This is a genomic window from Pseudomonas sp. CH235 (genome assembly GCF_004368175.1).
GTDB lineage: Bacteria > Pseudomonadota > Gammaproteobacteria > Pseudomonadales > Pseudomonadaceae > Aquipseudomonas > Aquipseudomonas paraglycinae.
The window spans coordinates 1-52,078 of sequence record NZ_RRZJ01000039.1 but is presented as its reverse complement, the minus strand read 5'-3'; the positions used below and the strand labels follow the sequence as shown (position 1 = coordinate 52,078).

Genomic DNA, 52,078 nt, shown 5'->3' with positions numbered 1-52,078 from the left:
CATCGCCTACGGTTTGCTTCGCTGCACCTCCTCTCGATGCATGCGGCTTCGCCGCACGGTCGCTGCGCTCCCACCCCCGGATAAATCCCTCCACTCAGCCTTCCGATGGGGCCGGCACGTCAAAAGCCTTTCTCGAGCTAACGCTCATCGTGTTGAGTGGTGGGGAGCGAAAGCAGGAGCAGGAGCAGGAGCAGGAGCAGGAGCAAGGAGCAGAAGAAGGGGAGGAAGCAAAGGAAGTAAAGGAGGCAAAGGAAGCAGAGGAAGCACAATTCGAGTTGCATGCATTTTATAACCCGAGTTCACCTCGGTATGTCACGTCGGCGTACCTCTCCCAAACAACGCGGTCAGTCCCCTCTCCCTTCGGGAGAGGGTTAGGGTGAGGGGAATTCTGCGACCGTACAAAAATGCATCGAATCACCCCCCACTCATCGATTCAGAGGTCGCCCTAAACCTTGGCACTGACCTCACTTCGATTGACCAACCCCTCCAGCGCCGTACTCAAACTCTGCGCCCGATCCCCCACCAGCAAGTGCCACACGCCATCTTCCAGCGCGCTCACACCCAGACATCCAAGCTCTTTCAAGCGGCTTTCCGAAAGCGCCTTGCCATCGGCCAGTTGCAGGCGGATCCGGCTCATGGCGATGCAGTCGAGTTGCAGCACGTTGTCGCTGCCGCCCAGAGCGGTCAGCCATTGCTGGGCCTGGGGTGTGGAGACTGCGACGGGTTCGCTGGTTTCGACAACAGCGACAGGGGCAGCCACCACGGCTCGGCCCAACGCGGGCATCGCCAGGCGAATCTCATCGGCAATGCTGTCGGCCATCGGCCCAACAACCACCTGCAAACTTCCACCCTTGCCCGGACGCACAACAGCCATCGCGCCCAGCGCTTTCAAATCAGCATCCGACGCTTTGTTGCGATCGACCATTTCCAGTCGCAGCCGCGTGGTGCATGCGCCGACGGTGACCAGATTTTCCGCGCCGCCGAGTGCCTTGATGTAAGCGCTGGCGCGTTCGTTTTCGGTCAGGACCGCTTTGCCGGCGGTGGCGACGTCTTCGCGGCCCGGGGTTTTCAGGTTGAAGCGGCGGATACAGAAATCAAACACCGCGTAGTAGATGACCGCATACGCCAGGCCCACCGGCACCACCAGCCAGCCGTTGGTCGAGCGTCCCCAACCCAGCACCATGTCGATGAAGCCACCGGAGAAGGTGAAGCCCAGATGGATGTTCAGTGCGTTGGTGATTGCCATCGACAATCCGGTCAGCAGCGCGTGCAGCAAAAACAGCAGCGGTGCGAGGAACATGAAGGCGAATTCGATCGGTTCGGTGACGCCGGTGAGGAACGCGGTCAGGGCCATCGACAGGAAGATCCCGCCCATGACTTTGCGCCGCTCCGGCAGGGCGTTGCGGTACATCGCCAGGCAGGCGGCGGGGAGGCCGAAGATCATGACCGGGAACATGCCGGTCATGAACTGGCCGCCTTTCGGGTCGCCGGCGAAGTAGCGGGACAGGTCACCGGTGACCAGCGCGCCGGTGGTTGGATCGGTGAAGTTGCCGAACACGAACCACGCCATGTTGTTGAGGATGTGGTGCAGGCCGGTGACGATCAGCAGGCGGTTGAACACGCCGAAGACGAACGCGCCAAAGCTGCCGCTTTCCATCAGCAGGGTGCCGAAGCTGTTGATGCCGTGCTGGATCGGCGGCCAGATATAGCCGAACAGCACGCCCAGGCCGACCGCGCTGAAGCCGGTGACGATGGGGACGAAACGCCGGCCGCCGAAGAATGCCAGGTATTCCGGCAGCTTGATGTCCTTGAAGCGGTTGTACAGCGCGCCGGCCATCAGGCCGCTGACGATCCCGGCGAGCATGCCCATGTTGATGCTCGCATCGAGCACCTTGAGGGTGGAAATCATCACCAGGTAACCGATCACCCCGGCGAGGCCGGCGGTGCCGTTGTTGTCCCGGGCGAAGCCGACCGCGATGCCGATGGCGAAGATCATTGCCAGGTTGGCGAAGATCACCTGGCCGGCGTCGTGGATGATCGCGATGTTCAGCAGGTCAGTGTCGCCCAGGCGCAGCAGCAGGCCGGCGATCGGCAGGATCGCGATCGGCAGCATCAGCGCGCGGCCGAGGCGTTGCAGGCCTTCGATGAAGAGTTGGTACATGGCGTTTGTCCTTGTTGTTTTTGTTAGCGCAGAGGCCAATGTTGATGACAGGCATGACGCACCGCGGCGGCGCTGCTCAGCTTGAGCAGGTCCCGGGCGAGGCGTTGGCATTCGGCTTCGTGCAGCTGGCGCACGCGGTCCTTGATTTCGCCGATCTGTACCGGGCTCACCGACAGTTCGGTCACGCCCAGGCCGATCAACACTGGCGTCGCCAGCGGATCCGAGGCGAGGGCGCCGCACACGCCGACCCAGCGTTTGTGCACCGCCGCGCCTTCGCAGGTCATGGCGATCAGGCGCAGCAGCGCCGGGTGCAAGGCATCGACCCGTGCGGCGAGGCCGGCGTGGTCGCGGTCCATGGCCAGGGTGTATTGCGACAGGTCGTTGGTGCCGATGGACAGGAAGTCCGCGTGTTCGGCCAGTTGTTCGGCCTGCAATGCAGCGGCCGGGACTTCGATCATCACGCCGATTTCCGGACGTTGATTGATGCCGAGTTCCAGACACAGCGCATCGACCCGCTGGCGGATGTGCAGCAGTTCGTCGACTTCGGTGACCATCGGCAGCAGTATCCGGCAGCGCTGCAACGGGCTGACTTGCAGCAGGGCGCGCAGTTGCTGATCGAGGATTTCCGGGCGGGCCTGGGCCAGGCGAATGCCGCGCAGGCCGAGTACGGGGTTGGCTTCCACCGGCAGCGGCAGGTAGTCGAGTTGTTTGTCGCCGCCGACGTCGATGGTGCGGATGATCACCGATTTGCCGCCCATGGCATCGATCACAGCTTGATAGGCGGCGCGTTGTTCTTCGACGTCCGGCGCAGTGTGGCGATCGACGAACAGAAACTCGGTGCGCAACAGGCCGACGCCGTCGGCGCCGTTGGCAAACGCATCGGCCGCTTCGTGGCTGGAGGCAACGTTGGCGACCACTTCGATGGCCACGCCATTGCGGGTTTCCGCCGGCAGATGGGCCTGAGCTTGCTGGGCGTCACGACGTTGTTGGCGGTCGATCTGCGCCTGGCGGACTTCGGCCAGACGCTCGGCACCCGGCGTCAGTTCGAGGCGACCGCCGTCGGCGTCGAGGACCACCGATTGGCCTTGCGTCTGATCGAGCAGCGCCGAGCCCAGTGCGACCATGCACGGCAGGCCTTTGCCCCGGGCCAGAATTGCCACGTGGGAAGTTGCGCCACCTTCTGCCATGCACAAGCCGGCGACGCCTTGCGCGCTCAGTTGCAGCAGGTCCGACGGCGTCAGTTCGTGGGCGGCGACGATGGCGCCGGCCGGCACGTCGTAATGCCAGGCTTCGCCGAGCAGCGCGCGCAGCACCCGTTGCTTGAGGTCGCGCAGATCGTTGGCGCGTTCGGCCAGCAGCGGGCTGCCGGTGTTTTGCAAAACCTCGCATTGCGCATCGATGGACTGGCTCCAGGCGTGGGTCGCTGCGGTGCCGGTTTCAATCGATTGTTGGGCGGCGTCGAGCAGGGCCGGGTCTTCCAGCAAGGCCAGATGCGCGGCGAAGATGGCTTCTTCGTCGGCATTGCGGTGTTTTTTCGCCTGGGCGAGGGTGCCGTCGATTTCGCTGCGGACCTGATTCAGCGCGGTGTCGAGAATCTGCAATTGGTGCTCGGGCTGATGATTGCCGGTGTCGGCCGGCAGGCTGATCGCGTTCAAACGAAACAGCGGCCCGCCCACCAGTCCCGGTGCGGCGCAAACACCGTGCAACACACCAGCTTCGGCGGGGCGATTGCGTGGGGTGGCGGCAACCGGTGCGGCGGCGTGATGATCCTCCGACAGGGCGGTGGCCAGTGCGGTGAGCAAGGCTTGCAACGCAGCCTGTGCGTCCGGGCCCTGGCAACTGACCTGCACTTCGTCCTGCTCGCCAATCGCCAGGCCCATCAAACCGATGAGGCTGTTGCACGGCGCCGACTTGCCGGCGAAATGCAGCTGCGAATGGCTTTTGAAACCTTGCGCGGTCTGGCGGATCAACGCCGCCGGGCGTGCATGCAGACCGCCGCGATGGGCGACCTGCACGTGACCGTGAACTTCCGGGCCGCCGAGTTCTTCTGTGTTCGCCGCTGCGCTGTGACGAGCGACGATGTGCAGCAGCGGTTCACCCACTTTCACCGTTTTCAGGGTGATGGGGCGCGCCTGGAAATCCTGGCTGTTGGTCAGGATCAGCAGGCTGACCAGGCTTTTGCACTGGCGGCCGACCTTGTCCAGGTCATAGCGCAGCAGCGGCTGGCCATTGCTGACCCGCGCGCCTTCCTTGACCAGCATCGAGAAGCCTTCGCCCTGCAACTCCACCGTGTCCAGACCAAGGTGCAGCAACAGCTCGGCGCCGTTGTCGGCGCGCACGGTCAGTGCATGGCCGGTGCGGGCGACGTGGATCACCACCCCGGCGCAGGGCGAATACAGGGTGTCGTTCAGCGGATCAATGGCAATGCCGTCGCCCATCGCGCCGCTGGCGAACACCGCGTCCGGGACTTTGGCGAGCGTGAGCACCGGGCCGCTGAGCGGGGCGCTTAAAGTCAGCTCTTTATTGTTGTTGTGCATGGCTCGGTCTCATCAGGAAAACGTTCGGTTCGGACTCAGTGCGTACGGGTGACTTTGCTCAGGTGTCGCGGCTGATCCGGGTCCATGCCACGGGCCACGGCCAGACCGGCTGCCATCACGTAGAAACTCTGGATCGCCAGGATCGGATCGAGGGCCGGGTGCTCGGCACGGCTCAGGGTCAGGTCGCGCTCGCTGACGTCATCCGGTGCGGCCAGCAACACGCGGGCGCCGCGCTGACGCATCTCGGCTGCCAGGCTCAGCAGACCGGCCTGTTCGGCGCCGCGCGGGGCGAATACCAGTAGCGGGTAATGTTCGTCGATCAGGGCCATCGGGCCGTGACGGACTTCGGCGCTGCTGAAGGCTTCGGCCTGGATCGCCGAGGTTTCCTTGAATTTCAGCGCGGCTTCCTGGGCGATGGCAAAACCCGCGCCACGGCCGATCACCATCAACCGCTCGCAATCGCGCAGGGCGTCGATGGCCAGGCTCCAGTCCTGCTTCGCGGCTTCGCGCAGGCCTTCGGGCAGGGCGTTGTGCGCTTCCAGCAATTCGCTGTCTTCTTTCCAGTGGGCGATCAGGCGGGCGCTGGCGCTGAGGGTGGCGATGAAACTCTTGGTCGCGGCGACACTGCTTTCGGTGCCGGCCAGCAACGGCAGGCTGAATTCACAAGCAGCTTCCAGCGGCGAATCGGCAGCGTTGACCATCGACACGCTGAGGGCGCCGCGTTTGCGCAGCAGACGCAGACTGTTGACCAGATCCGGGCTCTGGCCCGATTGGGAGAACGCGAACGCGACCTGACCGCTGACCTTCAACGGCGCCTGTTGCATGGTCACCACCGACATCGGCAGCGACGCCACCGGTACGCCGAGTTGCTGCATGGTCAGGTAGGCGAAGTAGCTCGCGGCATGGTCGGAGCTGCCACGGGCAACGGTCATCGCCACTTGCGGCGGCTGACGGCGCAGGCGTCCGGCGATCTCGATCATTTGCGGGTCGAGCTGTTGCAGTTGTGCTTGCACGGCCTCGAACGAGGACAGCGCCTCCTCAAGCATTTTTGAAGTCAATGTCTTCTCCTTCGACCATGACGGCGGTCAGTGTGAGTGAGCGATCCAGCCGCACGCAGTCGGTCCAGGCGCCGGGTTGCAGGCGCCCGCGTTCGGTGATGCCGAGATAGTCGGCGGGGAATTGCGAAAGACGTTGCGAGGCCTCGGCGATCGGCAGACCGATTTTCACCAGATTGCGCAGGGCCTGATCCATGGTCAGGGTGCTGCCGGCCAGGGTGCCGTCGGGCAGGCGCACGCCGCCCAGGCATTTGGTGACGGTGTGGCTGCCGAGCTTGTATTCACCGTCGGGCATGCCGGCGGCGGCGGTCGAGTCGGTGACGCAGTACAGGCACGGAATCGAACGCAGGGCCACGCGGATCGCGCCGGGGTGTACGTGCAGCAAGTCCGGAATCAGCTCGGCGAATTTGGCATGGGCCAGCGCCGCGCCGACGATGCCCGGCTCGCGGTGATGCAGCGGGCTCATGGCGTTGTACAGGTGGGTGAAACTGGTGGCGCCGGCTTCGAGGGCGGCGACGCCTTCCTCGTAACTGCCGAGGGTGTGGCCGATCTGCATGCGGATGCCACGGCTGCTCAACTCACGAATCAAACCGTCATGGCCGGCGATTTCCGGGGCGATGGTGATCACCCGGATCGGCGCCAGCGCCAGATAGTCTTCGACCTCGGCCATCAACGCGGTGTGGGCAAAGTTCGGCTGGGCGCCGAGCTTGCCGGGATTGATGTACGGGCCTTCGAGGTGAACGCCGAGCACCCGGGCGGCGCCTTTCGGACGCTGCTCGCAGAACTCGCCGACCTCCTTGAGCACGCTGGCAATCTCGGCACTCGGCGCGGTCATGGTGGTGGCCAGCAGCGAGGTGGTGCCGAAGCGCACGTGGGTCTTGGTGATGGTTTCGAAAGCGCTGGCGCCTTCCATGATGTCCTTGCCGCCACCGCCGTGGACGTGCAGGTCGATGAAACCCGGCAGCAGATACGGCAAGTCATTGGTCGCCGGATCGCAAGGCACGCCTTCGATCGACACGACTCTGCCGTGTTCGTGGATCAGCCGGCCGCGAATCCAGCCGTCAGCGGTGAGGATGTTGTCTTCAGACATTTCGCTTCTCTCGTTTGGCCTGGCTGCTGATCAGCGGCGAAGCTCTGCAACAAAGTCGTAGTAGTCGTTGCGGCAATAGGTGTCGGTGACTTCGATCGGCGTGTTGTCTTCCAGGTAGCCGACCCGGGTCATCAGCAGCATCGCGGTGCCGGGGGCGATGCCGACGAGTGCGGCGAACTCGTCCGAGGCGTTGATCGCCTGGATGTGCTGCAAGGCGCGCACGATCGGTTTGCCGATGCTGTCGAGGTGTTCGTAGAGGGAATCGCCCACCACCTGTGGCTTGGGCATGATCGAGGCGGGCAGGGTGCTCATCTCGATGGCCATCACGGTGTCGTCGGCTTTGCGCAGGCGTTTCATGCGCGCGACCTTGTCGTTCGGCGACAGGCCGAGGCGGATCAGTTCTTCGTGGGTCGGCAGGGTGATTTCCCGCTCGAGCCATTGCGAGCTGGGCACGAAGCCCTTGAGGCGCAGCATTTCGCTGAAACCCGACAGACGCGAGAGCGGTTGTTCAAGGCGCGGGGTGATGAAAGTGCCGGAACCTTGCAGGCGGCGGATCAAACCTTGATCGAGCAGGACTTCCAGCGCCTTGCGGGCGGTGACCCGGGAAATCCCCAGCATTTCGCTGAGATTGCGCTCCGACGGCATCGCCTGTTCGGCTTTCCACTGGCCGGCATGGATCGCCGCTTCCAGGTTGCGCGCCAGTTGCAGGTACAGCGGCGTCGGCTGGGAGTCGTCAGGGCGCAGGGCGTGGAGGTCGTTCATGCAAGGCACTTCCGGAGCTGATATTGGTTTGTTGTCGCTCGCTGTTTCGGCGAAAACTAATACCACTTGCATACCATGTCAACGCAGCGGAAAGGCCTGTAGTCCTTTGGAATCGGGTGTTTCAGGGCGGGTGGCTTCAAGTGGTATTAGCGGTGGGCTATGGAAAGCAAAAGATCGCCGTCTGCGGCAGTTCTGGCGGGTGAAAGTGGTATCACCGTTCAGACGTTGCCGCAGGCTGCGATCTTTTGAATTTATTTTTTACGGGCGACCAATGGTCAGGAGAAAGGGCCGCTTCGCGGCCCATTGCAACAACTGCCTGGTTACGGAATCAGGGGCGGATTTCGATCATCGTGCCGTCCGGCACCAGGTTCCAGACTTCGCGCATGTCGACGTTGCGCATGGCGATGCAGCCATCGGTCCAGTCCAGGGTATGGAACAGTTGTTCCGGGTTGTCTTCGGAGTCCGGCGTGCCGTGGATCATGATCATGCCGCCAGGCTCGACGCCTTCGCGGCGGGCGCGGGCGGAGTCGCTAATGTTCGGGTAGGAGATGTGCATCGACAGGTTGAATTTGTCGCTGGTCTTGCGCCAGTCGATCCAATAGAAACCTTCCGGTGTGCGCTTGTCGCCCTCAATCAGCTTCGGGCCTTTTTTCGCGCCCTTGCCCAGGGAAATGCGATAGCTCTTGAGTGGCTTGCCGTCGGCGATCAACTGCAGCTGATGGGCCGATTTGAGCACCAGTACTTTTTCGATGAGCGGGGTGTTCGAAGGCGTCACGGTGGTCACGAATGACGCTTGGGAGACGGTGACGAACGACAGGCAGAACAGGGCAAGCAACCAGCGCATTGAAACGATTCCCCAGAAATGAAGCAGATACTTTATTTATAGATAGTGTGCAGGCGCTGTCGCGGGCTGCGTTAGCCGGTTATCGGCCGGCCGCCGTCGAAATCAAGTAATGGCCGGTTGAGTGAGCGGCGGGATCGATTCGGAGCGAACCGGATAGACCTCGACGCGCCGGTCAGCGAAGAAACATTCCAAAGTACGGCCCACCGTACGGAAAGCCAGCTCGTTCCACGGAATGTCTTCCTCGTCGAACAGTTGCACTTCCAGGCTTTCGGGGCCGGCGGCGAAGTCCAGATCCGCCAGCTCGGCGCGGAAAAACACATGCACCTGACTGATATGTGGCACGTCGATCAGGGTGTAGATGCTCAGGTTGCGCACCCGGGCGCAGGCTTCCTCGGCGGTTTCGCGAATGGCGGCCTGTTCGATGGTCTCGCCGTTCTCCATGAACCCGGCAGGCAGCGTCCAGTAACCGAGGCGTGGCTCGATGGCGCGGCGGCACAGCAGGACTTTGGTGCCCCAGGTCGGCACGCAACCGGCCACGATATTGGGGTTCTGGTAGTGAATCGTCTGACAGCTGTCGCAGACGAATCGCAGCCGCGAGTCGCCTTCGGGAATGCGCTGGGTCACCGGGTTGCCGCACTGGCTGCAAAATTTCATGCTGGGGTTCCTGAATGCTGCGCCTATCTTGGCGTGCAGCGGTGTCAGTCGGCAAGTTGTCGTTTCGCGACATGACCGCCGTTCGGGGCTTGGGCGGTCGCAATGATTGGTGCATGATGCAGGGTAAGGCACCGATCGAGAACACTTATGCTGGACGAGCTACTGCACCGGGTAAGCAATCACACGCCGCGCACGCTGGAGACCGACACGCGTTTCCCCGAGGCCGCTGTCCTGGTGCCGATTACTCGCAGTGACGAACCCGAACTTGTCCTCACCCTGCGCGCCAGCGGGCTCTCGACCCACGGCGGCGAAGTCGCCTTCCCCGGAGGACGACGCGATCCCGAAGACCCGGACCTGGTGTTTACCGCGCTGCGTGAAGCCGAAGAGGAAATCGGCCTGCCGCCAGGACTGGTCGAAGTGATCGGTCCGCTCAGCCCGCTGATCTCCCTGCATGGCATCAAGGTCACGCCGTATGTCGGGGTGATTCCCGATTTTGTCGAATACCAGGCCAATGATGCCGAGATCGCTGCGGTGTTCAGTGTGCCGCTGGAGTTCTTCCGCAAGGATCCGCGCGAACACACCCATCGCATCGACTATCAGGGTCGCAGTTGGTACGTGCCGAGCTACCGTTACGGCGAATACAAGATCTGGGGGCTGACGGCGATCATGATCGTCGAGTTGATCAACCTGCTCTATGACGCCAAAATCAGCCTGCATCAGCCGCCTAAAAGCTTCATCAATACCTGAAGCCATCGCTCGAATGGCCAGCCATCGTGAGCCCTGAGGAAAACAAGATGAAATACCGCCTGGGCGACGCCCGTGTCGAAACCCATCCGCAGAGCTGGGTCGCCCCCAATGCCGTGCTGGTGGGCAAGGTCAAACTGGAAGAGGGCGCCAACGTCTGGTTCAACGCCGTGTTGCGCGGCGACAACGAACTGATCCTGATCGGCAAGAACAGCAACGTGCAGGACGGCACGGTGATGCACACCGACATGGGCTATCCGTTGACCATCGGCACCGGCGTGACCATCGGCCACAACGCCATGCTCCACGGCTGCACGGTCGGCGACTACAGCCTGATCGGCATCAACGCCGTCATCCTCAACGGCGCGAAAATCGGCAAGAACTGCATCATCGGCGCCAATTCGCTGATCGGCGAAGGCAAGGAAATTCCTGACGGTTCGCTGGTGATGGGCTCGCCGGGCAAGGTCGTGCGCGAACTCACCGAGCCGCAGAAGAAGATGCTCGAAGCCAGTGCCGCGCACTATGGGCATAACTCCCAGCGCTATGCGCGCGATCTGGTCGAGCAGGAAGAATGACAACCCCGGAAAGACCTGTCGCCTCGCCGTGCGTGAGCATTTGCGCGCTGGACGAAGACGACATTTGCACCGGTTGCCAGCGTACGGTCGAGGAGATCACTCGCTGGAGCCGGATGACGAATGATGAACGCCGGGTTGTCCTCGGGCTGTGTCATGAGCGGGCGAAGGCCAGTGGGCTGGTCTGGATGTTGCCGCCAAAATCGTGATCATTCTGAGAGTGCCCTCACCCTAACCCTCCCCCAGAGGGAGAGGGGACTGACCGAGGTGTCTTTCGCTATACGCCGACCTGAGCCATCGAGTCGAACTCAAGATTTGAAAAGCCCCCGATCTGCTCCCTTTCCCCCTCGCCCCCTTGGGGGAGAGGGTTGGGGTGAGGGGGTGGCTCTTGATCTTCGGGTCCAGTAACCTGTGCGCCAAATTGACAGGTCACGCCCATGATTTTCCTCATCGCCTACATCAGCAGCGTCGTGCTGATCAACTTCGCTTTCTCTACCGCGCCGCACCTGGACATCATCTGGTCGGCCTGGGGCGGGCTGGTGTTCGTGCTGCGCGACATGGTGCAGATCCGCTTCGGCCACGGCGCGATTGTGGCGATGCTGGCGGCGCTGGTGCTGTCCTATGTCACGTCCGATCCGTCGATTGCACTGGCCAGCGCCACGGCATTCGCGGTCTCCGAGTGCATCGACTGGCTGGTGTTCACCATCACCAAGCGCCCGTTGCGCGACCGCTTGTGGATCAGTTCGGCGCTGAGCATTCCCCTCGATACCTTCATCTTCTTCGGCATGATCGACCTGCTGACGCCGCCGGTGCTCATCACCGCGCTGGCCTCGAAGTTCGCCGGTGTGACTGCGGTCTGGCTGATCATGGCCTGGCGCGAACGCAAACAGGCTGTCGCCGGCTGAAGCCAAACCCTCAGGTTCATGTAAAATGCCGCGCTTTCTCCCCATGGAAAGCGCGTCTGGCGTTGCTTTCCTCGATGATCCGCTTCTTTGAGGACCTGAGATGACCCGTATCGGAACTCCATTGTCGCCGACCGCGACCCGCGTATTGCTGTGTGGCTGTGGTGAGTTGGGCAAAGAAGTGGTGATCGAGCTGCAACGCCTGGGCGTTGAAGTGATCGCCGTTGACCGTTACGCCAATGCGCCGGCCATGCAGGTTGCCCATCGCAGCCACGTGATCAACATGCTCGACGGCGCCGCCCTGCGTGCAGTGATCGAAGCCGAGAAGCCGCACTTCATCGTGCCGGAAATCGAAGCCATCGCCACCGCGACTCTGGTCGAACTGGAAGCCGAAGGCTTCACCGTGATCCCGACCGCTCGCGCCGCGCAACTGACCATGAACCGCGAAGGTATCCGTCGCCTGGCCGCCGAAGAGCTGGACCTGCCGACTTCGCCGTACCACTTCGCCGATACCTTCGAGGACTACAGCAAAGCCGTTGAAGACCTGGGTTTCCCGTGCGTCGTCAAACCGGTGATGAGTTCGTCGGGCAAGGGCCAGAGCCTGCTGCGCAGCGCCGATGACGTGCAGAAAGCCTGGGATTACGCCCAAGAGGGCGGTCGCGCCGGCAAAGGTCGCGTGATCATCGAAGGCTTCATCGATTTCGACTACGAAATCACTCTGCTGACCGTGCGTCACGTCGGCGGCACGACTTTCTGTGCGCCGGTCGGCCACCGTCAGGAGAAGGGTGACTATCAGGAATCCTGGCAGCCACAGGCCATGAGTCCGGTGGCGCTGGCTGAATCCGAGCGCGTTGCCAAAGCCGTGACCGAAGCGTTGGGCGGCCGTGGCCTGTTCGGCGTGGAGCTGTTCATCAAAGGCGATCAGGTGTGGTTCAGCGAAGTGTCGCCGCGTCCGCACGACACCGGTCTGGTGACCCTGATTTCCCAGGACCTGTCGCAGTTCGCCCTGCACGCCCGGGCAATCCTCGGTCTGCCGGTGCCACTGATCCGACAGTTCGGCCCATCGGCTTCGGCGGTGATTCTGGTGGAAGGCCAGTCGACCCAGACCGCATTCGCCAACCTCGGCGCTGCACTGAGCGAACCGGATACCGCACTGCGTCTGTTCGGCAAGCCTGAAGTCAACGGTCAGCGCCGCATGGGTGTTGCACTGGCCCGTGACGAGTCGATTGAAGCCGCTCGCGCCAAGGCGACCCGTGCTTCCCAGGCTGTTGTTGTAGAGCTGTAATCTCGCAACCTGATCGCTCCCGCATCGGGCGGGAGCGATCAGGGCATTTACGACACCTGATTCAAATCGTTATTAAGCGTTTCCTTCAGGCACAGCACAGCGATCAAGCTGAGCACCGCGGCCGCCGACACATACCCGCCGACGTAACTCAAACCACCCATCGCCACCAGTTTCTGCGCGAAGAACGGCGCCGCCGAGGCTCCGACAATGCCGCCGAGGTTGTAGGCTGCCGATGCACCGGTATACCGGACATGCGTCGGAAACAGTTCCGGCAGCAGCGCACCCATCGGGGCGAATGTCACCCCCATCAGAAACAGCTCGATGCACAGGAACAGCGCCACGCCCCAGGTCGATCCCTGAGTCAGCAGCGGCTCCATCAGAAACCCGGAGAGAATTGCCAACACACCGCCGACGATCAGCACCGGCTTGCGCCCGTAACGGTCACTTGCCCAGGCTGACAGTGGCGTCGCGGCTGCCATGAACAGTACTGCGAAGCACAGCAGCCCGAGGAATGTCTCGCGGCTGTAACCCAATGTGGATACGCCGTAGCTCAGGGAAAACACCGTCGAGATGTAGAACAGTGCGTAGCAGACCACCATGGCGGCGGCGCCCAGCAGCGTCGGTGCCCAGTATTGGCTGAACAGCTCGACCAGCGGAACTTTCACTCGCTCCTGACGGGCGATGGCATTGGCGAACACTGGGGTTTCGTGGAGTTTGAGGCGCACGTACAGCCCGACCATCACCAGCACGGCGCTGAGCAGGAACGGAATCCGCCAGCCCCAGCTGCGGAACTGTTCGTCATTGAGCGTCATGGCCAAGGACAGGAACAGACCATTGGCGGCCAGAAAGCCAATCGAAGGGCCGAGCTGCGGGAACATGCCGAACCACGCCCGTTTACCTTTCGGGGCGTTTTCGGTGGCCAGCAGCGCCGCGCCGCCCCATTCGCCACCCAATCCCAGGCCCTGGCCGAAGCGCAGCACGCAAAGCAGGATCGGCGCCCAGGCCCCGATGCTGTCGTAACCCGGCAGCACGCCGATCAGCGTGGTGCAGACACCCATCAGCAGCAGCGAAGCCACCAAGGTCGATTTGCGCCCGATCCGGTCACCGAAGTGGCCGAACAGCGCCGAACCCAAAGGTCGGGCGAGGAAGGCGATGCCGAAGGTCAGGAATGCCGAGAGCATCTGCGCCGTGCCGGAAGTCTGCGGGAAAAACACCGGCCCGATCACCAGCGCAGCGGCGGTGGCGTAGACGTAGAAATCGTAGAACTCGATGGCCGTGCCGATGAAGCTCGCCGTGGCCACGCGGGTGGCGGAGTTGGTCGGTTGGGCAGGCGTGGTGTCGCTGTAAGCGGTACTGGTCGTCATGCGGTGATCCCTGACAGTCATGAGCTCCGTTGGAGCGAATTATTATGGTCGAACACCCAGGGATGTGGGATGAGGCGCGATCGCTGCTTCAGGTAGGAACAGTCGTCGGTGTGATGCGGATATTGCCGATGAACCGGCCGGAATTTGTCGGGTGCGGGGTAAGCACGCGGTTCGGCGGGGCTTGGGTAAGCCCCGCGATTATAGGAAGGTGGCTAACGATTGAACAAGAGGCTGCCTAGCGCGCCGTGGCCAGCGCCGGGGCCGAAGTGGTGTGCCAGATCAGGACTTTGCTCACCCGGTTCTCCTCGGTTTCGAGAATCTCCAGCCGGTAGCGGCCGATCTTCAGGCAGACCGCGCTTTCCGGGATGGTTTCCAGCGCTTCGGTTACCAGGCCATTGAGCGTCCGGGGGCCGTCGCTGGGCAGGTGCCAGCCCAGGCATTTGTTCAGTTCGCGAATCGACGCCGCGCCATCGATCACCATGCGACCATCGGCCTGTGGGTGGATGTGCGGATTGTCGAGGCTGTGCTCGCTTTCGAATTCGCCGACGATCTCTTCGAGAATGTCTTCCAGGGTGACGATGCCGAGGACTTCGCCGTACTCGTCCACCACCATGCCCAGACGCCGCTGCTGCTTGTGGAAGTTCAGCAGTTGCAGTTGCAGCGGGGTGCTTTCAGGGACGAAATACGGCTCGTAACTGGCCGCCAGCAACGCTTCGCGGGTCAGGCTGCCATTGTCCAGCAGGTGACGGATCTGCCGGGTGTTGAGCACCGCTTCGACCTGATTGATATCGCTGTGGAAGACCGGCAGGCGAGTGCGCCGGTTCTTGCGCAATTGCTCGATGATTTCTTCGATCGGATCGTCGAGGTTGATGCCGTCGACATCGCTGCGCGGCACCAGAATGTCGTTGACCGTGATGTTGTCCAGCGCATGGATGCCTGAAACCGGGTGTGGGCGCACCGGATGATCCGGGTCGTCATGACGCTCCGTCGGCACATCATCTTCGCTCTGTTGCACCACCTGGGCCTTGCGAATGAACGGGCGCATCAGCAAAGCACTGATGCGGCTGAGCAACCAGGCAAGCGGGTAAACCACCTTCAGCGGGACCGCCAGCAGCGTATTGCCGAACGCCAACACCGCATCCGGATAACGCTGGGCGAGGGCGCGGGGGAAATAGTCGGCAAAGACAAGCAGCAGGGCGCCGGCACCGAGGCAAGCCGCCCAGGGGCCGTTTTCTTCGCAGAGAAAGATTGCCAGCAGCGTGGCCAGAATGACGGCGAGGGCGCGGCACAGGGTATTGCAGAGGATCAGGCTTTCGAGCGGGAAACTGAGCTTTGCCAGCGGCTTGTCGCTGGCGCGGGAGGCGGTGCGTTGCGCGAGCAGGTGCTGTTGCGCCGCTTCGACGGCGGTAAACAGCCCCGACCAGAGAATCAGCAGAACAAATACCGCGAGCATCGGCCCTATGGGCAAACCGTCCATTTATGCCGCCCGTCAGATGTGCAGGATGTATTCACGAACCAGTTTGCTGCCGAAATACGCGAGCATCAGCAGGCAGAAACCGGCGAGGGTCCAGCGGATTGCCTTGTGCCCGCGCCAGCCGAGCCGGTTACGGCCCCACAGCAGGACGCTGAACACGATCCAGGCCAGGCAGGCCAGCAGGGTTTTATGCACCAGGTGCTGGGCAAACAGGTTCTCGACGAACAGCCAGCCGGAAATCAGCGACAGCGACAGCAGCGTCCAGCCGGCCCAGAGGAAGCCGAACAACAGGCTTTCCATGGTCTGCAGCGGCGGGAAATTCTTGATCAGCCCGGACGGGTGCTTGTGCTTGAGCTGGTGATCCTGCACCAGCAGCAACAAGGCCTGAAACACCGCAATGGTGAACATGCCATAGGCGAGGATCGACAGCAGAATGTGCGCGAGAATGCCCGGTTCTTCATCGATGACCTGCACCGTGCCGGTCGGCGCGAATTGCGCCAGCAGCACCGTGATTGCACCCAGCGGGAACAGCAGCACCAGCAGGTTTTCCACCGGGATCCGCGAGCAGGCCAGCAGGGTCAGGGCAATGACGGCCGCCGCAATCAGGCTGGAAGCGCTGAAGAAATCCAGGCCCAGACCGATCGGCGTCAATAAATGGGTGAGCAGGCTGGCGCTGTGGGCCAGCACGGCGAGGACGCCGAGCGAGACCAGCAGGCGCTTGTTGGCCTTGGCGCCAGTGGCCAGGCGGGTGCCCTGATAGAGAGTCGCAGCGGCATAGAGAAGGGCGGCGGCGAGGGTGGTCAGCAAACTCGGTGACAAGGGGAGCATAAATCCTGTTAGGCAAGCCCGAAAGGCGCTGAGTTTGGCATAGAACCGCCGTTGCACGAAAGACCGGCAAGCTGACAGCGAGGTGTCCGCCAGACGCAGTCTTCGCTATAATCCGCGACCTGCCCACGCCGCAGGCTCGCCGAGCACATGTTGATTCCGGTCTGGGCCGCCATTATCCCGGTCTACACAGGGCCTGAAAGGATCGCGCAATGTTTGAAAACTTAACCGACCGTCTCTCGCAGACGCTGCGCCATGTCACCGGCAAGGCGAAGCTGACCGAGGACAATATCAAAGAGACCCTGCGCGAAGTGCGCATGGCGTTGCTCGAAGCCGACGTCGCCCTGCCGGTGGTCAAGGACTTCGTCAATTCGGTCAAGGAACGCGCTGTCGGCACCGAGGTGTCGCGCAGCCTGACGCCGGGCCAGGCGTTCGTGAAGATCGTCCAGGCCGAACTCGAAAGCCTGATGGGTGCGGCCAACGAAGACTTGAACCTGAGCGCCGTGCCGCCTGCCGTCATTCTGATGGCCGGTCTGCAGGGTGCGGGTAAAACCACCACCGCCGGCAAGCTGGCGCGTTTCCTTAAAGAGCGCAAGAAGAAGTCGGTCATGGTCGTGTCGGCGGACATCTACCGTCCTGCTGCTATTAAACAGCTGGAAACCCTGGCCAATGATATCGGCGTGACGTTCTTCCCGTCCGACCTGAGCCAGAAGCCGGTCGATATCGCCAACGCGGCTATTAAAGAAGCAAAACTGAAATTCATCGACGTGGTCATCGTCGACACCGCCGGTCGTCTGCACATCGACGAAGAGATGATGGGCGAGATCAAGGCGCTGCACGCCGCGATCAATCCGGTTGAAACCCTGTTCGTGGTCGACGCCATGACCGGTCAGGACGCGGCCAACACGGCCAAGGCCTTCGGTGATGCACTGTCGCTGACCGGTGTGATCCTGACCAAGGTCGACGGTGATGCCCGTGGCGGTGCCGCGCTGTCCGTTCGCGCAATCACCGGCAAGCCGATCAAGTTCATCGGTATGGGCGAGAAGAGCGAAGCGCTCGATCCGTTCCACCCTGAGCGTATCGCTTCGCGGATCCTCGGCATGGGCGACGTGCTCAGCCTGATCGAACAGGCTGAAGCGACGCTCGACAAGGACAAGGCCGACAAACTGGCCAAGAAGCTGAAGAAGGGCAAGGGCTTCGACCTCGAAGACTTCCGCGATCAGCTGCAACAGATGAAGAACATGGGCGGCCTAGGTGGGCTCATGGACAAACTGCCGAACATCGGCGGCGTCAATCTCTCGCAAATGGGCAATGCCCAGAGCGCCGCAGAGAAGCAGTTCAAACAGATGGAAGCCATCATCAATTCCATGACCCCGGCCGAGCGCCGCGACCCTGAGCTGATCAGCGGTTCGCGCAAGCGCCGGATCGCCATGGGTTCCGGCACCCAGGTGCAGGACATCGGTCGCTTGATCAAGCAGCACAAGCAGATGCAGAAGATGATGAAGAAATTCTCCGCCAAGGGCGGAATGGCGAAAATGATGCGCGGCATGGGCGGTATGTTGCCCGGCGGCGGCATGCCAAAGATGTAAAGACTTCGCCGGTCGTCGCACCGGCGCAGACCCTGCAAGGACGCAGGATCAACAGCAAACCCGCACTCGGCGGGAGCTGACCGGCCGTTTTGAACGACGGCCCCATATGCAAATCTGCACGGCATGCCACAGGCGCCGGAAAAAGTCATTTGCAAAAGTCCGGATATTCCTTAGAATATGCGGCCTTTCGGGCACCCATGCCCGCTGTGCATTTAGATTTGCAGCACCGACTACAGGAACGATGTTCACATGCTAACAATCCGTCTTGCCCTTGGCGGCTCCAAAAAGCGCCCGTTTTACCACCTGACCGTAACCGACTCCCGCAACCCGCGTGACGGTTCCCACAAAGAACAGGTTGGTTTCTTCAACCCTGTTGCCCGTGGTCAGGAAGTTCGTCTGTCCGTGAACCAAGAGCGCGTTGCCTACTGGCTGAGCGTTGGTGCACAGCCTTCTGAGCGTGTTGCTCAGTTGCTGAAGGAATCTGCCAAGGCTGCAGCCTGAGCAGTATGAGCGCGACGCCAGAAAAAGCTGATGACCTGATCGTTGTCGGCAAGATTTTTTCGGTTCACGGCGTTCGCGGCGAGGTGAAGGTCTTTTCCTTTACCGATCCGATTGAAAACCTGTTGAACTACCGCAACTGGACGCTTCGGCGCGAAGGCGTGGTAAAGCAGGTCGAGCTGGTCAGCGGCCGATCCACTCAAAAGGATCTGGTTGCCAAGCTCAAAGGCCTCGACGATCGCGATGAAGCCCGTCTTCTGAGCGGTTACGAGATTTGCATCTCGCGAAGCCTTTTGCCCAACCTGACTGGCGACGAGTACTACTGGTACCAGTTGCAGGGTCTGAGTGTCATCAACCAGAACGAAGAATTCTTCGGCAAGGTTGATCACCTGTTGGAGACCGGCGCGAACGATGTATTGGTGGTCAAGCCCTGCGTCGGCAGCCTGGATGATCGCGAGCGGTTGTTGCCCTATACGGAGCAATGCGTGCTGGCAATCGACCTGGAAGCAGGCGTGATGAGGGTGGAATGGGACGCGGACTTCTAAGCAATGGCCAGCCTGCGCGTAGACGTCATTACGCTGTTTCCCGAGATGTTCTCGGCCATCAGTGAGTACGGCATTACCAGTCGTGCGGTCAAACAGGGGCTCTTGCAGCTGACCTGTTGGAATCTGCGGGATTACACGACGGATCGGCATCACACTGTGGACGATCGCCCGTTTGGCGGTGGTCCGGGCATGGTGATGAAGATCAAGCCCCTGGAAGATGCTCTGGTTCAGGCCAAGGCAGCAGCCGGGGAGGCGGCGAAGGTGATTTACCTGTCCCCCCAAGGCCGTCAACTGACTCAGTCGGCGGTACGCGAATTGGCTAAATCGGATGCGTTGATCCTGATTGCCGGTCGCTATGAAGGCATTGACGAGCGTTTTATTGATGCTCATGTCGATGAAGAGTGGTCGATTGGTGACTATGTGTTGTCTGGCGGCGAGCTGCCGGCCATGGTCATGATCGATGCGGTTACACGACTGCTGCCCGGAGCTTTAGGGCATGCGGATTCCGCTGAGGAAGATTCCTTTACGGATGGTCTGCTGGATTGCCCGCACTACACCCGACCTGAGGTGTATGCGGATCAGCGTGTTCCCGACGTGTTGCTGAGTGGCAATCACGCGCATATCCGGCGTTGGCGTTTACAGCAGTCCCTTGGTAGGACCTATGAACGACGCGCCGATCTTCTGGAAAGCCGCTCGCTTTCTGGAGAAGAGAAGAAGCTGCTCGAGGAATACATCCGCGAGCGGGACGATAGTTAACAACGTATCGATGGTAGATCAGACGATTTACCTTAGGAGCACAGCATGACCAACAAAATCATCCTTGCACTCGAAGCAGAGCAGATGACCAAAGAAATCCCTACCTTTGCCCCGGGCGACACCATCGTCGTTCAGGTGAAAGTGAAGGAAGGCGATCGTTCCCGTCTGCAAGCGTTCGAAGGCGTTGTAATCGCCAAGCGTAACCGCGGCGTGAACAGTGCGTTCACCGTTCGTAAAATCTCCAACGGTGTTGGCGTAGAACGTACTTTCCAGACCTACTCCCCGCAGATCGACAGCATGGCTGTCAAACGTCGCGGTGACGTACGTAAAGCCAAGCTGTACTACCTGCGCGACCTGTCGGGTAAAGCAGCTCGCATCAAGGAAAAACTGGCTTAAGTCCAGCTTCCGATGCAGAAAAAAGCAGCCTACGGGCTGCTTTTTTGTTGCCCGCAATTTATCCACAGCATTCCGTTCCAGGCCTGACCCATGACCCCTCGCGAGCAAGAAATCGAACGCCGCACCGAACTCTCGGTGACCCGCGTGACCAAGGCGGTTTTCCCGCCGACCACCAATCACCACAACACCCTGTTCGGCGGCACCGCACTGGCCTGGATGGACGAAGTGTCGTTCATCACCGCCACGCGGTTTTGCCGTTTGCCGCTGGTGACCGTGTCCACCGATCGCATCGACTTCAATCACGCGATCCCGGCAGGATCCATCGTCGAACTGGTCGGGCGGGTGATCAAGGTTGGCAACACCAGTCTCAAGGTCGAGGTGGAAGTGTTCGTCGAAAGCATGGGCTGTGACGGGCGTGAGAAGGCCATTCACGGGCAGTTCAGCTTTGTTGCCATCGATGATGACAAGCGTCCGGTGCCGGTGCTGCCGGGTTTCGCGGCCTGATCCAGCACCGAGCCGCGGCATTCGCGGGCAAGCCCGCTCCCACAGATTTTGTGTTGTCCGCTGATGTTGTGTTCGACACGGACACTGTGGGAGCGGGCTTGCCCGCGATTTGTTCTATCAGGCGCTGCCACTCTCCGGCTGAATCAGCGCCAGCAACGTCCACCCCGGTCCCGGCTTCAACACGGTTTCCGGTGTCACGACATGCACCCAGCCGCTGTCATCGCGCATGAACAGCAGCGTCGCGCGGTTGCCATGCAGCGCCCGGTAATCGTCCCAGCCGAACCCGTCCGTCAATGTCGTGCTGTACAGGTCGGCGCCCTGGCCCAATTGGCTGGCGAGTCTGGCGTAAGTCAGCGCCTCGCTCCCCAGTTGATTGCCGCGATGTTCGAGGCTGGCGCGGTGCTTGTCGCTGCGTCGGCTCTCCTGACCACTGGCCAGTCCGAACAATCGTTGATGACCAAAGTCATGGCGAAAGCGCATGGCCGCCAGCGTATTGAGTTCGCCCGACGGTGACAGCGCCAGCAGATGCCCCAGTCCGACCAGGTCCAGATGCGCATCGGCATGCTGCGAAGCCGGATTGCCAAAGTAGGTCGGCAAGCCATCCATGCGCGCCGCGCGGATGTTCTCCCAGCTTGAATCCGTCAGCAGCACCCGGCTGCCCAGCTGTTGCAGCGACTTGCCGAGCAGGCGCGCAGGCCCGTTCGCCCCGACGATCAGGAAGCCGCTGGGCGCTGGTTCCGCAACTTTCAACAGTCGGGCCAATGGCCGGGCAGTCGCGCTTTGCAGTACGACGGTGCCGATGATCACCGCGAAGGTCAGCGGTACCAGCAACAACGCACCTTCATGGCCCGCTTCATCCAGGCGAATCGCAAAGATCGCCGAGACTGCCGCCGCGACGATCCCGCGCGGGGCAATCCAGCACAACAATGCACGCTCACGCCAGCTCAGACTCGAACCGGCGGTACTTAGCACCACGTTCAGCGGTCGGGCGATCAACTGGATCACCAGCAACAGAATCAGCACCAGCGGCCCGAGACCGATCAACGCGTTCAGATCCAGTCGCGCCGCCAGCAAAATGAACAGCCCGGAAATCAGCAGCACGCTGAGGTTTTCCTTGAAGTGCAGGATGTGCCGCACATCCACGCCCTTCATGTTCGCCAGCCACATGCCCATCAGCGTCACCGCCAGCAGCCCGGATTCGTGCATGGCCTGGTTGGCGGCGATGAATATCCCCAGCACCGCGGCGAGCGATGCCAGATTGTGCAAATACTCCGGCAGCCATTGGCGCCGGATGATCGTACCGAGCAGCCAGCCACCGGCGACGCCGAACGCGCTGCCGCAGACAATCACCCCGCCGAATGTCAGCAGGCTCTGTTCCAGCCCATGGCCTTCGGCCCGAGCAATGATGAAGCTGTAGACCACCACCGCCAGCAGCGCGCCGATCGGGTCGATCACAATCCCTTCCCAGCGCAGGATGTTGGCGATCGAAGCCTTCGGCCGCACCACGCGCAGCATTGGCACGATCACGGTCGGGCCAGTAACCAGGGTCAGGCTGCCGAACAGGATGGCGAGCAGCCAGTCGAAGCCCAGCAGCCAGTGGGTCGCGACCGCAATCACTATCCAGGTCGAGAGCGCTCCGATGGTGACCAGGCGATGCACGACGCTGCCGATCTCGCGCCATTCCGACAGGTGCAGGGTCAGGCTGCCTTCAAACAGAATCAGCGCCACCGCCAGCGACACCAGCGGCATCAGCAGCGGGCCGAACATTTCCTGCGGGTCGAGCCAGCCCAGCACGGGGCCCGCCAGAATGCCGGTCAGCAGCAGAAACAGAATCGCCGGCAGTTTCAGGCGCCAGGCAAGCCATTGGCAGCCCAGCGCGGCGGCACCGATACCACCGAAAGCCAACAGAATTTGCTGCTCGTTCATTGAAGCTCCCTGTTCCTTGAAATAGCGGGCTATGAAAGACTAGCGGCCATTTCAACCGTTCACTCTTTATTTGCGCGCAGTGCCAAGCCTGCGTGTCTTGAGCGCCCATGCCTGCCATCGACCACCCACTGATCGACCAGTTTCTCGACGCCCTCTGGCTGGAAAAAGGTCTCTCCGACAACACTCGCGACGCCTACCGCAGCGATCTCGCGCTGTTCAACGGCTGGTTGCAGGACAAAGGTCTCGAGCTGATCAATGCCGGTCGCGAACTGATCCTCGACCACCTGGCCTGGCGTCTGGAACAGAACTACAAACCTCGCTCCACCGCGCGATTTCTCTCCGGTGTGCGTGGCTTTTATCGCTACCTGCTGCGGGAAAAACTGATTTCGGTCGATCCGACCTTGCGCGTGGATATGCCGCAACTCGGTCGGCCATTGCCCAAATCCTTGTCGGAAGCCGACGTTGAAGCTTTGCTGAAGGCACCAGACCTGAGCGAAGCCATCGGCCAGCGCGACCGCGCCATGCTCGAAGTCTTGTATGCCTGCGGGCTGCGGGTGACCGAGCTGATCAGTCTGACTCTGGAACAGGTCAACCTGCGTCAGGGCGTGTTGCGGGTGATGGGCAAGGGCAGCAAGGAGCGGTTGGTGCCAATGGGCGAGGAAGCGATTGTCTGGGTCGAGCGCTACTTGCGCGATGGCCGCAGCGAGCTGCTGGGCGGGCGCCCCAGTGATGTGCTGTTCCCCAGCCAGCGCGGCGAGCAGATGACCCGCCAGACCTTCTGGCACCGCATCAAGCATCAGGCCAAGGTCGCCGGCATTGGTAAATCGCTGTCGCCGCACACCTTGCGTCACGCGTTTGCCACACACCTGCTCAACCATGGCGCCGATTTGCGGGTGGTGCAGATGCTGTTGGGCCACAGCGACCTGTCGACCACGCAGATCTACACTCACGTCGCCCGGGCACGTTTGCAGGATCTGCATGCCAAACATCACCCGCGCGGCTGAGCGCCATTTGTCTTGCGACAGGCGCATTCGGCCACGGGAGCCTTATGTGGTAGGCTTTGCCGGTTTGCACGATGGGCGGTTATGACCCGGTGTTCCGGCACGGGCGTTCTGATCGTTCCATTTGTCCGCCTTCAGGAGTTCTCATGCGTCTGACCCAGATTTTCGCCGCCGCAGCCATTGCGTTGGTCAGCACCTTTGCCGTCGCCGATGACGCGGCCGACAAAGCGATTCGCCAAAGCCTGGAAAACCTCCAGCTCGACGTGCCGGTGGACACCATCACCGCCAGCCCGCTGCCGGGCTTGTACGAAGTCAAGCTCAAGGGCAGCCGCGTGCTTTACGCCAGCGCCGACGGCCAGTACATCGTTCAGGGCTACATGTTCCAGCTCAAGGACGGCAAACCGGTCAACCTGACCGAGAAGACCGAGCGCCTGGGCATTTCCAAACTGATCAATGCGATTCCGGTGGCCGAGACCGTGGTTTACCCGGCCGTGGGCGAAACCAAGTCGCACATCACCGTTTTCACCGACACCACGTGCCCGTATTGCCACAAGCTGCACGCCGAAGTGCCTGAGCTGAACAAGCGCGGCATCGAAGTGCGTTACGTGGCGTTCCCGCGCCAGGGCCTAGGCTCGCCGGGTGACGAGCAACTGCAAGCCGTGTGGTGCTCGAAAGACAAGAAAGCCGCCATGGACAAAATGGTCGATGGCAAGGAAATCAAGGCCGCCAAGTGCGAGAACCCGGTTTCCAAACAGTTCGCCCTAGGCCAGTCGATCGGTGTGAACGGTACGCCGGCCATCGTTTTGGCTGACGGACAAGTCATTCCGGGCTACCAGCCTGCGCCACAAGTCGCCAAACTGGCGCTGGGCGCGAAGTAATTCGCATCGTCACGCCCTGGTGTGACGAGCGTGGTCCGGCGGCAGGATTGCCGGGCCATCAACAGAGAGCCGCGAACCTGCGGTTGTTTTCACGGCCGGCCTCGCGTCGGCCGTTTTATGGGGAGTTCACAGTGAAACCGGTCAAAGTAGGCATCTGTGGGTTAGGGACCGTCGGTGGCGGAACCTTCAACGTACTTCAGCGCAACGCCGAGGAAATTGCTCGTCGTGCCGGGCGTGGAATCGAAGTGGCACAAATTGCCATGCGCACGCCAAAGCCTCAGTTCCAGACGACCGGTATTGCGATTACCAACGATGTCTTCGAAGTGGCCACGAACCCTGAGATCGACATCGTCATAGAGCTGATGGGCGGCTACACCGTTGCCCGCGAGCTGGTACTCAAGGCCATCGAGAATGGCAAGCATGTGGTCACCGCGAACAAGGCTCTGATTGCCGTTCACGGTAATGAAATTTTCGCCAAGGCACGCGAGAAAGGCGTGATCGTGGCATTCGAAGCGGCGGTCGCCGGCGGCATTCCGGTGATCAAGGCGATCCGTGAAGGCCTGTCCGCCAACCGTATCAACTGGGTCGCCGGGATCATCAACGGCACCGGTAACTTCATCCTCACCGAAATGCGCGAGAAGGGTCGCACCTTCGAAGACGTGCTGGCCGAGGCGCAAGCGCTGGGCTACGCCGAAGCCGACCCGACCTTCGACGTCGAGGGCATCGACGCCGCGCACAAGCTGACGATCCTGGCATCGATCGCGTTCGGTATTCCGCTGCAGTTCGACAAGGCTTACACCGAAGGCATCACCAAGCTGACCACCGCCGACGTGAATTACGCCGAAGCGCTGGGCTACCGCATCAAGCACCTGGGCGTGGCACGCAGCACCGCCGCCGGCATCGAGCTGCGCGTACACCCGACGCTGATCCCGGCCGATCGTCTGATCGCCAACGTCAACGGCGTGATGAACGCGGTGATGGTCAACGGTGACGCTGCCGGTTCGACCCTGTTCTACGGCGCCGGCGCCGGCATGGAGCCGACTGCTTCGTCGGTGATCGCGGATCTGGTGGACGTGGTTCGCGCCATGACCTCCGATCCGGAAAACCGCGTGCCGCACCTGGCCTTCCAGCCGGACTCGCTGTCGGCCCATCCGATCCTGCCGATCGAAGCCTGCGAAAGCGCCTACTACCTGCGCATCCAGGCCAAGGACCATCCGGGTGTACTCGCTCAGGTGGCGAGCATCCTCTCTGAGCGCGGCATCAACATCGAGTCGATCATGCAGAAGGAAGTCGAGGAACACGACGGCCTGGTGCCGATGATCCTGCTGACCCACCGCGTGCTGGAGCAGCACATCAACGATGCGATCGCCGCCCTCGAAGCGCTGGCGGGCGTGGTCGGTCCGGTTGTGCGGATCCGCGTCGAGCACTTGAACTAAACAGAAACAGCTGCAAGCTTCGAGCTGCAAGCAGCAAGAGAAAAGCAGTCCGGCTTTTACTTGAAGCTTGTAACTCGTAGCTTGAGGCTCAAACCAAAGGTTTGCCCCTATGCGTTACATCAGTACCCGCGGCCAGGCACCGGCCCTGAATTTCGAAGACGTCCTGCTGGCCGGTCTTGCAACCGACGGCGGTCTGTACGTCCCGGAAAACCTGCCACGTTTCACCCAGGAAGAAATCGCTTCCTGGGCCGGCCTGCCGTATCACGAGCTGGCTTTCCGCGTCATGCGCCCGTTCGTCACCGGCAGCATTCCGGACGCCGATTTCAAAAAGATTCTTGAAGAAACCTACGGTGTGTTCGCCCACAACGCCGTTGCGCCGCTGCGTCAGCTGAACGGCAACGAATGGGTGCTGGAGCTGTTCCACGGCCCGACCCTGGCGTTCAAGGACTTCGCCCTGCAACTGCTCGGTCGTTTGCTCGACTACGTGCTGGAAAAGCGCGGCGAGCGCGTGGTCATCGTCGGCGCCACCTCCGGTGACACCGGTTCGGCCGCCATCGAAGGCTGCAAGCACTGCGAAAACGTCGACATCTTCATCCTGCACCCGCACAACCGTGTGTCCGAGGTGCAGCGTCGGCAGATGACCACCATTCTCGGTGAGAACATCCACAACATCGCCATCGAAGGCAACTTCGATGACTGCCAGGAAATGGTCAAGGCCAGCTTCGCCGACCAGAGCTTCCTCAAGGGCACCCGTCTGGTGGCAGTCAACTCGATCAACTGGGCGCGGATCATGGCCCAGATCGTTTACTACTTCCACGCAGCGCTGCAATTGGGCGGCCCGGCGCGTTCGGTGTCGTTCTCGGTGCCGACCGGCAACTTCGGCGACATCTTCGCCGGTTACCTGGCGCGCAACATGGGCCTGCCGATCAACCAGTTGATCGTCGCCACCAACCGCAACGATATCCTGCACCGCTTCATGAGCGGCAACCAGTACGTCAAGGAAACCCTGCACGCCACGCTGTCGCCGTCGATGGACATCATGGTCTCGTCGAACTTCGAACGCCTGCTGTTCGACCTGCACGGTCGCAACGGCGCGGCGATTGCCGGGCTGATGGATTCGTTCAGGCAGGGCGGCGGCTTCAGCGTCGAACAGGAACGCTGGACCGAGGCACGCAAACTGTTCGACTCGCTGGCTGTGGACGATGCGCAAACCTGCGAAACCATCGCCGAAGTCTACGAACAGACCGGGGAAGTGCTGGATCCGCACACCGCCATCGGCGTGAAGGCCGCTCGTGAATGTCGTCGCAGCCTGGACATCCCGATGGTGATTCTGGGCACGGCGCATCCGGTCAAGTTCCCGGACGCGGTGGAGAAAGCCGGTGTAGGAAAAGCTCTCGAACTGCCTGCACATCTTTCTGATTTGTTTGAGAGAGAAGAGCGCTGCACTGTGCTGGCGAACGAGCTCAAAGCCGTACAAGCCTTTGTCAGCCAGCATGGCAACCGCGGCAAGCCTCTTTAAGACCGCAAAGCTGTCACATTTTGAAGCCCGTCTCCTGACGGGCTTTCTTGTTTTTGCATGCCACACTGCGCGCGTTTCGCCCACGAAGGACGGGCGAGTCGATGACGAAGGATGTGGCAATGCGGTTTTTTTCAGGATTGAAACCAGCCCTGTGCTGGTTGTTTTTATCGGGGAGCTTCGGGTTGTCACCGTGGGTCGAAGCCGCCCATCTGGCGAGACACCCCGACACGGTGGAGGCTATTCAGCCCATCGAGCTGGATGAGCATGAGCGTCAGTGGATTCGAGATAACCCTCGTGTGACCGTCGCCTCTGTGCAATACCCGTTGTATCTGTTTCAGGACGAACATGGCCAATGGAGCGGCCTGAACAACGATGTGCTCAAGCACATCAGCGCCATGACCGGATTGCAGTTCGTTCATCAGGAATCGTTTTCCACCGACCACATGCTGGAACGGCTCCAGAGTGGCGTGGCCGACATCAGCACGACGTTGGCAATGAACGAGGAGCGCAAGGCATTTCTGGACTTCAGTCACGCGTTCGGCGGTGCAGGGTGGGTGTTCGTCGGTCATTCAGGCGAACCGGCAATACGGTCGCTCGAGATGCTGTCCAAGCGAGTCCTGGTGCTGCCGGCCCGGCATGCGCTGGAGGACGGCATTCGACGCGACTACCCATCGATCCCGATTCGTTCGGTCAAGACCTATGCCGAGGCTCGGGCGCTGGTGGAAAGTGGCGAGGCCTATGCCACCATCGAAAACGAGATCGGCGCTCAGCTGTTTCCCTCCGGCCTGCTCAAGGTCGGTGGTCTCGTGGAGGGCAAGTGGGAGGCCGACCATCTGGCAGTACGCAAAGGGTTGCCCGAGCTGGTGAGCATCCTCAACAAGGCATTGGGCGCCTTCTCCGCGGCGGAGCTTCGTTCCATGCGCCTGAAGTGGCTGGATGGCGTCTCTCCTGCGCCGACACCCTCGATCGGCTCGCTCCTGATCAAGTGGGGTTGCTGGGCGATGGGCGGGCTTGGCGTGTTCGGGCTATTGCCTTTGATGTGGAACCGTCGACTGGCGGCAGAAGTGAAGCAGCGACGGGCAGCCGAAAAGAATCTGGGTGATCAACTGGCCTTTCAACATGCATTGATCGATGCGATGCCCGACCCCGTGTTCGTGCGCGATCTGCAGGGTCGGTTGATCATGTGCAACCGCAGTTACGAAGATGCGCTGTCGGTCCGGCAGGAGCAGGTGCAGGGCCGGATGCTGTTCGAGTTCGATGCACTTCCACAGGCCACGGCATTGATGCTGCACGACGAATTCATGGCGCAGCTGGGTACGCGTAAAACACGCTTCAGCAAGCGGCAACTGATGTTCAAGAGCGGCCCCCGTCAGATCTATCAATGGACGGTGCCGTTTTACAGTGTCGATGGAAAACTGCGAGGCCTGCTCGGGGGCTGGACGGACATCACCGAGCGGCGGAAGGAGAGCGGGTGTCGATGTCTGCATTAAAGATGGGAAAAGTCCTATAAGCAGCGATTCCTTTTCTGATGGGAGGCTTAGGACCACTGCCCTAGAGTGACAGGCCACTGCGGCGTGAATCCGCGATTGTCGCTCCAGAGGTCGTCCCATGCGCTCGCTCAAGATCCTGATTCTAGAACCCAATCCGTTCCAGCTGATGGCGTTGCACCAGATGCTCAACGCCATTGGTATCTACGATGTTCTGACCGCACCGTCGCTGGGCTCGGCAAAGCGCTCACTGGAACGTCGCGGAGCCGTCGACATCACCCTGTGCAATCCACAATTGCAGAACGGTGACGGGCTGGCGCTGATCCGGCATATGGCCGACCGGCAGGAAGCACGTGCACTGATTCTGCTGGGGGCTGTGGCACCCACCCTGCTGGACGATCTGGAAACCTTGCTGGGCGAGCACCGGATCATATTGCTGGGCCGCCTGCACACTCCCGTTTCGGCGGTATTGATGAGGGCACTGCTGGACACCTACATGACCATCCCCAGGCATTCCGTCGACGCTTGACCCCCACGGTTATTTTTCTGTCATCTTCACCATGCATGCTCCGATAGGCCGGTGACGCTCCGGGAGAGGCCGGTGACAAGCAGAACTTTCTTCTCGGGCCGGTGGTCATTTACTGTGAACACGCCCCAGACACTGTGTTTTCGGACTATTGAGTGGAGATCGAGATGGAAAGTATCAGTCTATTGCTCGGTGAGGCTCTGAGCCCGTATCAAGTGACGTTGACCCCTCGCGGTCGCCATGGCGAATGCCTGGTGACCTTGAAGAACGGCAGCGGCGCGATCGTGGTGGAGCGCGAATTCAATCAGGCGCAATTGAGCGACAAGCGCCAGCTGACGGATGTGGTCGACGGCCTGCACCGTGACATCCTGATTGCCGAAGGCCGGCTGGAACCCTGTGTGATCGCGGCGTTGCGAAACGCAGCCCTCGACAAGCACCCGACCCTCTGAAACTGATTTTTCATTTGTGGGAACCTTCCTGCACCCAAGTCAGTCAGACCCCGTAACAGCAGGATCAAGCATTGTGCTCCGGTGCTTGTCGCTTGCTGCTACGGGTCTTTGATACAGACCACGTTTAACCCCGAGTCGTCTCCCCACTTCTCGGGGTTTCTTTTTGCCCGGATTTCACTGCGCGGCCTGTTGCTCGAAGAAAATCCGCGCCTGTTCCAGATAATCCTGGCGCCTCTCGGGGTCGAGCCAGTCGGCGTAGAGCTGGTTGAGATGCTCGTGGGGCAGGGTGCGTAACAGCTGATTGATTTCCGTGATCGCCTGTCGACCCGCCGTGGTGTCGGTGCAGCCGACATGGCCCGACAGGTACTTGCCCGTGCCGCGAATCGGGAAGAACAGCAGTTCGTCCTCGGCGATCTCGGCCTGCCGCGCCTGATAACGGATCTCCGGCCAGTAACCCAGCACCACTTGCAAACGCCCCAGACGCTGCATCGACAGCAGGCTGCTGAGCGCATCGTTGCCGTAGTGCGGCGTCAGCGCGCCGGTTGGTGCCTGATGCAGCAATGTATCGATGTACTCGCCATAACTGCGTTCTGCGACCACGCCGACTTTTCGCTCACCGTTGGCCAGAAACGCCGACAGATCGACTTCGTCCTCGACCAGAAACGGCTCCAGCACTTCGCGGTCTCTCTGACGCACCACCAGACCATTGCTGACCGCGCGAAACGCAGGGATGGAGAACGCGATCCACTGTGCCCGTTCTTTGTTCCAGATCAGCGACGGATCGCAGGCAAAGGGATGTTCATGCAGCATTTGAGTGCCACGGGCGCGATTGACCCGCATCAAGGTGTGTTCGTATTGCGGCATGCCGGCAATCAGCATCGGCATCAATTGATCGATAACGCCTTGGCCCTTTTTCGGGCCTTCGAAGATCGTCAGTGGCGGCAGGTCGCGCAGCAACCAGATCAACGTCGGCTTGGCCTGCACCCACGTCGGCAGCACCAGCAGAAATAGCAGGCCGAACAACCGCCAGGTCCACCAATGGTGGGCGCGGTTCGAGGCCGAGGGCATCAGGCGATTCAGCTCAGATGGCTCCGTCTTCGCGCAGCCGGGCGATCTGCTTCTCGTCGTAGCCAAGATCGTGGAGTACCTGCGCATTGTGTTCACCGAGCTGCGGTCCGACCCATTCGGACGAGCCGGGTGTCTCAGAGAGTTTCGGCACGATGCCTGGCATCTTGAAGGGTTTGCCGTCCGGCAGTTTGGCGTGCAGGAACATTTCCCGGGCCAGGTACTGCGGATCGTTGAACATGTCTTCGGCGCTGAAGATCCGGCTGGCCGGGACTTCAGCCTGGTTCAGCAGGTCCAGCACGGTTTGCAGCGGCAGCGAATTCACCCAGCGGTCTATCACGCCGTACAACTCATCGCGGCGGGTGTCGCGCCCGTCGTTGCTGGCCAGCGCCGGGTCATTGGCCAGATCTTCACGGCCGATGATCAGCATGAAGCGCTTGAAGATTGCATCGCCGTTGGCGCCGATCTGCACGTGTTTGCCGTCGGCGCTGGTGTGGATCGATGATGGTGTGATGCCCGGCATGATGTTGCCGGTGCGCTCGCGAATGAAGCCGAACACATCGAACTCCGGCACCATGCTTTCCATCATGGCGAAGATCGCTTCGTACAACGCCACATCGACCACTTGGCCGAGACCGCCGTTGACCTCGCGATGACGCAGGGCCATCAACGCACCGATCACGCCCCACAAAGCAGCAATCGAATCGCCAATGGAAATCCCGGTGCGCACCGGCGGGCGGTCTTCGAAACCGGTGATGTAGCGCAGGCCGCCCATGGATTCACCGACCGCACCGAACCCAGGCTGATCTTTCATCGGCCCGGTCTGGCCGAAGCCGGACAGGCGCACCATCACCAGTTTCGGGTTCAGCGCGTGCAGGGTTTCCCAGCTCAGGCCGAGTTTTTCCAGCACGCCGGGGCGGAAGTTCTCGATCAGAATGTCGGCTTCAACCAGCAGTTTTTTCAGGATCGCCAAGCCGTCGGGGTGTTTCAGGTTCAGCGTCAGGGACTTTTTGTTGCGTGCCTGGACGAACCACCACAGCGAGGTGCCTTCGTACAACTTGCGCCATTTGCGCAACGGATCACCGCCGTCCGGCGACTCGATCTTGATCACTTCGGCGCCGAATTCGCCGCAGATGCGCGAGGCAAACGGCCCGGCAATCAAAGTACCCAATTCAATGACTTTCAGACCGCTGAGCGGTTTGTTGGCGAACGGCATGCGAGATCCTGTAGGACAAGGCTGAGCAGATACAGCGTTTTAACATAGCCGGCTGTCAGTCGCGCAAGGTTGATCGCCATCAATTCGTGGATTGCCTACAGCATCGGTTAGACTTGCCGACTTTCCTCGTATCAAGAAGCCCGTTCATGGCCCAGCCGTCCACTACCTACAAATTCGAACTGAACCTCACCGATCTCGACCGCAGCGTCTACGAGAACGTGAAGCAGACCATCGCCCGTCACCCTTCGGAAACCGAAGAACGCATGACCGTACGCCTGTTGGCCTACGCGCTCTGGTACAACGAGCAACTGTCGTTCGGTCGTGGTCTGTCGGACGTGGACGAACCTGCGTTGTGGGAAAAGAGCCTGGATGACCGCGTCCTGCACTGGATCGAAGTCGGCCAGCCTGACGCTGATCGCCTGACCTGGTGCTCCCGTCGCACCGAGCGCACCAGCCTGTTGGCCTACGGCAGCCTGCGTGTCTGGGAAGGCAAGGTGATCCCGGCGATCAAAAATCTGAAGAACGTCAACATTGCCGCCGTGCCGCAGGAAGTGCTGGAAACCCTGGCCAAGGACATGCCCCGCGTCATCAAGTGGGACGTAATGATCAGCGAAGGCACGATCTTCGTCACCGATGACCGTGGCCAGCACGAAGTCCAGCTCACCTGGCTGCAAGGTGAGCGCGGTTAAGTCCGCGCTACTCCGGAAAAATCCCACGTATTCAAGAGAAGCTCCTGTCACCCCATGCGTATCGATCCTCGCCCGTTGCCCGCCACTCTGCCGTTTCTCGGTGAACTGCCACCCCTGCTGACCCGCCTGTATGCGGCGCGGGGCGTGCAGTCCGAGGCGGAGCTGGACAAGAGCCTGGCGCGGCTGATTCCGTTCCAGCAGCTCAAAGGGATCGATGCGGCGGTTGACCTGCTGGTGACAGCGCTGGAGCAGCGGCAGCGGATCCTGATCGTCGGCGATTTCGACGCCGACGGCGCGACGGCCAGCACCGTGGGTGTGCTCGGTTTGCGCCTGCTGGGCGCGGCGCACGTCGATTATCTGGTGCCGAACCGCTTCGAATACGGCTACGGCCTGACCCCGGAAATCGTCGAAGTTGCGATGACCCGCGAGCCGCAGTTGCTGATCACCGTCGACAACGGTATTTCCAGCGTTGAAGGTGTCGCGGCCGCGAAGCGCCATGGCCTGAAAGTCTTGATTACTGACCACCACTTGCCCGGCGATGAACTGCCGCAGGCCGATGCACTGGTCAATCCGAACCAGCCCGGCTGCGAGTTCCCGAGCAAGGCGCTGGCCGGGGTCGGGGTGATTTTCTACGTGTTGATGGCTTTGCGTGCACGTCTGCGCAGCCTTGGCTGGTACGAGAACAAGCCGCAGCCAAACATCGGCGAACTGCTGGATCTGGTGGCGCTGGGCAGCGTCGCCGACGTGGTGCCGTTGGATGCCAACAACCGGATTCTGGTGCACCAGGGGCTGGAGCGAATTCGCGCCGGACGTGCGCGGCCGGGGATCAAGGCGATCCTGGAAGTGGCCAAGCGTGAGGCTTCGCGCATTACGTCTACCGACCTCGGATTTATCGTCGGCCCGCGCCTGAACGCGGCGGGGCGTCTGGATGACATGAGCCTGGGCATCGAATGCCTGCTGACCCACGACCCTGCGCTGGCCCGGGAAATGGCCGCACAACTGGACGGCATGAATCAGGATCGCAAATCCATCGAGCAAGGCATGCAGCGTGAGGCGCTGGCCCAGCTCAAGGACTTGCCGGTTGAGTCGATGCCGTTCGGTCTTTGCCTGTTCGATCCGGAATGGCACCAGGGGGTCATCGGTATCCTGGCTTCGCGGATGAAGGAGCGGTATTTCCGCCCTACCATCGCCTTCGCCGATGCCGGTGACGGTCTGCTCAAGGGCTCGGGCCGTTCGGTGCAGGGTTTCCATATTCGTGACGCGCTGAGCGTGGTCGCGGCACAACATCCGGATCTGATCAGCAAGTACGGTGGCCACGCGATGGCGGCCGGTCTGACCTTGCCGCAGGAGAATTTTCCGTTGTTCGCCAAGGCATTTGACGCTGAGGTGCGTAGGCAGCTGCGCGAAGAAGATCTGACCGGGCGCCTGCTGTCGGACGGCACGCTGGCGGTCGAGGAGTTTCATCTGGAACTGGCTCGGGCCCTTCGTCACGCCGGGCCGTGGGGCCAGCATTTCCCGGAGCCTCTGTTCCACGGCGTATTCCAGTTGGCCGAGCAGCGAGTGGTCGGCGAGCGGCACCTGAAAGTGGTGCTGAAGACTGAGTGCGGCTCGGTGAAGCTGGATGGCATCGCCTTCGGCATCGATCGCGATATCTGGCCGAACCCCACGATCAAATGGGTCGAACTGGCCTACAAGCTCGATCTGAACGAGTTTCGCGGCAATGAGACCGTGCAGTTGATGATTGCCCACATCGAACCGCGCTAAAGATCATTGCGCCCTTTACTGAAGGGCGCAGGCATCTTCAATTGTGCTGTTTCATTTCGGAACCCTCCCTCATCCCCGGATGTCGACTAGGCTCTAAGCACTGCTTGATTGGCCTTGTGACGTCTTGTCGAATTTTTTGCCCGCGGGGGCGGGTGCTGCACCTTTTTCCTGTCACTCGTCGACTTTTCAAACAGAACCCTGGAGCCTGCCCACTGATTTGAGAGGTGCCCCATGAGTCTGCTGCTTGAACCCTTTACCCTTCGCCAACTGACCCTGTCCAACCGCATCGCCGTGTCGCCCATGTGCCAGTATTCCAGCGTCGATGGCCTGGCCAACGACTGGCATCTGGTGCACCTCGGCAGCCGTGCCGTGGGGGGCGCTGGCCTGGTGTTTACCGAAGCCACGGCGATCACGGCCGACGGGCGGATCACCGCCGAAGACCTTGGCTTGTGGAACGACGAACAGATCGCACCGCTGCAACGCATCACCCGTTTCATCAACGCGCAGGGCGCAGTGGCCGGCATTCAACTGGCCCACGCCGGGCGCAAGGCCAGCACCCATCGGCCGTGGATCGGCAAGCATGGCAGCGTGAAACCGGAGGATGGTGGCTGGACGCCGGTCGGTCCTTCGCCGATTGCCTTCGACCCGCAACACACCCAACCGAAACAGCTGGATGAGAGTCAGATTGCTCAAGTCATCCAGGACTTCGTGGCCGCGGCCAAACGCGCGCTGACCGCCGGTTTCAGTGTGGTCGAGGTGCATGCGGCGCACGGTTATCTGCTGCACCAGTTTCTCTCGCCGCTCAGCAACCAGCGCCGCGACCAGTACGGCGGTTCGTTCGAAAACCGCATTCGTCTGGTGCTGCAAGTGACCGAGGCGGTACGCGCGGTGTGGCCGGAAGAACTGCCGGTGTTTGTGCGCCTGTCGGCCACCGACTGGGTCGAGGATGGCTGGAACCCTGATGAAACCGTGGAGCTGGCGCGACGCCTGAAAGCCTTGGGGGCTGATCTGATCGACGTGTCATCGGGCGGCACGGCGGTCAACGCCGAAATTCCTGTGGGGCCGGGTTATCAGACACGCTTCGCCGAACGGGTACGCAAGGAGTCAGGCATCGCCACCGGCACCGTGGGAATGATTACCGAGCCGGCCCAAGCCGAGCACATCCTGCGAACCTGTCAGGCCGACATCATCTTCCTCGCCCGTGAGTTGCTGCGTGATCCTTACTGGCCGCTGCATGCCGACGATGACCTGGGCGGACGCAAAGCGGTGTGGCCGGCGCAGTATCAACGTGCGACTCATCGGGATCAGCCGATTCACGAGTCTGATCTGCGGGATTGATTCCGATCGTTCGCAAAGCCTATAAAACCCGCCATTGAACCGGCGGGTTTTTTCTTGCCTGTCGTTTGGAATCGCAAAGGAATGGACCGCAATGTTGATCGAACGAGAGCTGACTGAATCGGACTTGCCGCTGTTGGCGCTGATCGACCGCAGTGAGTTGGTCGAGGAGTGCTATCGCGTAGAGAACGGTGAGCTGATTCTGTATCCGGCGCGTTTCGACATGCGCGGCTGGCCCGAAGGGGAGGCGGAGGAGAATACGCGGGTACTGGAAAAATGCTGGCGCAGCGGCGGATGGCTACACGGGCTTTTCGATGGCGAGACATTGGTGGCGGCCGTAGTTGTGGATAACCGGGTAATTCACAATCAGGGCCTGAAGATGCGGCAGTTGAAGTTTTTGCACATCAGCCGTGTCTGGCGTGGGCAGGGACTGGGCGGGCGATTGTTTGCCTTGGCCTGCGAGCATGGCCGAGAGGTCGGTGCCGAAGCGTTGTACGTCTCGGCAACCGAATCACGCAATACCGTGGAGTTCTATCAGCGCCACGGTTGCCGGTTGCTGGCACAACCGGATCCCGAGTTGTTTGATCTTGAACCCCACGATATCCACTTTTACTGTCGCCTGGACTGACGCCATCGCGAGCAAGCTCGCTCCCACAGGTTTTCCGTTGTACACAAACTCTGTGATCAATCGATATCCATGTGGGAGCTGGCTTGCCAGCGATGAGGCCCGATCTGACGTCAGAGAATCATCAAGGGTACTTGCGCTTGTCCGGCGCCGGCGGGAAGTACTGGTACAACCAGGTCTCGCTCAGCGTGCGGTCGTTGGTGCGGATGAACAGGCGCAGTTCCACCGGCTCCACGCTGTCATTGGTCGGGTACCAGTCGAACAGGATCCGGTAGCCCTTGATGTCATCCAGCACCAGCACGCTGAAGTCCTGCACCTTGCCGTTGGAGCAAGTCACCACCGGTTCGATCCCGGTACCCTGCGGCAGGCGATCCAGACCGCCACCGGTGAAGTCCACGGCGAAACGACGGGCCCAGACGGGCGGGTAGTGCTCGCCCGGAGCCCAGCCCTCGACGAATCCACCCATGCCCGAACGGGTCGCATGTACCCGCGCCAGCGGCGTGCCGACCGGCGGCAGGGCGCTCCAGTAGAGCTTGTAGCCGTAGTTCAGCGAGTCGCCGGCCGCTACCGGTTTCTTCGGCGTCCAGAACGCAACGATGTTGTCGAGGGTTTCACCGGTTGTAGGAATTTCCAGCAGATCGATGGAGCCTTCGCCCCATGCGGTTGTAGGTTCTACCCACAGGCTCGGACGCTTGCTGTACCAGTCGACGGTGTCCTGATAGTTGGCGAACTCATGGTCGGTCTGCACCAGACCGAAACCTTTCGGATCGGTGTCGGCGAAGGCGTTGAATTGCAGGGTCGCCGGGTTGTTCAGCGGTCGGCAGATCCACTCGCCGTTGCCGCGCCACATGGCCAGACGATCCGAGTCATGGATCTGCGGGTGGATGGTGTCGCACATCCGGCGCTCGTGGGTGCCGCAACTGAACATGCTGGTCATCGGGGCGATGCCCAATTGTTCGATGGCGGTGCGGGCGTTGATGTGGGCGTCGACTTCCATTACCACGCGTTCGGCCTGGCAGTCGATGTCGAAACGATAGGCACCGGTCGCGCTCGGCGAGTCGAGCAGGGCGTAGACCACAAAGCGGGTCGCGTTCTGATCCGGAGTTTCGAACCAGAATTTGGTGAAGTCAGGGAATTCTTCGCGTTTCTTGGCGTAGGTGTCGACCGCCAGGCCACGGGCGGAGAGGCCATATTGGCCAGTGGCATCCACCGCGCGGAAGTAGCTGGCGCCGAGGAACGACACCACGTCATGCCGATCCAGCTCCGGTGCCTTGAACAGCTTGAAGCCGGCAAAACCCAGGTCGCCCTTGAGCTGCTGGGTGTCGACCGAAGTGTTCTCATAGTTGAACAGCTGAGGGCGGAAATGCACCTCGCGGGCCATGCGGGTCTTCGGATCGACGCTGTACATGCGCACCGGCTGGCGGAAACCCATGCCGACGTGGAAGAACTGCACATCGAGCTGACCCTTGTTCTCCTTCCACAGCGAATGCTCGCCGTCGTAGCGGATCGCGTTGAAGTTCTGCGGGGTCATGGTCGCCAGGGTCGGCGGCAGCACCTGTTTGGTGTCCTGATAGGCGCTGCCGGCCAGTTGCTTGGCCTGGCGCTTCAGCGTTTCGAAGTCGAAGGCCTGTGCTTCACCGTCGGCGGCACCGCCAGAGGCGGCCCAGGCGCGTGCGGCGAGCAGGCCGGAGGCGGAAAGGCCGGTGTAAGCCGCAATGGCCATGGACGCTTTGAGCAAATTCCTGCGGTGCATAAATACAACCTGTCGTGGACAATCCCGCGCCGTTCCTGGCACGTACTGGATCAGAAATTACGGTTCGGACAAGCCTTCGGCCAAACGCTACGGACTAGTAACAGATGCCGGCTAGCTTAATCGGTTCGCCGATTTTGCAAAATTCATTGATGGCACGACGACAGCGTCTCAATGAAACAAGACGTTACGGTTACTTATCCCACAGCCTTTTCTGATTTATAGGGCATATCTGCTTTTTTCGACTAATTACTCTAAAAACAGCTTTTCAGCGCCGATTTAATTTCTATTCTATGGGCATCGCCGGTCACGACCCATCCGACCGGCAGGGCTCAAATCGCTGCTTAAAGGAGCAGGGCGATGCGGTTTTCGAGAAATTTCTGACGTACTGGAAAAGGACATCGTCCATGACAAAAGGACAAGGCATCACCGAAATGTTGGGCATCTTTCCCTGCCTCACCAACGTCCGGCGAAGACGCCGGCTCAGTCCTGACGAGCTGAAACTGGTGGAGCGTTACCGCGAGTTGTCGGAGAGCGACCGGATTGCGATGCGGTATCTGGTGGATGCGATGAGGAGTGTTTCGCGGTTTTGAAGTGAAAAACCAAAGGGGCGGACTGTGAAGTCCGCCCCTTTTTCATTCTTGAGACTTACCGGGGATACTGCGGTTGCATCCACCCCTTCGACAAGTTGGGTGGCGAACCGAGTGGCGTTCGAAGTTGGGTTACTTCCCGTCAACACGGCAAACCCGGAAGGCCCGCGCCACGCGGCCCGCCATAACGCAGAACTGAGGTTCGGAATAACCACAGTTCAATGAAGGGCAAACACCGTGTTGACAGATTTCCGGCTTCGACCTCAGCTAATAATTGGGCTGCAACGGGACAAAGCCTATCGGTCAGGCGCTAGCGGCGCCAAGTCTACTCTGCCGACGCCACTCGTAGGAAAGGGGACTCAATGCTGAGGGTTCGGTCTGTAGGAAGCGAGTAACTGACGCTGAAAGAAATCAGCCCCGAAATTGTGATAAATCCGGGGCGGTTTTTCTTAGCGACTAACTTTCCAGGCATCCCCAGCCGGCGCCTTCCCATGGTCATACGGCTTGCCAATCCACATGTAAATCAACCCCAGCCCAATCACGATCACCGTGCTCAGCACCATCGCATAGTTGATGTACCACGCCGCATCCGGCGTGCGGGGCCAGGCCATGTTGATGATTGCGCCCACGCCGTACACCAGCGCGCCGATGTTCACCGGCCAGCCCCAGGCGCCGAGGGTGAATTTGCCGCTCGGTTTCCAGCCTTTGCTGCGGGCGTACAGGGCGGCGAGGACGATCATCTGGAATGCGAGGTAGATGCCGATGGCGGCGAAGCTGACGATGGTCGCTACGGCGTCTTGCAGGAAGAAGCCGAGGGCGATGATCAGGCCGGGCAGGACGCCGGACACGAACAGGGCGGCAACCGGAACCTGGGTCGTAGGAGAAATCTTTTTCAGCAGTCGGCTGCCGATGACCATTTCATCGCGAGCGTAGGAGTACAGCAGACGACTCGCCGCCGCTTGCAGGCTGATGACGCAGGAGATGAAGGAAATCATCACCACGCCCATCACCACTTTTGAACCGATCGGGCCGAAGGCGTTGTTGAGGATGGTGGTGACCGGGTCCTTGTCGGTGCCGTTGATCACCGCTTGCATGTCCGGTACGGCGAGGATCAGCGCGAGGCAGGCGAACATCGCCGCGATGCCGCCGATGTAGATGGTCATGCGCATGGCCACCGGGATTTTCTTGCTCGGGTTCGGGGTTTCTTCGGCCACATCGCCGCAGGCTTCGAAGCCGTAGTAGAGGAACATCCCCGCCAGCGACGCGGTGAGGAAGGCCGGCAGATAGGAGCCGTCGACGCTGATATCGAAAGTGTTGAACAGCACGCTGATCGGCTGGTGACGCTCGAAAATCAGCAGGTACACGCCGACGATCACCGCGCCGACCAGTTCGCAGAGGAAGCCGAACATGGCGATCCGCGCCAGCATTTTGGTGCCGCTGAGGTTCACCAGTGTGGCGAACAGCGTCAGCACCAGGGCGATGACGATGTTGGTGTTGTTGCTCGGCTCAAAACCCAGCATGGCCGCGAGGTACGGGCCGGCGCCGACCGCAACGGCGGCGATGGTCACGCACAGGGCGATGGAGTAGATCCAGCCGACCATCCACGCCCATTTCTTGCCGACCAGGCGACGCGCCCAAGGATAGACACCGCCGGAAATCGGGAACTGCGACACCACTTCGCCGAAGACCAGGCACACCAGCAATTGACCGCAACCGACCAGCAAATAGGCCCAGAACATCGGCGGCCCGCCAGCGGCCAGGCACAGGCCGAACAAGGTATAAACCCCTACGACCGGTGACAGATAAGTGAAGCCCAGCGCGAAGTTTTCCCACAGGCTCATGCTGCGGTTGAAGTTGGAGGTGTAGCCCAGCTGGCGCAGTTGTTCGGCATCGCTGTCGGCAACGGCGGCTGAGAGATCGGGTGATGCACTCATGTGTGTTTGCTCCGTGAAATCGGCAGATTTCGGATGGCCGAAACCGTGGCGGGGCTTGGTAAGCGCCGCCCGGATCGGTAGTTATTGTTTTGAATGCCTGGTGATGCGTAATGCCGGTTTTCTTCCTGAAACCGGAGTGACGCCATCGCTGGCAAGCCAGCTCCCACAAGAGCTGCACTGAACCCTGTGGGAGCTGGCTTGCCAGCGATGCTTTTAGTGCTTGAACATCACATGCCGAACCGTGGTGTAGTCCTCCAGACCGTACATGGACATGTCCTTGCCGTAGCCGGACAGTTTCTGACCGCCATGCGGCATTTCGCTGACAAGCATGAAGTGCGTGTTCACCCAAGTGCAGCCGTACTGCAACCGTGCGGACAGGCGATGGGCGCGTCCTACATCAGCGGTCCACACCGAGGACGCCAGGCCGTAGTCCGAATCGTTGGCCCACTCCAGCGCCTGAGCCTCATCGGTGAACTTGGTCACCGAGACCACCGGCCCGAACACTTCGCGGCGGACGATCTCATCGTCCTGTTGCGCGTCGGCCAAAACGGTCGGTTCGAAGAAGAAACCGTTACCGTCCACAGCCTTGCCGCCAGTGATCAAGCGAATGTGCGGTTGTGCCACGGCGCGCTCGACAAACCCGGCCACGCGGTCACGATGCTGGGCGGTGATCAGCGGCCCCAGTTCGGTGGACGGATCATCCTGCAAGCCGTACTTGATGCTGCTGACCGCCGCGCCGAGCTTCTCGACGAACTTGTCGTAGATGCCTTGCTGGGCGTAGATCCGGCACGCAGCGGTGCAATCCTGGCCGGCGTTGTAGAAGCCGAAGGTGCGAATACCTTCGACTGCCGCGTCGATGTCGGCGTCGTCGAAGATGATCACCGGCGCCTTGCCACCCAGTTCCATGTGCATGCGTTTGACGCTGTCGGCGGTGCTGGAAATGATGTTCGAACCGGTGGCGATGGAGCCGGTCAGCGACACCATGCGCACTTTCGGATGGGTCACCAGCGGACTGCCTACGCTCGGCCCACGCCCGAACACCAGATTGAGTACACCGGCCGGGAAAATATCCGACGCCAGTTCGGCCAGACGCAACGCGGTCAGCGGGGTTTGTTCCGACGGTTTGAGCACCACGGTATTACCGGCGGCGAGGGCCGGGGCGATTTTCCAGGCGACCATCATCAGCGGGTAGTTCCACGGCGCGATAGAGGCGATTACGCCCACCGGGTCGCGGCGGATCATCGAGGTGTGGCCGGGCAGGTATTCGCCGCCGGCCGAACCGCTCATGCAACGGCTGGCGCCGGCGAAGAAACGGAACACATCGGCAATCGCCGGGATCTCGTCATTCAGCGCGGCGCTGTAGGGTTTGCCGCAGTTGTCCGATTCCAGTTTCGCCAGCTCTTCGCCATGGGCTTCGATGGCGTCGGCGAGTTTGAGCAGCAGCAGCGAACGATCCTTCGGCGTGGTCTGCGACCATTCGGCGAAGGCACTGTCGGCGGCGCGCACGGCGGCATCGACCTGGGCCTCGGTGGCTTCATTGATTTCCACCAGCACTTCACCGCGCGCCGGGTTGAGCACCGGTTGCGCCGGGCCTTCGCCGTTGACCAGTTGGCCGTTGATCAAGAGTTTGGTTTGCATGTTGTTGTCCTCTTTCTACTGCAAATTCAGGGTGGGAAAGGTCAGGGAAATCATTTGCCGCCGCTGCCGGCCACGCTCTCGCCACCCCGGGTCAGGTAGTAGGCGCCAAGGATCGGCAGCATGGTCACCAGCATCACCAGCATCGCCACGACGTTGGTCACCGGCACGTCCCGTGGGCGGCTCAACTGGTTGAGCAACCACAGCGGCAAGGTGCGTTCATGGCCGGCGGTGAAGGTGGTGACGATGATTTCGTCGAACGACAGCGCAAACGCGAGCATGCCGCCGGCGAGCAGTGCCGAACCGAGGTTCGGCAGGATGATGTAGCGGAAGGTCTGCCAGCCGTCGGCACCAAGATCCATCGACGCCTCGATCAGGCTGTGGGAGGTGCGGCGCAAACGGGCGATGACGTTGTTGTAGACGATCACCACGCAGAAGGTCGCGTGGCCGACGATGATGGTGAACATCCCCGGCTCGATCCCCAGCGTCTTGAAAGTCGCCAGCAGCGCGATCCCGGTGATGATCCCCGGCAGTGCAATCGGCAGGATCAGCATCAGCGAAATGCCCTGTTTGCCGAAGAAGTCGCGGCGATAAAGCGCAGCGGAAGCGAGGGTGCCGAGCACCATGGCGATCAGCGTGGCGATGGCCGCGATCTGCAGCGACAGCTTGATCGCTTCCAGCACGTCCGGCCGGGAAAACGCCACGCTGAACCAGTGCAGCGTGAAGCCTTTCGGTGGAAAGCTGAACGCCGCGTCTTCGGTGTTGAAGGCGTAGAGGAAGATGATCAGGATCGGGAAGTGCAGGAACACCAGCCCGCCCCAGGCTGCGATTCTCAGCCCTATGGATGCTTTGTCAGAGTGCATCGAAGGCCCCCAGTCGTTTGACGATGGACAGGTAGATGGCGATCAGCACGATCGGCACCAGCGTGAACGCTGCGGCCATCGGCATGTTGCCGATTGCGCCCTGTTGCGCGTAGACCATGCTGCCGACGAAGTAGCCCGGTGGGCCCACCAGTTGCGGCACGATGAAGTCGCCCAACGTCAGCGAGAACGTGAAGATCGAGCCTGCGGCAATCCCCGGCACCGACAGCGGCAGAATCACCTGCATGAAGGTCTGGCGCGGCTTGGCCCCGAGGTCGGCGGAGGCTTGCAGCAACGACGGCGGCAGGCGCTCCAGCGAGGCCTGGATCGGCAGGATCATGAACGGCAGCCAGATGTAGACGAACACCATGAACCGCCCCAGGTGCGAGGTCGACAAGGTGCTGCCGCCGACCCCGGGAATTCCCAGAATGAACTGCAGAACCGGTTCCAGCCCCAAGTGCTGAACGAACCACTGCGCCACGCCGCCCTTGGCCAGCAGCAGCGTCCAGGCGTAGGCCTTGACGATGTAACTGGCCCACATCGGCATCATCACCGCGATGTAGAAAAACGCCTTGGTCTTGCCGGTGGTGTAGCGCGCCATGTAGTAGGCAATCGGGAACGCGACGATGGCGCTGGCGATCGATACCACGACGGCCATGCTCAGGGTGCGCAGAATGATGTCGAAGTTCGACGGCTGAAACAGCGCGGCGAAATTGGCCAGGGTCAGGTCCGGGGTGACCGCCATGGTGAAGTCGTCGAAGGTGTAGAAACCTTGCCACAACAGCACCAGCAGCGAGCCCAGGTAGATCGCGCCGAACCACAGCAGCGGCGGTATCAGCAACATCGACAGATACAGGTTCGGCTTGCGATAGAGCAGGTTGGAAAACCTGCGCAACGGCGCCGATTGAGGGAGGGCGAGGGCGGTCATGTCACACCCCGCTCGCAACGGTGTCGTGCAGCGCAATCATCGCTTCCCGCGCCCAGCGTGCGCTGATGCGCTGACCGGTCTGGTGCTGCGCGCTGCTGTCGATCCACTGATTGTTGGCCTGGCTGATGCTCAGGGTCTGGCCGTTTTCCAGGGTCAGTTCATAGCGCGTGGCGCTGCCCTGATACTGGATGTCATGCAGCAGGCCGCTGACCTCAATCTCGTGGCTGGCCAAGGGGCCCTCTGCGAAGCGCACGTGTTCCGGGCGGATCGAAAACGGCTGCGGATGGCCGCTGAGCTGGCGCGCCAGATCGCCACGAATCACGTTCGAAGTGCCGACGAATTCAGCGACGAACGTGGTGGTGGGTTTCATGTACAGATTGCGTGGGGTGTCGACCTGTTCGATACGACCCTTGTTGAACACGGCCACGCGGTCGGACATCGACAGCGCTTCGGTCTGGTCGTGGGTGACGAAGATGAAAGTGATGCCGAGCTGGCGTTGCAGCTTCTTCAGTTCGCTCTGCATCTGTTCCCGCAGCTTCAGGTCGAGGGCGCCCAGCGGTTCGTCGAGCAACAGCACTCGCGGGCGATTGACCAGGGCGCGGGCGAGGGCGACACGCTGGCGCTGACCGCCGGACAACTGCACCGGTTTGCGGGCGCCGTAGCCGCCGAGGGCGACCATGTCCAACGCTTCTTCGGCGCGTTTGTGGCGCTCGGTTTTGTTTACGCCTTTGACTTTCAATCCGTAGGCCACGTTGTCCAGCACGTTCATGTGCGGGAACAACGCGTAATCCTGAAACACCGTGTTTACGTCGCGTTGATAAGGCGGCAGACCGGCGGCTTCGGCGCCGTGAATGCGGATCGAGCCGGCGCTCGGTTGTTCGAACCCGGCGATCAGGCGCAGGCACGTGGTCTTGCCCGAACCGGAGGGGCCGAGCATGGAAAAGAACTCGCCGTCCTGGATATCGATGGAAACCCGGTCAACGGCTTTCACCTCGCCGAACTGCCGGGAAACGTTGGTGAACTGGACTGCAAGCGTCATGGTGCGGTGCTCCGAAAAGGCGATGGCCGTCGCAGCGGCCCTGCCTGGACTTCTGAAAAAACTGGATCGTTTGGCGGTGTATGCGATGGTTTTTGGCTAACTCATCTGGTCGATACGCCGCGATCTGCTTTTAGCTCCCTCTCCCTCCGGGAGAGGGCGGGGGGTGAGGGCAGCGGTTTCGCTGAATCAAGACAACGTCAAAAACCACCCCTCACCCCAGCCCTCTCCCCAAAGGGGAGAGGGGAAAGGGAGCTCGACCGAGGTGAACTCGAGATCAGCGGCCGCCCATAATCGCAATGTAGTCCTGCGTCCACCGGCTATACGGCACAAACTTCCCACCCTCAGCCTGCGGGGTTTTCCAGAACGCGATCTTGTCGAACTGATCAAACCCGTTGGTCTTGCAACCTTCGGCGCCAAGCAACTCACTGCCCTGACACGCCGCCGGAACCGCCGGCAACGACCCAAACCACGCCGCCACGTCACCTTGGACTTTCGGTTGCAACGACCAATCCATCCACTTGTAGGCGCAGTTCGGGTGCTTGGCCTCGGCGTGCAGCATCGTGGTGTCGGCCCAGCCGGTGGCGCCTTCTTTCGGCACGGTCGACGCGATCGGCTGTTTCTCGTTGATCAGGCCGTTGACCTGATACGGCCAGGCGCTGGACGCGACCACGCCTTCGTTCTTGAAGTCGCTCATCTGCACGGTGGTGTCGTGCCAGTAGCGGTGGATCAGCTTCTGCTGGGCACGCAACAGTTCCAGCACGGCTTTGTACTGATCTTCGGTGAGCTGGTACGGATCCTTGATCCCCAGCTCAGGCTTGGTGGATTTCAGGTAGAGCGCCGCGTCGGCGATGTAGATCGGGCCGTCGTAGGCTTGCACACGGCCCTTGTTCGACTTGCCGTCAGGCAGATTCTGTTCGGCGAACACCACGTTCCAGCTGGTCGGCGCGGTCTTGAACACGTTGGTGTTGTACATCAGCACGTTCGGGCCCCACTGGTACGGGGTGCCGTAGGTCTGGCTGTTGACCACGTACCACGGCGCGTCTTTCAGGCGAGGGTCGAGGGACTTCCAGTTCGGGATCAACGCGGTGTTGATCGGCTGCACACGCTTGCCGACGATCAACCGCAGCGAGGCATCGCCCGACGCGGTCACCAGGTCGTAACCGCCCTTGGCCATCAGGCTGACCATTTCGTCAGAGGTGGCGGCGGTTTTCACATTGACCTTGCAGCCGGTTTCCTTCTCGAAACCGGTCACCCAGTCGTAGGCCTTGTCGCTTTCACCGCGTTCGATGTAGCCGGGCCAGGCGACGATATCCAGCTGGCCTTCGCCGGCGCCGACGGCTTTCAGCGGCTCGGCGGCCTGCAGGCTGGCGCTGGCCAGCAGGGCCGTGGTGATTGCACTGAGCAGTGCGGTCTTGTGCACGAACATGGTGAACCCTCTTCTTTAAATTATGGTCGGGGCAGTTGTGAACGCGGTGAAGCATGCCGTGGTTGGCTTGTTATTAGCGTAGTCAGAGATGCTGGCCGTGGCGGGCCATGATGTGCCGCACCACGCTGTAGTCTTGTAGCGAATCGCTGGATAAGTCTTTGCCGTAACCGGAGCGTTTCAGCCCGCCGTGGGGCATTTCGCTGACCAGCATGAAATGGCTGTTGATCCAGGTGCAGCCGTATTGCAGCCGTGCGGCAACCTGCATCGCCTTGTCCAGGTTCTGGGTCCAGACCGACGAGGCGAGGCCGTATTCCGAGTCGTTGGCCCAGTCCACCGCTTGCGCGAGTTCGTCGAAGCGGGTCACGGTCACCACCGGGCCGAAGACTTCGCGCTGGACGATTTCATCGCTCTGTTTGCAACCGGCCAGCAGCGTTGGCTGATAGAAGAACCCGGCGCCGGAATGCACCGCCGCGCCGGTCACTCGTTCGATGTGCGGCTGGCCGAGGGCGCGCTCGACGAAACTGGCCACGCGGTCGCGCTGGCGGGTACTGATCAGCGGCCCGATTTCGTTGTCGGCATCGCGTTTGCCGGCAAAGCGCAGGCTGCTGACCGCCGCGCCGAGTTCAGCGACCAATTTGTCGTGAATCCCGGCCTGGGCGTAGATCCGGCACGCGGCCGTGCAATCCTGCCCGGCGTTGTAATAGCCATAAGTACGAACCCCTTCGACCACGGCTTTCAGATCGGCATCGTTGCACACGATCACCGGGGCCTTGCCGCCGAGTTCGAGGTGCGTGCGCTTGAGGGTTTTGGCGGCGGCCTGGAGGATTTTCTGGCCGGTGACGATATCGCCGGTCAGCGACACCATGCGTACTTTCGGGTGACCAACCAAGTGACTGCCGACGCCTTCGCCGCCACCGCAGACGATGTTGATCACCCCACGCGGCAGGATTTCGGCCAGCGCTGGGGCCAGCGCCAGAATCGACAGCGGCGTGTGCTCGGACGGCTTGAACACCAGCGTATTGCCGGCGGCGAGGGCTGGGGCGATCTTCCATGCGGCCATCATGATCGGGTAGTTCCACGGCGCAATCGAAGCGACCACGCCAATCGGGTCGCGGCGCACCATGCTGGTGTAGCCCGGCACGTATTCACCGCTGAGCTGACCGGTCTGGCAGCGCACGGCGCCGGCGAAAAAGCGAAACACATCGACGGTCGCGGTCAAATCGTCCTGACGCGCCAGATGCAGCGGCTTGCCGCAGTTCAGGGCTTCGAGACGGGCGAGATGATCGGCGTGTTTTTCGACGGCGTTGGCGATTTCCAGCAGGAAATTCGAGCGTTGTTGCGGGGTGGTGCGCGACCACTCGGCAAAGGCGCGGTGGGCGGCGAGGATGGCGGCTTCGACTTGCTCGGTGCTGGCTTCGGCGATCTGGGTCAGGACTTCGCCGGTGGCCGGGTTGAGGATCGGTTCGACAAAACCCTGGCCGGCGACCAGTTCGCCGTCGATCAGCAACGCGGTATGCATGGGGGTCTGCGCGCCAGCCATTTTCCGGGATCTCTTTTCTTGTATGGCCATGTTGCTCCCTGTTCCGGGAGCCGACCGTCTTATAGATGCAGCAAGACTAGTGCGCGGCTCCGGGGTCGACAAATTCTAAATACTGAAGGTGGCATTCGATTAAATAGATGGCTTGCGTCCGCCGTGAGGCTGTTCGCGGGCAACGGTCAGGAAAGGATCGACCAGCGCGGGGCGGGCGGTGCCACGACGCCAGGCCAGACCGACGTCGAGGGTCTGGTTGAGATCGGCAATCGGCCGCGCTTCGATGATGTCGCCTTCCAGCGACCATGGGCGATACGTCATGTCTGGCTGGATCGAAACGCCGAGGCCCGCCGCCACCAGACTTCGTACTGCTTCGGTGGACGCGGTTCTGAGGGTGATCTTCGGTTGCAGTCCGGCGCCACGCCACAGACGTTGGGCGTTGCGATCCATCTCGTCGACGTTCAGTTGAATCAACGGCTCCCGGGCGACATCGGCGAGGTTGATGCTGTCGTGTTCCAGCAGCGGATGCTGGGCCGGCAGCCACAAACGGTGCGGCGAGTGGGTCAGCACTTCGGTCTGCAGGGCGTGGCGGTCTTCGAGGTTGGAAAGGATCAGCACACCGACATCGATCTCGCCGCTGACCAGCAAATGCTCGATGTACGGCCGCTCGTCCTCCATCACCCGGATCTCGACATTGGGATAGGCGCGCTGGAAGCGGGTCAGCAAATCCGCCAGGTAATAACCGGCCACCAGACTGGTCACCCCGACAATCAACTGCCCGGCGATCTGATCGGTGCTCTGTTGCAGGCTGCGTTTGGCGTTGTCCACGGTCGCCAGAATCAGGTGCGCCTGGCGCAGGAACTGGTGGCCCTGATGGGTAAGGGTCATGCCCTTGGCGTGGCGATTGAACAAGCTGACACCAATCTCTTCCTCCAGTTGCTGGATGGCCAGGGTCAGGGTCGATTGGGAAATGAACGCGGTTTGCGCGGCGGCGGAGATCGAGCCGGTCTCGGCCACGGCGATGAAATGGCGGATCTGACGCAAGGTCATCATGGAAGGTTTACCCGGTGGGCGGTTTTTATAGATTGCCTCGAGTGTATATCTATTTTCGCGAAGGGCTGCGGTGGGCCAGGCAACATCTGGAAGCACACTCGCACCCAGGTAACGGGCACTTTCGAACTAGGCTGAGGGCCTTATTGATCCGGATAACCCCAGTTTGGAGACGGAACATGAACACCCGTGGATTGCTCGATCAACTCCTCAAGTCCGGCCAGGATCTGCTGCAGAACAAGGCGGGCGGGGCGCAGAACAAACCGGCCGCCGGTGGTTTGGGCGGCTTGCTGGGCGGATCTTCCAGTAATGGCGCACTCGGCGGCTTGCTGTCAGGCGCAGGTGGCGGTGCTCTGGCGGCCGGCGCCATGGGCCTGCTGCTGGGCAGTAAAAAGGCCCGCAAGGTCGGCGGTAAAGTCGCCCTCTACGGCGGCCTAGCCGCACTGGGCGTGATCGCCTACAGAGCCTACGGCAACTGGAACGCCCAGAAAGGCACCGCCCCGCAAAGCGAACCGCAAACCCTCGATCGCCTGCCACCGGCGCAAGTCGAACAACACAGCCAGGCCATCCTCAAAGCCCTGGTCGCCGCCGCCAAGGCCGACGGCCACATCGACGACCGCGAACGCCAACTGATCGAAGGCGAATTCACCAAACTCGACAATGATCAGGAACTCAAGCACTGGCTCCACGCCGAACTCAACAAACCCCTCGACCCCACCGACGTCGCCCGCGCGGCGAGCACGCCGGAGATGGCTGCCGAGATGTACGTGGCGAGCGTGATGATGGTTGATGAGGAGAACTTCATGGAGAAGAGCTATCTGGACGAACTGGCGCGGCAGTTGAAGCTGGAGCCGGGGTTGAAGGTGGAGTTGGAGAGGCAGGTGAGGGTGGCTGTTGCGTAACCAAAAGGTTTGATGAGTCCCCGGCGAGGATCGAGCATCGCTCGCCGGGTTTCCTTCAGTGCAAGCCTGCGGCCTTGCAGGCCTCGACAAAGGTCGCGCCTTTCCTGTCCATGGCGTTTTTTACCAACTGATTGGCTTTCACCAGTGCCGCACTGGGTTTGGCCCACTGCTCCGGGGGCAGTGGTTGCGACCATGTCTGAACCTGTTCCGGCAGAACGGGACGGCCCTTGCGGTGAGCCCATTCGGCGAGAATGTAGGGCATTTTCCAGAAGGTCAGCACACGCCCGATGTACCAGCGGCGCAATGGCCACCGAGATTTCTCCGCGAATCCATATTCCCTCCGTTGTTCTGGAGTCAGGTCCTCGCCACCTTCTTCGTCCAGCGACCCCATCGCACGGGCATCTTCGCGTTCGATTTCAAAGGTGTGCAGTCCTTCATAAGGCTTGAGCCGATCCCCGGTCGGGATCAGGCCGAGTGCCTTGAGCATCGGGTTCGGCACATCGACCAGTTGACCGTCTTCCATGAAGTTGCGAATGGATGTCCACATGCCCAGGGAGTGGGCATCGCTGGGTTGTGGTAGCAGCAGAAACTGCACTTTGTCCTGCTCTTCATCCTCAAGCCCCATGCCCAAAGTGTATTGGCGAGTAGCGCCGTAACTGGTGACGCCCTGGGAGTTTGCAACCCAGGCAACCACGCTTTCCCAAGGCACGATCAGCACGCGATGGGTTTTGCTGTCGACGTAACAGACTTCACGGCGCTGGCGGTTGAAGCGGACGGGATAGGTTTTTGCGGCGGTGAAAACGCTGGAAAACATTCCGTAGACATAGGCGCCGAGAGGCAGAAGCCCTAACGATGCAACCCCTGAAAACGTCTGGATGCCCATTGCTAAATCTTTCAAGGGCGTGGGGAAGTTTTCCGGGTAGGCAAGTGTCCCGTACAAAACAATTAAAACCGGCGCAATAAACGCCAGGGTCAGCAGCATCCAGATTCCCGCGGCAAATATTTTTCCTTGCTCAACCATGCCCCAATTGTTACCGCCCAACTCAAGATAGGTCTCGGTTATCTCCGAAAAATTACGACGAGATGACTGTGTCTGGCCTGTGTAGACAGGTAATGGTGAAAGGAACAGGGTTTCATTTAAACCGCTGGCTCGAATTTCTCCTGCACGGGGGCGCTGACTGCGGATGTCTGGGGCGGACTCATGTTCGGCAATCGTGGTTTTACGTTTTAACAAGTTCTTAAACATCAACAGTCGCCAAGTCGTCTTTTTTGCAAGAAAAGGTGACAGATTTATTTTATAAAAAGTACATCTGTCACCCTGTCATCTTTTAATCTCTTGGCTCCTACGCCTCTTTAATTATGCTGTGCTTCCTGTTCGGTCGATGAGCGCTCTAGATCTATTTTGAAGTAACTCATGAAATCCTGACCACGAGCAAAAGCTTTTTCGATTTTTGCTGACTCTTCTTTCAATGCTGGGCTCGGTTGTGCCCACTGTTCGGGTGGGAGCTCTTCAGACCATCTTTCAATCGACTCGGGGAATCCTTTCATGCTGTAGCGGTAATCCCATTCCGCTATCCAGTACGGAAGACGCCACCACGTAATCAAATGAGTCAAATACCACCATGCCACACCCGTTGCAGAGCGCTCCTTGTGTCGGTATTCCTCTCGCATGTCATCGCGTTCTTTATTGAAACTATGACTACCCTCAAAAGGGGCCTTGCCGGGGCAGAATTGAGTGCCCTTTTCCATGTAGATGCGGATGGCTTCCCATTTTCCTAACCCATGAGTAGGTGTCATTACTTCTTGATTCAGAAAGTGTACCGTATCAGCTTTGGGGTTATCGATGGCCATGCCAAAGGTATAATTTCTCATTACACCTACTCCCGTAACGCCCGCACTGATTGAAAGCCAGGCGACAGTATCTTCCCAAGGTTGGATTATCGGTTCCTCAGAACCGTCA

47 protein-coding genes and 1 pseudogene are annotated in these 52,078 nt (G+C 61.0%); 24 read left to right on the top strand and 24 right to left on the bottom strand.

What is annotated here, in order from left to right; genetic code table 11:
• Nucleotides 1-445: 445 nt before the first annotated feature.
• From nagE to EIY71_RS26355, 7 genes are all read right to left on the bottom strand, one after another.
• The gene (gene nagE, locus EIY71_RS26385) at nucleotides 446-2,161 is read right to left on the bottom strand and encodes an N-acetylglucosamine-specific PTS transporter subunit IIBC (protein ID WP_134023700.1); all 1,716 of its coding nucleotides are present in this window, start codon (nucleotides 2,159-2,161) and stop codon (nucleotides 446-448) included.
• Nucleotides 2,162-2,184: 23 nt separating this feature from the next.
• On the bottom strand, nucleotides 2,185-4,698 hold the full coding sequence (gene ptsP, locus EIY71_RS26380; protein ID WP_134023698.1) for a phosphoenolpyruvate--protein phosphotransferase: 2,514 nt from the start codon (nucleotides 4,696-4,698) through the stop codon (nucleotides 2,185-2,187).
• Nucleotides 4,699-4,733: 35 nt separating this feature from the next.
• The gene (locus tag EIY71_RS26375; protein ID WP_134023696.1) at nucleotides 4,734-5,756 is read right to left on the bottom strand and encodes an SIS domain-containing protein; all 1,023 of its coding nucleotides are present in this window, start codon (nucleotides 5,754-5,756) and stop codon (nucleotides 4,734-4,736) included.
• On the bottom strand, nucleotides 5,737-6,843 hold the full coding sequence (nagA, locus tag EIY71_RS26370) for an N-acetylglucosamine-6-phosphate deacetylase (protein WP_134023694.1): 1,107 nt from the start codon (nucleotides 6,841-6,843) through the stop codon (nucleotides 5,737-5,739). The genes EIY71_RS26375 and nagA overlap by 20 nt, the downstream gene beginning before the upstream one ends.
• 30 nt (nucleotides 6,844-6,873) lie before the next feature.
• Nucleotides 6,874-7,605 (bottom strand): GntR family transcriptional regulator, encoded by a 732-nt coding sequence (locus EIY71_RS26365; RefSeq protein WP_007954613.1) that lies wholly within the window; start codon nucleotides 7,603-7,605, stop codon nucleotides 6,874-6,876.
• Nucleotides 7,606-7,933: 328 nt separating this feature from the next.
• Complete coding sequence (locus EIY71_RS26360) at nucleotides 7,934-8,449, bottom strand: murein L,D-transpeptidase family protein (RefSeq protein ID WP_007954614.1); 516 nt, start codon at nucleotides 8,447-8,449, stop codon at nucleotides 7,934-7,936.
• Nucleotides 8,450-8,551: 102 nt separating this feature from the next.
• A complete protein-coding gene (locus EIY71_RS26355) occupies nucleotides 8,552-9,103 on the bottom strand; it encodes an NUDIX hydrolase (protein WP_134023692.1) in 552 nt (183 codons plus the stop codon).
• Nucleotides 9,104-9,250: 147 nt separating this feature from the next.
• On the opposite strand from EIY71_RS26355, the gene EIY71_RS26350 reads away from it, so the two are divergent.
• The 5 genes from EIY71_RS26350 (at nucleotide 9,251) to purT (ending at nucleotide 12,606) form a co-directional block, all read left to right on the top strand.
• Complete coding sequence (locus EIY71_RS26350) at nucleotides 9,251-9,850, top strand: CoA pyrophosphatase (RefSeq protein ID WP_064382420.1); 600 nt, start codon at nucleotides 9,251-9,253, stop codon at nucleotides 9,848-9,850.
• A gap of 47 nt (nucleotides 9,851-9,897) precedes the next feature.
• Nucleotides 9,898-10,422, top strand: coding sequence for a gamma carbonic anhydrase family protein (locus EIY71_RS26345; protein WP_134023690.1), 525 nt, complete (start codon nucleotides 9,898-9,900; stop codon nucleotides 10,420-10,422).
• Complete coding sequence (locus tag EIY71_RS26340) at nucleotides 10,419-10,628, top strand: DUF1289 domain-containing protein (RefSeq protein ID WP_085747018.1); 210 nt, start codon at nucleotides 10,419-10,421, stop codon at nucleotides 10,626-10,628. The genes EIY71_RS26345 and EIY71_RS26340 overlap by 4 nt, the downstream gene beginning before the upstream one ends.
• Nucleotides 10,629-10,856: 228 nt before the next feature.
• On the top strand, nucleotides 10,857-11,324 hold the full coding sequence (locus EIY71_RS26335) for a preQ0 transporter (RefSeq protein ID WP_007954619.1): 468 nt from the start codon (nucleotides 10,857-10,859) through the stop codon (nucleotides 11,322-11,324).
• A gap of 100 nt (nucleotides 11,325-11,424) precedes the next feature.
• Complete coding sequence (purT, locus tag EIY71_RS26330; RefSeq protein ID WP_134023688.1) at nucleotides 11,425-12,606, top strand: formate-dependent phosphoribosylglycinamide formyltransferase; 1,182 nt, start codon at nucleotides 11,425-11,427, stop codon at nucleotides 12,604-12,606.
• A gap of 47 nt (nucleotides 12,607-12,653) precedes the next feature.
• Here the strand turns inward: purT and EIY71_RS26325 are convergent, their stop codons facing one another.
• From EIY71_RS26325 to EIY71_RS26310, 3 genes are all read right to left on the bottom strand, one after another.
• The gene (locus EIY71_RS26325) at nucleotides 12,654-13,970 is read right to left on the bottom strand and encodes an MFS transporter (protein WP_134023686.1); all 1,317 of its coding nucleotides are present in this window, start codon (nucleotides 13,968-13,970) and stop codon (nucleotides 12,654-12,656) included.
• Between the two features lie 235 nt (nucleotides 13,971-14,205).
• Nucleotides 14,206-15,447, bottom strand: a complete 1,242-nt coding sequence (locus EIY71_RS26315; RefSeq protein ID WP_085747020.1) for a transporter associated domain-containing protein — start codon at nucleotides 15,445-15,447, stop codon at nucleotides 14,206-14,208.
• 12 nt (nucleotides 15,448-15,459) lie between these two features.
• Nucleotides 15,460-16,272 carry an inner membrane protein YpjD gene (locus EIY71_RS26310; protein WP_007954625.1) on the bottom strand — a complete coding sequence of 271 codons (813 nt, stop codon included), beginning with the start codon at nucleotides 16,270-16,272 and terminating at the stop codon, nucleotides 15,460-15,462.
• A gap of 209 nt (nucleotides 16,273-16,481) precedes the next feature.
• Here EIY71_RS26310 and ffh point away from each other — a divergent pair, with 209 nt between their 5' ends.
• The 6 genes from ffh (at nucleotide 16,482) to EIY71_RS26280 (ending at nucleotide 20,557) form a co-directional block, all read left to right on the top strand.
• Nucleotides 16,482-17,858, top strand: coding sequence for a signal recognition particle protein (ffh, locus tag EIY71_RS26305; RefSeq protein ID WP_134023684.1), 1,377 nt, complete (start codon nucleotides 16,482-16,484; stop codon nucleotides 17,856-17,858).
• 249 nt (nucleotides 17,859-18,107) lie between these two features.
• Nucleotides 18,108-18,359 (top strand): 30S ribosomal protein S16, encoded by a 252-nt coding sequence (gene rpsP, locus EIY71_RS26300; RefSeq protein ID WP_003198088.1) that lies wholly within the window; start codon nucleotides 18,108-18,110, stop codon nucleotides 18,357-18,359.
• Nucleotides 18,360-18,364: 5 nt separating this feature from the next.
• Complete coding sequence (gene rimM / locus EIY71_RS26295) at nucleotides 18,365-18,901, top strand: ribosome maturation factor RimM (protein ID WP_007954628.1); 537 nt, start codon at nucleotides 18,365-18,367, stop codon at nucleotides 18,899-18,901.
• Nucleotides 18,902-18,904: 3 nt separating this feature from the next.
• Nucleotides 18,905-19,657, top strand: coding sequence for a tRNA (guanosine(37)-N1)-methyltransferase TrmD (gene trmD, locus EIY71_RS26290; RefSeq protein ID WP_134023682.1), 753 nt, complete (start codon nucleotides 18,905-18,907; stop codon nucleotides 19,655-19,657).
• A gap of 45 nt (nucleotides 19,658-19,702) precedes the next feature.
• Nucleotides 19,703-20,053: a 50S ribosomal protein L19 gene (gene rplS / locus EIY71_RS26285; protein ID WP_003175895.1), complete on the top strand. Its 351-nt coding sequence runs from the start codon at nucleotides 19,703-19,705 to the stop codon at nucleotides 20,051-20,053.
• A 90-nt stretch (nucleotides 20,054-20,143) separates the two neighbouring features.
• Nucleotides 20,144-20,557 (top strand): acyl-CoA thioesterase, encoded by a 414-nt coding sequence (locus tag EIY71_RS26280; protein WP_134023680.1) that lies wholly within the window; start codon nucleotides 20,144-20,146, stop codon nucleotides 20,555-20,557.
• Nucleotides 20,558-20,674: 117 nt separating this feature from the next.
• Here the strand turns inward: EIY71_RS26280 and EIY71_RS26275 are convergent, their stop codons facing one another.
• Nucleotides 20,675-22,483, bottom strand: coding sequence for a sodium:proton antiporter (locus EIY71_RS26275; protein ID WP_134023678.1), 1,809 nt, complete (start codon nucleotides 22,481-22,483; stop codon nucleotides 20,675-20,677).
• A gap of 107 nt (nucleotides 22,484-22,590) precedes the next feature.
• On the opposite strand from EIY71_RS26275, the gene xerD reads away from it, so the two are divergent.
• The 7 genes from xerD to EIY71_RS26240 all read left to right on the top strand — a co-directional run bounded on the left by xerD (nucleotide 22,591) and on the right by EIY71_RS26240 (nucleotide 29,779).
• Complete coding sequence (gene xerD / locus EIY71_RS26270) at nucleotides 22,591-23,487, top strand: site-specific tyrosine recombinase XerD (RefSeq protein ID WP_102718370.1); 897 nt, start codon at nucleotides 22,591-22,593, stop codon at nucleotides 23,485-23,487.
• A gap of 143 nt (nucleotides 23,488-23,630) precedes the next feature.
• Nucleotides 23,631-24,362, top strand: coding sequence for a bifunctional protein-disulfide isomerase/oxidoreductase DsbC (dsbC, locus tag EIY71_RS26265; protein WP_007954633.1), 732 nt, complete (start codon nucleotides 23,631-23,633; stop codon nucleotides 24,360-24,362).
• Nucleotides 24,363-24,493: 131 nt separating this feature from the next.
• Complete coding sequence (locus EIY71_RS26260) at nucleotides 24,494-25,798, top strand: homoserine dehydrogenase (protein WP_018926703.1); 1,305 nt, start codon at nucleotides 24,494-24,496, stop codon at nucleotides 25,796-25,798.
• 109 nt (nucleotides 25,799-25,907) lie between these two features.
• Nucleotides 25,908-27,317 (top strand): threonine synthase, encoded by a 1,410-nt coding sequence (thrC, locus tag EIY71_RS26255; protein ID WP_085747023.1) that lies wholly within the window; start codon nucleotides 25,908-25,910, stop codon nucleotides 27,315-27,317.
• 119 nt (nucleotides 27,318-27,436) lie between these two features.
• The gene (locus EIY71_RS26250) at nucleotides 27,437-28,807 is read left to right on the top strand and encodes a transporter substrate-binding domain-containing protein (RefSeq protein ID WP_134023676.1); all 1,371 of its coding nucleotides are present in this window, start codon (nucleotides 27,437-27,439) and stop codon (nucleotides 28,805-28,807) included.
• Between the two features lie 118 nt (nucleotides 28,808-28,925).
• Nucleotides 28,926-29,333: a response regulator gene (locus tag EIY71_RS26245; protein WP_085747025.1), complete on the top strand. Its 408-nt coding sequence runs from the start codon at nucleotides 28,926-28,928 to the stop codon at nucleotides 29,331-29,333.
• A 164-nt stretch (nucleotides 29,334-29,497) separates the two neighbouring features.
• The gene (locus EIY71_RS26240) at nucleotides 29,498-29,779 is read left to right on the top strand and encodes a DUF3509 domain-containing protein (protein ID WP_085747026.1); all 282 of its coding nucleotides are present in this window, start codon (nucleotides 29,498-29,500) and stop codon (nucleotides 29,777-29,779) included.
• A gap of 174 nt (nucleotides 29,780-29,953) precedes the next feature.
• Here the strand turns inward: EIY71_RS26240 and EIY71_RS26235 are convergent, their stop codons facing one another.
• Nucleotides 29,954-30,847 (bottom strand): TIGR02285 family protein, encoded by an 894-nt coding sequence (locus EIY71_RS26235; RefSeq protein ID WP_173940210.1) that lies wholly within the window; start codon nucleotides 30,845-30,847, stop codon nucleotides 29,954-29,956.
• Nucleotides 30,848-30,860: 13 nt separating this feature from the next.
• Nucleotides 30,861-32,060, bottom strand: a complete 1,200-nt coding sequence (locus EIY71_RS26230; RefSeq protein WP_134023674.1) for a CaiB/BaiF CoA-transferase family protein — start codon at nucleotides 32,058-32,060, stop codon at nucleotides 30,861-30,863.
• 146 nt (nucleotides 32,061-32,206) lie between these two features.
• Here EIY71_RS26230 and EIY71_RS26225 point away from each other — a divergent pair, with 146 nt between their 5' ends.
• The 4 genes from EIY71_RS26225 (at nucleotide 32,207) to EIY71_RS26210 (ending at nucleotide 36,476) form a co-directional block, all read left to right on the top strand.
• Nucleotides 32,207-32,749, top strand: a complete 543-nt coding sequence (locus EIY71_RS26225; RefSeq protein WP_011332624.1) for a YaeQ family protein — start codon at nucleotides 32,207-32,209, stop codon at nucleotides 32,747-32,749.
• A gap of 54 nt (nucleotides 32,750-32,803) precedes the next feature.
• The gene (gene recJ, locus EIY71_RS26220) at nucleotides 32,804-34,513 is read left to right on the top strand and encodes a single-stranded-DNA-specific exonuclease RecJ (protein ID WP_134023672.1); all 1,710 of its coding nucleotides are present in this window, start codon (nucleotides 32,804-32,806) and stop codon (nucleotides 34,511-34,513) included.
• 231 nt (nucleotides 34,514-34,744) lie between these two features.
• Nucleotides 34,745-35,851: an NADH:flavin oxidoreductase/NADH oxidase gene (locus tag EIY71_RS26215; protein WP_129973724.1), complete on the top strand. Its 1,107-nt coding sequence runs from the start codon at nucleotides 34,745-34,747 to the stop codon at nucleotides 35,849-35,851.
• A gap of 91 nt (nucleotides 35,852-35,942) precedes the next feature.
• A complete protein-coding gene (locus EIY71_RS26210) occupies nucleotides 35,943-36,476 on the top strand; it encodes a GNAT family N-acetyltransferase (RefSeq protein ID WP_134023670.1) in 534 nt (177 codons plus the stop codon).
• Nucleotides 36,477-36,597: 121 nt separating this feature from the next.
• On the opposite strand, the gene EIY71_RS26205 is transcribed toward EIY71_RS26210, so the two are convergent.
• Nucleotides 36,598-38,226: a glucan biosynthesis protein D gene (locus EIY71_RS26205; protein WP_134023668.1), complete on the bottom strand. Its 1,629-nt coding sequence runs from the start codon at nucleotides 38,224-38,226 to the stop codon at nucleotides 36,598-36,600.
• 404 nt (nucleotides 38,227-38,630) lie between these two features.
• On the opposite strand from EIY71_RS26205, the gene EIY71_RS26200 reads away from it, so the two are divergent.
• The gene (locus EIY71_RS26200) at nucleotides 38,631-38,816 is read left to right on the top strand and encodes a hypothetical protein (protein WP_007954656.1); all 186 of its coding nucleotides are present in this window, start codon (nucleotides 38,631-38,633) and stop codon (nucleotides 38,814-38,816) included.
• 446 nt (nucleotides 38,817-39,262) lie between these two features.
• Here the strand turns inward: EIY71_RS26200 and EIY71_RS26195 are convergent, their stop codons facing one another.
• The 8 genes from EIY71_RS26195 to EIY71_RS26160 all read right to left on the bottom strand — a co-directional run bounded on the left by EIY71_RS26195 (nucleotide 39,263) and on the right by EIY71_RS26160 (nucleotide 49,219).
• On the bottom strand, nucleotides 39,263-40,747 hold the full coding sequence (locus EIY71_RS26195; RefSeq protein ID WP_085747030.1) for an APC family permease: 1,485 nt from the start codon (nucleotides 40,745-40,747) through the stop codon (nucleotides 39,263-39,265).
• 213 nt (nucleotides 40,748-40,960) lie between these two features.
• Nucleotides 40,961-42,385, bottom strand: coding sequence for a gamma-aminobutyraldehyde dehydrogenase (locus EIY71_RS26190; protein WP_007954662.1), 1,425 nt, complete (start codon nucleotides 42,383-42,385; stop codon nucleotides 40,961-40,963).
• A gap of 50 nt (nucleotides 42,386-42,435) precedes the next feature.
• Nucleotides 42,436-43,245 carry an ABC transporter permease gene (locus EIY71_RS26185; protein WP_134023666.1) on the bottom strand — a complete coding sequence of 270 codons (810 nt, stop codon included), beginning with the start codon at nucleotides 43,243-43,245 and terminating at the stop codon, nucleotides 42,436-42,438.
• On the bottom strand, nucleotides 43,235-44,170 hold the full coding sequence (locus EIY71_RS26180) for an ABC transporter permease (protein ID WP_134023664.1): 936 nt from the start codon (nucleotides 44,168-44,170) through the stop codon (nucleotides 43,235-43,237). The genes EIY71_RS26185 and EIY71_RS26180 overlap by 11 nt, the downstream gene beginning before the upstream one ends.
• A gap of 1 nt (nucleotide 44,171) precedes the next feature.
• A complete protein-coding gene (locus EIY71_RS26175) occupies nucleotides 44,172-45,209 on the bottom strand; it encodes an ABC transporter ATP-binding protein (protein WP_064593669.1) in 1,038 nt (345 codons plus the stop codon).
• Nucleotides 45,210-45,483: 274 nt separating this feature from the next.
• Complete coding sequence (gene ydcS, locus EIY71_RS26170) at nucleotides 45,484-46,635, bottom strand: putative ABC transporter substrate-binding protein YdcS (RefSeq protein ID WP_134023662.1); 1,152 nt, start codon at nucleotides 46,633-46,635, stop codon at nucleotides 45,484-45,486.
• 82 nt (nucleotides 46,636-46,717) lie between these two features.
• A complete protein-coding gene (locus tag EIY71_RS26165) occupies nucleotides 46,718-48,205 on the bottom strand; it encodes a gamma-aminobutyraldehyde dehydrogenase (RefSeq protein WP_134023660.1) in 1,488 nt (495 codons plus the stop codon).
• 99 nt (nucleotides 48,206-48,304) lie between these two features.
• Nucleotides 48,305-49,219 (bottom strand): LysR family transcriptional regulator, encoded by a 915-nt coding sequence (locus EIY71_RS26160; RefSeq protein ID WP_102688600.1) that lies wholly within the window; start codon nucleotides 49,217-49,219, stop codon nucleotides 48,305-48,307.
• A 176-nt stretch (nucleotides 49,220-49,395) separates the two neighbouring features.
• Here EIY71_RS26160 and EIY71_RS26155 point away from each other — a divergent pair, with 176 nt between their 5' ends.
• On the top strand, nucleotides 49,396-50,118 hold the full coding sequence (locus tag EIY71_RS26155; protein WP_134023658.1) for a tellurite resistance TerB family protein: 723 nt from the start codon (nucleotides 49,396-49,398) through the stop codon (nucleotides 50,116-50,118).
• A gap of 55 nt (nucleotides 50,119-50,173) precedes the next feature.
• On the opposite strand, the gene EIY71_RS26150 is transcribed toward EIY71_RS26155, so the two are convergent.
• Both EIY71_RS26150 and EIY71_RS26145 read right to left on the bottom strand, forming a co-directional pair.
• Nucleotides 50,174-51,364 carry a DUF6708 domain-containing protein gene (locus EIY71_RS26150; RefSeq protein WP_256578383.1) on the bottom strand — a complete coding sequence of 397 codons (1,191 nt, stop codon included), beginning with the start codon at nucleotides 51,362-51,364 and terminating at the stop codon, nucleotides 50,174-50,176.
• Between the two features lie 107 nt (nucleotides 51,365-51,471).
• A pseudogene (locus EIY71_RS26145) lies at nucleotides 51,472-52,078 on the bottom strand (hypothetical protein); the annotation flags it as partial.

Excerpts from the sequence above, each read along its gene's own strand:
- nagE (WP_134023700.1), bottom strand. The coding sequence starts at position 2,161 with ATGTACCAACTCTTCATCGAAGGCCTGCAACGCCTCGGCCGCGCGCTG.
- ptsP (WP_134023698.1), bottom strand. The coding sequence starts at position 4,698 with ATGCACAACAACAATAAAGAGCTGACTTTAAGCGCCCCGCTCAGCGGC.
- nagA (WP_134023694.1), bottom strand. The coding sequence starts at position 6,843 with ATGTCTGAAGACAACATCCTCACCGCTGACGGCTGGATTCGCGGCCGG.
- EIY71_RS26365 (WP_007954613.1), bottom strand. The coding sequence starts at position 7,605 with ATGAACGACCTCCACGCCCTGCGCCCTGACGACTCCCAGCCGACGCCG.
- EIY71_RS26360 (WP_007954614.1), bottom strand. The coding sequence starts at position 8,449 with ATGCGCTGGTTGCTTGCCCTGTTCTGCCTGTCGTTCGTCACCGTCTCC.
- EIY71_RS26355 (WP_134023692.1), bottom strand. The coding sequence starts at position 9,103 with ATGAAATTTTGCAGCCAGTGCGGCAACCCGGTGACCCAGCGCATTCCC.
- EIY71_RS26350 (WP_064382420.1), top strand. The coding sequence starts at position 9,251 with ATGCTGGACGAGCTACTGCACCGGGTAAGCAATCACACGCCGCGCACG.
- EIY71_RS26345 (WP_134023690.1), top strand. The coding sequence starts at position 9,898 with ATGAAATACCGCCTGGGCGACGCCCGTGTCGAAACCCATCCGCAGAGC.
- EIY71_RS26340 (WP_085747018.1), top strand. The coding sequence starts at position 10,419 with ATGACAACCCCGGAAAGACCTGTCGCCTCGCCGTGCGTGAGCATTTGC.
- EIY71_RS26335 (WP_007954619.1), top strand. The coding sequence starts at position 10,857 with ATGATTTTCCTCATCGCCTACATCAGCAGCGTCGTGCTGATCAACTTC.
- purT (WP_134023688.1), top strand. The coding sequence starts at position 11,425 with ATGACCCGTATCGGAACTCCATTGTCGCCGACCGCGACCCGCGTATTG.
- EIY71_RS26325 (WP_134023686.1), bottom strand. The coding sequence starts at position 13,970 with ATGACGACCAGTACCGCTTACAGCGACACCACGCCTGCCCAACCGACC.
- EIY71_RS26315 (WP_085747020.1), bottom strand. The coding sequence starts at position 15,447 with ATGGACGGTTTGCCCATAGGGCCGATGCTCGCGGTATTTGTTCTGCTG.
- EIY71_RS26310 (WP_007954625.1), bottom strand. The coding sequence starts at position 16,272 with ATGCTCCCCTTGTCACCGAGTTTGCTGACCACCCTCGCCGCCGCCCTT.
- ffh (WP_134023684.1), top strand. The coding sequence starts at position 16,482 with ATGTTTGAAAACTTAACCGACCGTCTCTCGCAGACGCTGCGCCATGTC.
- rpsP (WP_003198088.1), top strand. The coding sequence starts at position 18,108 with ATGCTAACAATCCGTCTTGCCCTTGGCGGCTCCAAAAAGCGCCCGTTT.
- rimM (WP_007954628.1), top strand. The coding sequence starts at position 18,365 with ATGAGCGCGACGCCAGAAAAAGCTGATGACCTGATCGTTGTCGGCAAG.
- trmD (WP_134023682.1), top strand. The coding sequence starts at position 18,905 with ATGGCCAGCCTGCGCGTAGACGTCATTACGCTGTTTCCCGAGATGTTC.
- rplS (WP_003175895.1), top strand. The coding sequence starts at position 19,703 with ATGACCAACAAAATCATCCTTGCACTCGAAGCAGAGCAGATGACCAAA.
- EIY71_RS26280 (WP_134023680.1), top strand. The coding sequence starts at position 20,144 with ATGACCCCTCGCGAGCAAGAAATCGAACGCCGCACCGAACTCTCGGTG.
- EIY71_RS26275 (WP_134023678.1), bottom strand. The coding sequence starts at position 22,483 with ATGAACGAGCAGCAAATTCTGTTGGCTTTCGGTGGTATCGGTGCCGCC.
- xerD (WP_102718370.1), top strand. The coding sequence starts at position 22,591 with ATGCCTGCCATCGACCACCCACTGATCGACCAGTTTCTCGACGCCCTC.
- dsbC (WP_007954633.1), top strand. The coding sequence starts at position 23,631 with ATGCGTCTGACCCAGATTTTCGCCGCCGCAGCCATTGCGTTGGTCAGC.
- thrC (WP_085747023.1), top strand. The coding sequence starts at position 25,908 with ATGCGTTACATCAGTACCCGCGGCCAGGCACCGGCCCTGAATTTCGAA.
- EIY71_RS26250 (WP_134023676.1), top strand. The coding sequence starts at position 27,437 with ATGCGGTTTTTTTCAGGATTGAAACCAGCCCTGTGCTGGTTGTTTTTA.
- EIY71_RS26245 (WP_085747025.1), top strand. The coding sequence starts at position 28,926 with ATGCGCTCGCTCAAGATCCTGATTCTAGAACCCAATCCGTTCCAGCTG.
- EIY71_RS26240 (WP_085747026.1), top strand. The coding sequence starts at position 29,498 with ATGGAAAGTATCAGTCTATTGCTCGGTGAGGCTCTGAGCCCGTATCAA.
- EIY71_RS26235 (WP_173940210.1), bottom strand. The coding sequence starts at position 30,847 with ATGCCCTCGGCCTCGAACCGCGCCCACCATTGGTGGACCTGGCGGTTG.
- EIY71_RS26230 (WP_134023674.1), bottom strand. The coding sequence starts at position 32,060 with ATGCCGTTCGCCAACAAACCGCTCAGCGGTCTGAAAGTCATTGAATTG.
- EIY71_RS26225 (WP_011332624.1), top strand. The coding sequence starts at position 32,207 with ATGGCCCAGCCGTCCACTACCTACAAATTCGAACTGAACCTCACCGAT.
- recJ (WP_134023672.1), top strand. The coding sequence starts at position 32,804 with ATGCGTATCGATCCTCGCCCGTTGCCCGCCACTCTGCCGTTTCTCGGT.
- EIY71_RS26215 (WP_129973724.1), top strand. The coding sequence starts at position 34,745 with ATGAGTCTGCTGCTTGAACCCTTTACCCTTCGCCAACTGACCCTGTCC.
- EIY71_RS26210 (WP_134023670.1), top strand. The coding sequence starts at position 35,943 with ATGTTGATCGAACGAGAGCTGACTGAATCGGACTTGCCGCTGTTGGCG.
- EIY71_RS26205 (WP_134023668.1), bottom strand. The coding sequence starts at position 38,226 with ATGCACCGCAGGAATTTGCTCAAAGCGTCCATGGCCATTGCGGCTTAC.
- EIY71_RS26200 (WP_007954656.1), top strand. The coding sequence starts at position 38,631 with ATGACAAAAGGACAAGGCATCACCGAAATGTTGGGCATCTTTCCCTGC.
- EIY71_RS26195 (WP_085747030.1), bottom strand. The coding sequence starts at position 40,747 with ATGAGTGCATCACCCGATCTCTCAGCCGCCGTTGCCGACAGCGATGCC.
- EIY71_RS26190 (WP_007954662.1), bottom strand. The coding sequence starts at position 42,385 with ATGCAAACCAAACTCTTGATCAACGGCCAACTGGTCAACGGCGAAGGC.
- EIY71_RS26185 (WP_134023666.1), bottom strand. The coding sequence starts at position 43,245 with ATGCACTCTGACAAAGCATCCATAGGGCTGAGAATCGCAGCCTGGGGC.
- EIY71_RS26180 (WP_134023664.1), bottom strand. The coding sequence starts at position 44,170 with ATGACCGCCCTCGCCCTCCCTCAATCGGCGCCGTTGCGCAGGTTTTCC.
- EIY71_RS26175 (WP_064593669.1), bottom strand. The coding sequence starts at position 45,209 with ATGACGCTTGCAGTCCAGTTCACCAACGTTTCCCGGCAGTTCGGCGAG.
- ydcS (WP_134023662.1), bottom strand. The coding sequence starts at position 46,635 with ATGTTCGTGCACAAGACCGCACTGCTCAGTGCAATCACCACGGCCCTG.
- EIY71_RS26165 (WP_134023660.1), bottom strand. The coding sequence starts at position 48,205 with ATGGCCATACAAGAAAAGAGATCCCGGAAAATGGCTGGCGCGCAGACC.
- EIY71_RS26160 (WP_102688600.1), bottom strand. The coding sequence starts at position 49,219 with ATGATGACCTTGCGTCAGATCCGCCATTTCATCGCCGTGGCCGAGACC.
- EIY71_RS26155 (WP_134023658.1), top strand. The coding sequence starts at position 49,396 with ATGAACACCCGTGGATTGCTCGATCAACTCCTCAAGTCCGGCCAGGAT.
- EIY71_RS26150 (WP_256578383.1), bottom strand. The coding sequence starts at position 51,364 with ATGTTTAAGAACTTGTTAAAACGTAAAACCACGATTGCCGAACATGAG.